Genomic DNA, 50,477 nt, shown 5'->3' on the forward strand with positions numbered 1-50,477 from the left:
TGTTGAAGAAATCACTCATAAATCTAGCATGTTCAACGGATACACAGAATCCCAGTCCCCTTACCGTGCTCAAGTCCATGGCATATTTATTGAGATTCATTATCACGGAATCTGCTCTTCTTTCCGCTACAGCAGTATTGAGTGAATATACATTGGACAGTTCTTTTTTGTCGTATCCTCCCGCTGTCCACCTGATTTCACTGAGATCAACAGTATCACTGACACCGAAATACTGGAAAGGACAGAGCAGCCCTTTTTCTATGGCTTCGGGAAGTCTGATATCCGCGGCAACACGATAATTAAAATATCTTAGAATATCCTCTCCGTCCATACGTTCAGGTGTAGCTGTCAGCCCGAGAAGAATTTTAGGAGTGAAATAAGAAAGAAGCTTCTGATATGAAGGAGCGGCGGCATGATGGAATTCATCGACAATAATAAAGTCGTAGTAGTCCGGTGACAGTTTTTCAGTCAGACTTTTGGAGTTCAGACTCTGGATTGAAACAAACAGATGTTCAAACTTTTCCGGAATAAATGAATCAACCATGAGCTCTCCGAAATTTGCATCTCTGAGCACGGCTCTGAACGTTTCCAGACTCTGAACCAGAATTTCCTTTCGGTGAGCAACAAAAAGCAGTTTAGGATAATCATCCACCCTGCCGTTATGGTTATTCTTCCAGAAATTACGGTAATCGAACGCTGAAATTACAGTCTTGCCGGTACCGGTGGCAGCCACCACCAGATTGTGATAATTATTTCTGACTTCTCTTTCAGCCTGCAGTTTATCCAGAATTTCCTGCTGATAATTATAAGGTCTTACCTCAAAAAGGTAGCAACCCCCTTTCGATATGCTGCATCCTCTCTGTTTTTCCTGTTTAAGAGCCTGAATAAGACGTGACTTTCCATCGAGAGAAAAAATCTCAAAATCTGAAGAATTCCAGTATATGTCAAAGGTTTCCTCTACCTTGTCAAACGTTTCTGGAAGTTCTTTTCTAGTAATTTTCAGATTCCATTCCAGACCATAGGAAATAGCCTTTTGAGAAAGATTGGATGAACCTATGTACGCGGTGGAAAAACCCGTATTACGACAGAATACATAGGCTTTGGCATGAAGTCCGACATGCTTTGTTTCATAGCATATTTTAATTTCCGTATTAGGCAGTTCGGCTAGCTTTTCCACAGCGGCGGCTTCCGTAACTCCCATGTACGAAGTGGTGATTATTCTTAACTTTCCGCCTCTGCCGGTAAAGAGCTTCAGCTGGTCATAGATCAGACGTATTCCCGCACAGCGGATAAATGACACCAGCATGTCAATTCTGTCAGCCGTTAAAATCTCCTTCTGTAGTTCGGCAAACATCGAAGGTTCCTTTTCAGAGCCGGTGAACAGGCTTGATTCAACCAGAGATGTCTGAGGTCTGACAGGTTTTACGTTGTCATTAACTGTTCTGACATTGTTCTCACGTCCGGATACGGACAACAGTTCCAGAGCACCGACCGTTCCCTTGTCATTGATTTTTTCCAGAGGAATGGCGAAACTGCTCAGGGAATTTTCATTTGTCTGTAACTGAAGATTCTCAATCAGATTATTTGCCATCTGAATTTTGGACGAAACGTTATTACAGGAATTCATCCCGAGCTCTACAACTTCAGCAACGTATCTTGATAAGGTTCTTGAGGCATCCTCTTCACTCAGCTCTCTTGTATCAACTATTTTTGAACCGTCATTTATCTTTTCCTTAAGCAACTGATTTACAAGCTGTTCATAGAGTCCGTCCTCAAGCATAATCCACCCCGTACAGATAATAAATGTTCTTTCAATTTTTATTTATCCAGGATAGCACAATCATTTTTCAGGCTCACGTATTTTTTTAATACTGATAAAAAAACCGGACAGACTTTGCAATATTAAGCAAAATTCTGTCCGGCAATCAAAACAGCCTGTTGTCTGTTTCAGGCAAGATTGTAGAAATTAGTTATACTGACTTCTTAAAATCTTAGCTGCTTCAACAAGGTTCTGCAGACTCTTCTTGGTTTCTTCGTTACCTCTGGTCTTGAGACCGCAGTCTGGGTTTACCCATACCTTGTGGTAGTCTTCTCTTGAAACAATGAGCTTTAATGCATTCACGATTTCGTCAACTGAAGGAACGCGTGGTGAATGAATATCGTAAACACCTGGACCTACTTCAGTCTTGAAGTTATTGGCCTTCAATGCATCGAGTACGGCGAAGTCTGAACGTGAAGCTTCGAAGGTGATTACGTCAGCATCCATTGCGTCAATCCAAGGAATGATTTCATTGAATTCACTGTAGCACATATGAGTGTGAATCTGAGTTTCAGGCTTAACACCGCTGTGAACAAGTCTGAAAGCAGGAATAGCAAAATCAAGATATTCACTTTCCCAGTCACTGCGACGGAGCGGTAATTTTTCCTTCAAGGCAGCTTCATCAATCTGGATGATTCTGATGCCGGCCTTTTCAAGATCCAGTACTTCATCTCTTAATGCAAGAGCAAGCTGCTGAATTGAAGTCTTAACAGGAAGATCTTCACGAGGGAATGACCAGTTGAAAATGGTTACCGGACCGGTAAGCATACCCTTTACATCCTTGTCAGACTTGCTGTTGGCAAATGCACTCATCTTAACGGTCATGGCTTCCTTACGGGTTACGTTACCCCAGATTACAGGAGGCTTAACGCAACGGCTGCCGTATGACTGAACCCACCCGTTCTGAGTGAAGATGTAACCGTCAAGCTTTTCACCGAAGTATTCAACCATGTCGTTACGTTCGAATTCACCATGAACCAGAACGTCAAGACCGAGTTCTTCCTGCAGTCTGAGACAGTCTACAGTCAGAGCGGCAATACCGTCTTCATATGCCTGTCTGGTGATGGCACCGTTCTTGAAATCACGTCTTAAAGCTCTGATCTGAGCAGTCTGAGGGAATGAACCGATGGTAGTGGTCGGGAACAGTGGAAGACCGAGAACATCATGCTGAATGCTGAGACGTTCGGTTCTTTCAGGTAATCTGGTGAAATCAGCTTCGGTGAGTGAAGCAATCTTGGCATCAAGAGCCGCATCATCTTCAACACGCTTAACACTGAACAATGCTCTGTTGTCGGCAAGAAACTTGTCGGCACCGGCATCGCCGTTTACAATTACCTTGATTTCATTGAGTTCGGCAAGCTTCTGTCTTGCGAAAGAAAGATAGCTGAGAATCTTGGCTGAAAGCTTGGTTTCAAATTCAGTGCTTTCAGGTACATGGAGTAATGAACAGCTGCAGCCTAAAGCACAGTTGATACCTAAAGACTTGAGTTCATCAAGAGCCTTGATTACGGTATCGTAATTGCTGCGCCAGATATTCTTACCGTTGATGAGACCTGCAACCAGAACGGTATCCTTAGGGAAGCCGTTTGCTCTGATAAGATCAAAGGTCTTTCTGCCTTCTCTGAAGTCCAGGGAAATGGCATCAAAGCCTAATGAGGTTACTTCATTGTAGATATCTCTGATATCACCGAAATAGGTATCAAGACCAATCTTGAGATTACCCTTTACGGAAAGAAGCTTGCGATAGATTTCAACAAAAAGCTGTTTGTCTTCAGCGGTTAAATCCTTAACCAGTGAAGGTTCAGCGAATGATACGAAAGATGCATTCTTTGAACGGCAGAAATCAAGGAATTCAACATATTCGCTAACAAGAGCATCCCTGAGATCATTAACAGAAGTGCCGGCAACGTACTTAACAAGCTTGAGCAGAGTGAAAGGACCTGTCTGGGCAACCTTGTAGTTAAGCTTTAATTCGTTTGCTTCGTCAATCAGACCTGAAAGAAATACAGGATTGAACTTAACAACGTTCTTACCGTCGAATTCAGGTTCGATGTAGTGGTAGTTTGTATTGAACCACTTCTTCATAGGTAAGGCTTTCAGATCCACGCTATCGGTCTGTACACCGCGGGCCATAGCAAAATAGGTATCAAGATCGTTAAGACCAGACTTCACATAGCGTTCAGGAATAATGCCGAACTGTAATGCGGTATCAAGGAGGTTATCATAGAAAGAGAAATCTCCGCATGGAACCAGATCAATATTCTGTTCTGCGAAGTAGCCGTAATGCTGCTTGCGGATTTGAGCTGCAACTGACTTGAGTTCTTCGGCAGGAATTTCATGCTTGAAATATTTTTCAAGTGCGAACTTGAGTTCACGCTTACCGCCGATGCGAGGATAACCGATGATGGTGTTTAACATATTGTGTATCTCCTTTCTTATGGTCTGAAAACCTTAAGTAGTTATAAGTAAAAAATTCTTCAGAGGAAGCCGAAAAAAGAAACATTAACCTGTGTCAACCATTCCTCTTTCCGGAATTCCTTTTCTTCAGAATGAAATAGCAATTTCAGAAAACAACATTCCTTAAGCAGAAGTCCTTTCAGGTCTGTTCCTCAAGGAATGTGATAATTATATATTTGCGTTTTGTTATAGGCAATTTCTATTTAATTATATTGTGTTATAAAAATATTTTATAGATAATCTGATACGGTTCAAATTATCTGAGTCAATATTCTTCAGAAAAGCATGCAGCAGGTAAAGCAGAAAACTGATTTTTCAAAAAAAAATGCCGGAAGCTGCTGTTTACAACAGAGAAATAAATAAAAGGAAAAACATTATGACATTGATGATATTACCGCTTATCAGTCTTAAGTATCTGTTTTTAACCGACATAAATGGAATAAGCGTCAAAGCATTAATCAGAAACAATTACAACAACAGGTAAAATGCTGTAATTCACTGAATTACCTGAATATCACATCCGCATACATGCACGGCGAAAGGCATTTGTCTGTAGCTTACATCATTCAAACTCGGCATCTCTGACGTTATCATCAGCCGCTTTTTTGGTCTTGATATGAGACCAGAAAATATCCATGGCTGATTCAGCCTGTCCGACATGATACAATCCGGGCCATACGGAGATTACAATCAGTGTAATAATCGGTATGGCCAGTATGACAAGCAGAGCAAGTAACGATGACACGATATTGTCATTCAGAATACCTGTAATCAGGTTCATAATCACGGTCAGATAAAGCATTATTCCGCCGGTAAAAACCATAAACATGAAGTTCACAGCAACCAGCATAAGCAGACTGAAAGTCATTGAATACAGCACTATTCCGGGCAGAAGATGAATAAAATTCTTTCTTACGGCAGAAATACTCATGAACATGGCTCTGAAAACAGGCACGTTGCCGAGAACTATCAAAGGCATTGTAAAAGCCTTAATGAAATAATAGAAAAATCCAAAAAAACAGCCTACTGAAAAACCAACCAGTCTGACACCCCATACGCAAGCGTCCTGAGGCTGAATACCGTTCTGCTCTCCGGACTGATAGAACCTGATTACCAGATCGTAAAAATCGGTAACATGTCCCACAACAAAGATTAAGGTTATCACCAGGAAGAAACAGCACAGAATAAGAGTATCAATCAGAGAAAGGATAAATGTGTCCAGAAAGCTTTTTCCCAAAGCGGAAAACATCTCGGATGACGTGTTTTTACGGATATACTTTTCGGATATGATATACATAACGGAAACGGCGGTCATGATATTGGTTAAAAAAGGGAAAAGGAAAGGAAAGAAGAGATATACGATAAACACGGCCTGAATAACACCGGATATTATCCAGTACTGCTTTGTCAGAATACTCCGTAAAACGACCCTTTTCCATTTTCCCGCCTCTGTTGCCGGTACTCTGACGGTACCTTTACCATTCAGTACAAAATCTTCAAAGTGAAGTGAATCATCTTCAGAGCCTTTCTCAAGCAATGCAGTCATCTCAGAAGCCATATCAAACCTTGCATGTATTTTATGTTTACCGATAATCCTGACTGAAACAAATTCAGCATTCTGACAGTTTCAAAGTATCTTGAGTTTATCAAAAAAAGCATAAAAAATCATACAAAGTCCCTCTCCTGCGGAAACAGAAGAAAGATTTTATGCCGTAACACACAATAAGTGACATATTTGTGTCCTGCCTTTTTCATTATTCTCCCAAAAAACGCCGTCCGACATTTTTGTTAACCTATTTGCAGTTTTTTAGCTAAACAGATGTTTAATTTTTCATCACGTCTAATTTTTAGATTTTCAACATATTTATAAATTTCTATACACAGAACGAGAGCAATATCACATATAATCATACACCAAACACAATATTTTGTGATTTTGCGTAAATTTTTAACACGTATTCTACATTTAAAACAACAAATTAACTAGAATACCTCCAGTTACTGACGAAGAGAACATATTTAAATAACAAGACTGCCGTCATAATTAAAAGTGCAGACAGAAATCAGTGACTTATGAATTATAAATAAACTCAAACTTACATATTAACTTAACTCATTCAAGAATCAATGGTGATGGCTCATGGGACTATTGAATACCATATCTAGTATCATGTCAGGAAATTATGGTAAAGCAGGCCTGCGTAACATGGAAACAACAAGCGAGGAATACGCAAACCGCTATAATCCTAACGAACTGATAAAAAGAATTGAATCACGCAGTGCTCAGATTCCTCATACAACCAGAGAAACCTGCTGTCTTGCCCTGCTTAAGAAGGATCCTAATTTAAGACAGGTTGCTGAAGTATGGTCCGTATATTATGGTTCAAAGAGAGTCGCTTTAAATCAGGTAGACCATTATAAAAAGACCGGTTCAGAAGTATTCTCTCACGCATTGCTTGAGAAGCTTGAAGACCTGCGTCAGGTATTTAATGACAACGGAACCTATTAAAACTATTGTTGCCTGATGCCCTACGGATTTTATGCTGCACTGGCGCACAATAAAGCTGATTAAATTAACTACCACATACCGTTAATAATAACGGACTACAATAAATAAACCAAACCTCCAAGTCAAGGCTTGTTTACTTTCCCCAAAGTTCAGGCCTTGTTTTTTTGCGGCCTGACCGAGTGCCGTGACATTCTTTGAAAATATCAGTAAAAAGTCATCCGCTCTCCGTACTACGTCAACTTTATGACTCTGTTCTGCAGATTCTTAAGCAGACGCAGAAACAGATATCTGGACAGAACTCTCAGAGTATATACCGCCACCCCGGTGTAGTAGACTCCACCTACAATCCAAAAAACGTCATCACGTCTGAATATTCCGCTGCCGTTCACATCCGTTATATGAGCAGTAATAAACTTCTGCAGAAAAGACATAATCTGAGGCAGATGGGCATTGTATACGACTATAAGAGCTGCCAGACCGAAGACAGTCAGCACAACCTGCATATAATCCTTACACAGCTGTCTGGCCGATACTTTAACCGCAACGTAATCCTTAAGTCCCGGTATCTTGATTGAAATATAGAATATCAGAGCATTCACCACTGTAATCAGATACACGGTGCCGAGAATCCCCCACCACAGCCACGAAAATCCGACAGGCTGCCCCGTTACGGTCTGAATTCCGTTGAGTTCCGCCTCAAGTTCATCTTTCCACAGATAACCATACAGCATCACGAATCCGGAAAAAACAGTCATAACCAGAGGAATTTCCAACAGAAAAACCCATTTTAATCTCAATGACAGTCCGAAAAGCTCCCTGACGATAATCAGTCTTTTATGCGATATGAACATGGGAAGAATCCACCAGCAGAAAGGCAGGAACATCAGAGACAAAACGGCCATAACGAGAGACTGAAACCAGTATCCCGGTTCCGTTATGATGATTCTGAGCCCGCTCTTTATAAGTCTTACCGCCCATATGGCGTATTTATCCAGACCTGGTTTATGCATTTATATTTCCGTTTCATCCAGTAAATGTGCCGAATCCGTCGGTCCGGCAGGGATAACAATAAAAAAGGCAGAGGATAACCTCTGCCGTTTATATCTTCAGTCTATTCGAATTACTTAGACATCAATGCGTAAGCAATTACAATCATGAGCTGCGGAGTAAGAATACGCAGGAACATGGTAAACGGATATACGGTTGCATAACCTAAAGAACTTGCTTCTGAGTTCTTGTACATACCGTTTGCGAAAGCCAGAGCTGGAGGATCTGTCATAGAACCTGCCATGGCACCGCATACTGAGAGATAGTTAATCTTTGATACCCTGTAAGCAAGGATACCGCAGATGAAGATAGGAATAAAGGTTACGAACACGCCATAGCCCATCCAGGTAAGACCATCACCGTGAACCAGAGTATCCACGAATCCGCTTGCACCTGAATTGAAACCAACGATGGCAAGGAACAGAACAATACCGATTTCTCTTAATGCACTGTTACCTGATGCAGGCATGAACCAGTGCATCTTACCAAAGGTAATATTGTGACCGAAACGTGAAAGAAGAATAGCCACAACCAGAGGACCGCCGGCAAGACCTAACTTGAGGGCAGCAGGGAGACCGGGAACAGGGATTGCTACGGAACCAAGCATCATACCGAGGAACAGACCGATAAATACCGGTAACATGTGAACCTTCTGCATGGCTACGGTGCTGTCACCGACGATATTGGCAACCGCGTCGATTGATTCCTTGCGACCAACGAGATTTAACTGGTCACCGAAATGCAGTGTGGTACCTTTATGAGGAATGAATTCCATACCGGTACGGATTAAACGTGACACTGCAACATCGAACTTTGATTTGATTTCAAGAGAATCAAGAGTCTTACCGAGAATCTTTTCATTGGTAACAACAATCTTGCGAACTGAAAGTTCGGTACCCTTGGTGGTTAATGAAACCTGAACCGGTTCACCGATGAAGCCGCAGGCTGCGTTAAGATCGGCATCATTACCTACGAGGTGAAGAATATCACCTGCGTAAACAACGGTATCAGCCTTAGGAACCATTAAGATATCACCTCTCTTTAAACGGGAGCAGATAACCTTGTTGCCTTTAAGAACGCTGATATCAGAAATCTTGAGACCGAATAATTCAGAATTGTTTACAGAAACGTTCTGAGTATCCAGATCCTTTCTGTTGCTCTTCTTCTGAAGTTCATACTTTTCACCTTCAGCATTGATGTTAACTTTGAAGAAGAATCTGATGAGCAGCATGGTAATGATGATACCGCAGATACCGAAAGGATATGCAACAGCATAGGCAGAAGCTACGTTGTTTGCGTCAAAACCTGCAGGAACAGCGCCTGCTGCCATACCATCCACCAGATCCTTAATCATGGCCTGACCGGCACCGAGAGCGGGGGTATTGGTAACAGCACCGGCATAAATACCGATGGTTGAATCAAGATTCATGTCAAAGAAAACATTGAAGCTGAGGGCGATTGCTGCACCGAGGAATACAATGAGAACGGCATAACCGATAAGCTTGAGACCGGCCCCCTTTAAAGAAGCAAAGAAGCCAGGACCAACCTGTATACCGATAGTATATACGAATAAGATAAGGCCGAATTCCTTAACGTAGTGGAGAATTTCCTTGAAAGTATGTACCTTTCCTACAGCCTCTGCATTTTTAACGACGTCACCGCCGTTATCTAAAATAGTTTTAAAAGAATCTCCGGAGAAATTAGGAATCCATCCGAGCTCCTGAGCAAGCCATCCCATAAAAATACCGCCGAAGAGAACCCCGCCGATACCCAGACCAACACCTTTATACTTTATTGCCCCGAGTAAAATACCTATCACTGAGGATAAAGCAATCATTATAGTGATGATCGAGATTTCACTAAATGAAAATAAATTCATACAAACTATACCGATCGATTGATTAAATTTAACTTACGGCCGCAGAATTTAACGCAGCCACATAAAAAACGCGAGCATTTTATCACTTTAGATCTCAAAACGCTATTATAAAAAGAGTTTATTTTTTTCAGTTCCGCAAGCCGTTAATGACTTGTTCCGACGGCCCTAATGCTTATTTAACCGTCAACTGTCACACAAAATGATTTCTTTATTTTTTTTACAATCTTTTAACGTAATTCACAAAAAAATGTATAATAGGCACGGATTTCTATTTTTTTGTTTTTTATGTTTTTTATTTTGAGGATTTAATCTTATATGAACAGTAACGTGAAAGCTGCTCCTGGCAATGTATCGCCGCTAACAGCTCTCAAATCTAATTTTCTTGGTGATGCGCCGACATGGTATAAGCACCTTATCCTGTTTTTCTTAATAGCCAATCCTTTCATATACAGCGCTTCAGCCACAGTAGCCGGCTGGTGTCTGGTTGCCGAGTTCATTTTCACTCTGGCAATGGCTCTTAAGTGTTATCCTCTTCTTCCAGGCGGTCTGCTGGCCATCGAAGCCATTGCCATCGGCATGACTACAGTGGAAGAAGTAAAGGCCGAAATATATCACAATCTGGAAGTTATCCTCTTACTGATGTTCATGGTGGCAGGCATTCACTTCATACGAGAACTGCTTGTTGCAATATTTACAAAGATTCTGCTTTCGGTAAGGTCAAAAGTAACCCTTTCGGTTATTTTCTGTGTACTCGCAAGCTTCCTCTCAGCATTCCTTGATGCACTTACCGTTCTTGCGGTAATCATTACCGTGTGCACCGGTTTCTACACCATTTATCACCGTGTAATCACTCCTGAAAAGACTCAGTTAAGCGATAACTCCAAGGTTTCAGGCGAAGATCGTGTTGTTCTGGACAAATTCAGAGCATTCCTTCGTTCACTGCTGATGCACTCCGCTGTCGGTACCGCGCTCGGCGGTATCTTTACCATAGTCGGTGAGCCTCAGAATCTTATTATCGGTGATACTGCAGGATGGCATTTCGTTGAATTTGCCCTCCGTGTATCTCCTATATCAGTTCCTGTATTCATCTGCGGTATTCTGACCTGTATCTTTGTGGAAAAATTCAAGATCATCGGCTTTGGTGAACCTCTCCCTGAACAGGTTTATACAATTCTCGAACAGAACTACCAGAAGAGACGCAGCAATCAGACCACCGGTCAGAAGATATCCCTCATCTGTCAGGTTCTTGTGGCAATCTGGTTAATCGTAGGTCTGGCTCTGCATCTGGCTCCTGTAGGTTTAATCGGTCTTTCAGTTATTATTCTTGCCACCACTTTCACCGGTGTTAACAGTGAATCAGAAATCGGCAAGGCATTCACCGAAAGTCTGCCGTTCACTTCATTGCTGTGTGTATTCCTGTCCATCGTTGCGGTAATCACTCATCTTGATCTGTTTGACCCTATCATCCACTGGGTGCTTTCAGTGGACAAGGCTGCTCAGCTTCCTCTCTTCTATGTGGCAAACGGTGTGCTCTCCGCAGTATCTGACAACGTGTTCGTGGCTTCAGTGTACGTAACTCAGATTAACAATGCCCTCCAGAACTGCTCTTTAGACAGAGAACAGTTTGACATGCTGGCCATCGCCATCAACTCAGGCACCAATCTTCCTTCAGTTGCAACTCCTAACGGACAGGCTGCATTCCTCTTCCTGTTAACCTCTGCAATCGCACCGTTAATCAGACTTTCATACGGCAGAATGTTCATTATGGCGATTCCATATACCATTGTTCTTTCCATTGTCGGCTTCTTATGTACCTGGTATCTCTTACCGTACATGACCGATATCTATATCGACATGGGATTACTGAACGAAGTTGAACAGGTCTGCACAGGCAAGTAATATTACTGCCCGTACAGTTAAGGTTCAGTAAACAATGAAAACAGAGAGGTATCGTGACAGGTCACGATACCTCTTTCTTTATCCATAAAAAAGCGATTTTCGGATGCCTTATGGTGTATAATAAAAACAGTTTTACGTAATTTATGACCTGTTCTGATATTTGAAATTTCTGATGTTTAGTGAAATTTATACCGTTACCGGCCCGGTGGGACTGGTTCTGATTGTTATGGCAGTCGTGGCCGCGTTTCTGGCACTGTACAGTTTCAGTTATGTTTTTCTGTCTCTGATGAAATTCAGAGCCTTCATAAAATCTTCCTCCAGTCTGCGTTCACTTCCTGAAGATCTGAAAAAGTGGATTGACGGAAATGAATTCTGCTACATATCCGTACTTACTCTTAAACGTCTGCTGAACAGAAAGGAAGTTTCCGCCGAAAACATCCGTCAGGAAACGGGATTTCTTTTCAACATCAGATTAAAAGGTCTATTCAGCGCCCTGACCTGCCTTAAGGTTATTGCCGTAATATCTCCGTTATGCGGACTTCTGGGAACGGTTCTCGGTATGCTTGAAGTCTTTGACGCTCTGTCACTCAATACAGGAGTAAACCCTGCTCTTCTGTCGAAAGGCATATCCGAAGCACTTATTACCACAGTAATGGGACTTGTAATAGCCATTCCGGCACTTATTGCCTTTCATCTTATTAACCTGTGGGTCAGAACAATCAGCGGATCCATTCTGAATAAACTCAGTCTCAATATGGATGACCTCGACAACAGACCGGAACTGAAAGCGGAGACCGCCGACAGACTCAACGGTCTGGATTTTCATGATGAACCGGCTGACGTCAGACAGTAATAAAGGATTTTTCCGGAATGAGTAATTTTCTGTACGATTCAGACAAAGAGGATTTCAACATCGATCTGACCCCGTTAATCGATGTTATCTTCATGCTTATCATTTTCTTTGTCCTGACCACAAGCTTCATTACCACCGGAATAAAAGCGGAACTGCCGAAATCAGAACATGCATCCTCTATAACCGACAGTGAATACCTGATAACCGGTTTTGATGAAAACGGAAATCTGATGCTTGACAGATCCCCGTGTACCATTGAGGAACTGGAACAGGCCATTCTTGAAAATCCTGACAGGGAAATCAATCTGTATACTGATCGCAACACTCCTTTTGAAAAAGTCATCAGAATAATCGACCTTGCCAAAACACATCGAAACGGCAGAATAATCATCACCACCGTAAACGACGGAGAGCAGTCAGGCAGATGACAAACAGAACGGTTTTTCAATCAGTCATTACAGCTTTTTCCGGAACTGTCATTCTGACGGTTGCGGTAATCGCCCTCCTGCTGAATCACCTGAATCATTCTGAAATGAATACCGGAGATCCCTCCGGACTGATTATTACGGAAATAATATCCTTAAACGGAGGAAGCGGCAGGTCCGTAAATCCCAATGCCGTCTCAGGCTCAGACATACACAGCGAACCGCCGGCATCCGAAACGGTAAAGGAAAGTACTCCGAATCATACCTCAGCCGAAAAGCATACGGCAGACGTAAGCGACAAGGCGGCAGCCGTAAAAAAAACGGAAACGGAGAACAGAACTGCAACTAAAAAAACACGTCATCAGCAAAAAACACGCAGACAGGAATCCGTCAGTAAAAAAACAGCCTCTGACAAATCCGCAGCTGAACATAATTCAACCTCCCCCGCAAAAATAAATAATCAGACCGGCAGCAGTACCGGAACTTCCGGGGAAAAAGGAAAAAGCATCGAAGCATCCGATTCCGGAGCCTCATCATCTTCAACCTCGGGAACAGCGAAAAATACAGCTGAGGCAAATCACTACAACAAAGCCTACGGCATTCTTGTCAATAGAGCCAGACAGCTTCACACCTATCCCTACCAGGCGGTAAAAAGAGGTATTGAAGGCCGGGGGCTTCTGACCGTAACTATCAACAGAAAAGGAATTGTTGTGGCATCAAAACTTGCAAAGAGCAGTAATTCTCCAATACTTGACAAGGCAATGATAAGCCTAGGGGAAAAATTAATAGGATTTGATACAGGCATTACAGGCATGGATCTCATGGTGAACATTCCTCTTGTATACAGAATTACCAGATGACGGCAGAGAACATTTTTACCGGTTCGTTTCCTGTTAATTGCACTTCAGATCCAAATTTACTTACTGCTGTTGCATGAAAAAATCAGTATAAATCTGTTTTTTTTGTTAAAATATCAACCAGTCGATTGTATGTGTAATAATCAGTCTTCCTTTTTTATGAAGCCTGACGTATCCATAAGGAGCAGACTTACCGCCAATGATCTTTAATCCTTATCTTAACCTGAGATTTATTAATCATCTTAATGAAGTTCATTACGTTCCTTTTTCCGCACCAGAGCTGTACTGGGCCACTCAGACCTGTCAGTCGGAGGTTCTGGCGTACACCGAACGTCTGTTAAGACAGGACAAGGTAAGTAATTACACGTCACTTAAAAATTATCTGATTTCCATAAGAGATACTGACGCATGGAAAATCGGAGCTTTCAAGTTTTTCCATCACTACAACAAGACACATCCGAATTCCATTTCCGGTTTAAGTCTCAAAAATGACTCCACCTCAATGGAAAACTTTATTGACGGACTGGAAATCAATCCGAACCTCGGTGATTACTATGAAGAATGCGGACATGACCCGCATCTGGCACTGAAGTATTCCGTATCCAAAATCATCTGCGATGAAAGACGGCTCAACTGGATGAACACCTTCTGTGACAAATTCTCCACCATACTTGATATCGCGGCTGACACGGGGATTGTTCTCAGTAATCTGACCAAACAGCTGGATCTTGTGGACAGTGCTTTCAGCATAGGAATCATCAACCAGGCAGAATACGACGACCTGCTTAAAATATGCGGTGAAAGAATCATCAAGATGTATTCATCATGGGGAGAATACCTGGCCGCATCCCTGCTCTGCAAGCTTTACGACATCTGTCTCTCATCCGCAGAGGTGAAATACCTGCCCCGTCAGGCGCAGACGCTGCTTGACAGCTACTATCTGTGCTGCAACAACGATCTCAATGACATTCTGACAGTACCGGGATGGGATGACGCGGATCTCAGGGATCTGAAGGAAGCTCTCAGACCTCTGGTAAACGCAGAATCTCTTGATTCCCGCTGGAACAGCGCATGCAACAGGGAACTTGTATGTGTAAACAAGCTCACCGGCGGTTTCCGTCTGTTTGAAGAAAAATTTATTCCCTACATCAGAGAACACCATCTGAATTTATTCATTAAGGAATCAGGTAAGTTTGACGAATTCATTCCCATCGTCGGTGGCAAGGATTTCAATATCTACCTGAAGACGCTTCATCTTCCTCTGGTTGAAAATGAAGTTCCTCTCATGCTTTCAAAATTCGGACTTTTTACCAATCTGGGATTCTGGTCATTCGACGTATCCCCTAATGCCGTATTCACGCAATGGCCTGAACATCTGACCGTTGATGCGGGAATTCCCGTGAACAAGGATTACGGACACATATCCATACCGTTCTACATCAGGGAACTTCGCTGTGATATCAATATCAGTCTTCCTCATCAGTACACCTGCAACAGTCTCTTTCTGAAGAAATCTCCAACGGAACAGGCTGAGTATATTCGCAGGGAAACCGACGATCTGCAGACCTTTTTCAGCAGACTTCCGCAGTTCCTTAAATAATATCCATTGTTACGGACATGTCATTAAAAAACTCCCCGGACATTCCGAATTTTATGTTCCAGAGAGTTCTTTCACGCAGATTGTCAGATATTACCGCAGTTCCGGTACTTTTAAGGAGCTGTCAGAATAAAACCTTTTTTAAGAACGATGTAACCATCCCGGTCAGAATTCTGCATCATGGCCACAATGATTTCCCACCATAGGCAGACAAGCAGAACAAGTGCCGGAATAACCAGAAAACTTGCTAAACACATAACGAGGTAAACAATACCCATACCGATCTGGCCTGCATAGAACTTATGTACACCAAAAGCTCCAAGGAAAAATGCAAACAGGATATACGGAAGTTTCTGAACTCTTACAACTTCAGACCAGTTATAGATTCCCGTTCCGTTAGTACCGTTCAAACTGTTTCTGTATCTAATTCCGAGCTGACGCTCCTGAGCCTCATGAACCAGCTGCCGCATGAATTCATCAAGATTTGAGGTTATGTACGAATGAAGTGATGAAAAAGATATACCTGCGTGTTCAGCAATATCCCTGACCAGCTGACTGAGCTTTGCAGGATCATTCACTTCCTCCGCACTCAGTCTGGTTGATATGGGCCGGATGTCATGATTTATTCTCATACCGGACGGATCAATATCCATGTGAACAGCAGACATGACTGCTCTGCTGAAAGAAAGATAAATCTGCAGCGCCCTTTTTCCTGAAGCCGGCATCAGAATGAATGCATAACTGTCATCCTGAAAATCATAATCTGTGTTGAAATTGTACATTATCTCACTTGATTTTATTTCTACACGCATAACAACCTCTCGGTAAAAAATCTTTCTTCACTGCAGACATCAGAACACAGTATGATGAAAATCAGCACACAAATCAAAAAAAACTTCAGCAAAATCATGCGAAGCTCGATTCTGCTGAAGTTTTAATCAGAAAATAACTAATAATTCCCTGATTTTAAGCCTTGGTGTTTACAAAACCGGCCTTAAGAGTAATACGGCCGTTTTCATCAGCATTTGCCATCGCAGCCACAATGATTTCCCACCATACGCAGACAAGCAGAACAAGTCCCGGAATAACCAGAAAACTTGCTAAACACATAACGAGGTAAATAATACCCATACCGATCTGGCCTGCATAGAACTTATGTACACCCAAAGCTCCAAGGAAGAAAGCTAAAAGAATATAAACCAGTTTATCTACGGTAACTGTTTGAACATTTGCTGAATCAGTCATAATTTCACCTTTTTAATATTTTATTAACAATTGCGATTCAAGTATATATTTATCGTTATCTATAAACATTTATATTTGCTTATACTGCATCTTTATTTGTAACATTGTTCACATATTTATATATTTTTACATAAAAATACAGAATCACTTTTTCACTATGAACAAAAATTCTATTTATTAAGTTTTCAGAAACAGTTGCCAGAGTCTTTTAAAAATCACGCTCTGGTATTTATAAAACCGGCTTTAAGCGTTATTCGTCCTTTTTCATCAGTTTTAGCCAGCAATGCCTCAATTATTTCCCACCATACGCAGACCATAAGAATCAGTCCGGGAATAACCAGAAAACTCGTAAGACACATCAGCAGATAGATAATTCCGTACCCAACCTGCCCGGCATAGAACTTGTGCACACCAAAGCTGCCAACTAAGAACGCCATTACCAGATAACCTATTTTGTCCACACGGACTGTGTTTCCGGCATAAAAACCTGACGATGAATTTCTGGTCACATGCGGAGGGGGTGTTACGGCCACCTGCAGATTATTGCTTAATGATGAATTTACATATGCAGCAATCTGTCTTTCAATTACGTTCACAGCCATTTCATATGAACTGCCGTTCGGAAGAACAGGAAATGAGGTTCCCTGATTATAAAGTGCGGTACCGAAAAATTTTATAAAGGAGATATTAAAACGATGATCATAGGTTATCAGAAGTTCAGCAGCCTGTTTTAAAGCTTCTTCCTGGAACGGAACATCCTCGCCGGGACGAAGACAGGCATCCTTTGCGGTAGTTACCTGATAAGAAAAGAAAACAGTACAGATATACATATACTGCTCATGAGAAAACACCCCCTGAACATACAGTCCGGCAGCAGCAAATCTTCTGGCATACGCATAAGCCATTCTGACCAGCGGTGACAGTTCCGGTATATTAAGGGCTCCGAGATCATCACTTATGTTGCCGAAAATTCCGCACGCAAGATTGTGAGTTTTACAAACCGCGTCAATCAGTCTCTGTTCCATGTTTTCCTCCTGAAATATCACTTTAAGAATTATGCTTTAAGTATATATTTAATCATCTGACTTGCAACTGAATCTGCCTGCTGTAATTCACCTTTTTGCGAAGTGTGCCGGATTATGCTGTAAAGATTCGGATTCTGCAGTCCGCATTCGGGAAGTACACAGAAGAACACCGTTACCAATCCTATAACCGGTAACGGTGTTCTCTAAAGGTTCACACTTAAGTATAGTCCTGATTACCGGAACTATCCTCTTATTCTCAGATAAGTTCTGTGAGGGATAAATGAAAGCAGGGTAACCAGTCCGGCAACAGCAGTGTTGCACACGAAAATAATGATAATCCACTGAACCATGGTCAGACCTGCAAAATCCCAGGCGGCATCACCGCATACTCCGGTAGGAGCAAAAACTGAAGGAATCCATTCATCAAGTTTCATATATGACGGGAAGTTTGCATGAAAACCGCAGGTGGTTGTTGAAGCAAACGGATCAAGAAGAGACTTCTGATAATCTATTTCATATCCGCGGTGTTCAATGGATATCACCAGTCCCCACACTGATGAAACAAGCCAGATCACACTTGAAAGAAGTCTTACCGGCATAAATCTCGGAATGGTAACACCGATAATGGCGGCTATGCCGAAAAACATGAAGCAGGCTCTTTCATACACACACTCAATACACGGATTGAGTTTCAGATAATACTGAAAATACAGACCGCATGCTTCATAAAAAATAAAGCCTAAAAAAAGCAGTCCCCAGAGAACTCTTGTATGAGGAAACCAAATCTTCAGAAAAAAATCTTTTATAAGTTTCATTATTCATTCCATTTTTACTGTGCAGGCCGACTATCAGACATTACTGCGGCTCAGAACACCACAGCCTAACCGAATTTTATAACAAAGCCGGGGACAGCGGTATTTCTCTGCACTTTTTTACAGTCATTATGCTAACTTCATCTACATAAAAACAAATTACAGCCCATAAAACACGCCATACATCCGGCATAAACGATACTGCATACTGCAATATCGTAAATATTGAAACAGCATTTTAACAGATATCAAACACAATATTACTAAATGTTTATTATTTTTGTATTAAAAAATGTAAATTTCTCATTTTCAAAATAAAAAAAATATAAAGTGAGTTTTTATAAATCAGATGACCTATAATCAGATTATGGATTTCAATGATTTTGTCAGCTGCATAAAATTATTTTGATTCCAATAAACAGTCCACTAACCCCACTAACGTAAGTACTTTTGCAGTACAAGGAGTTGTTATGAGTCTATTTTTACCTAAACTCAAATATGAACTGGATGAATTGGAACCGTTCATTTCCGCCAGAACCATGGATTTCCACTACAACAAGCATTTCCAGAATTACATCAATACCGCAAACACCCTGATTCAGGACACTGATTTTGCGGACAAGTCTCTCAAGGAAATCGTTCAGACATCCATCGGACCAATCTTCAACAATGCGGCTCAGGCATTCAACCATGAATTCTATTTCAACTGTCTGTGTCCTAAAGGCAAGGCAGTGCAGATACCATCCGCTCTTGCCGAAGCAATCAATGACAATTTCGGCTCACTGGCCAACTTCAAGGAACAGTTCACAAAGAATGCCATCGGCAATTTCGGTTCCGGATGGACATGGCTGGTTCAGAATCCGGTAAGCCGCAAGCTCTCAATTGTAAACACCGGCAATGCCGCCACCCCGCTTACCGACGGCATGAGCGTTCTTCTCTGCATAGACGTATGGGAACATGCCTACTATCTGGATTACCAGAACCGTCGCAAGGACTATGTTCTTGAATTCTTTGACTATATTGACTGGGACTTTGTTGCTTCCAATCTGATTAAGTAAATAAAATACCGGAAATTTTTTTTCCTGATTTCTGAAAAGGAACAGCCTGCTGTTCCTTTTTTACTAAATCTGAGATAACAGTGAAACGCTACTTTACGCGTAGATGTTCATTCTGCATGATGTAAGTCTTTTCATCTCATATCCATCAGTTTCACAATCATTCATAAAATGATACTATGTACGGAATGATTGATTAAGATTCATGGTAATTACACATATGATCCCTCAGCTAATATACACTCTCATCCTGCTTGGAATAGCAGGCATATCCATACTGTTAAGCGTCATTGCATACTTTTATTCCGATTCAGTTGTACCTTCTTTTTTGATTTTCTTAATAAGCTTCGCAGTCCTTTATCTGATTATCAGTTTATGGGATAAAAAGCGAGTAAAAGCACATGATGAGAAAGTACATCAGACAGTGGAATCCATGAACAATGGAGATTATTACCGCAGTACCGGGTGGCAGAATGCATACAGGGAATACAAAAATACTCATCAGCTCACGGATACAGCAGGTTCCAGAATAACAAACCGTGTAAAAAGCTTCTATAAATATGCCTTTTCCAATCTGACCGGAGCCGCATTACTGACACTCATAGTCGTGACTTACCTGACAATGACCGGCCTTTTCGGTTCCATGTTTTCAGAATATCCTGAATGGTACTGCCGTCTCGCTCTAATACTGGGCCTGCCGGCAATAATATACTATGCGTCTCTCAATATGATAGGTTTTGTCACTACCGTTCCATACAAGCAATGGAAAAACAAACAGCATTTTTCAAAAAGTTTTACCCTTGATGATATAGAAAAACTGATGAATTCCGGTAAATACATCGCCGCTCACAACTCACTGATAATCTTCGGCAATAAACATGTGCTTCTGAGCAATCGTACCGGCACCATTTTTCTGCCTTATGAAAATATCAGAGAAATAGGACAGGCTGTTCATGTCCGCCCTATGTATATAAGTACTTCACGTTACGGAAAAAAACGTTATGAAGGACTCGGCTATTCCAACAAATTAATTATCAGTTTTGTTACCAAGGAAGAAGATCTTATTCCTCAATTCTGGAAACCGCTCCGTTCTTACTGGACGCCTTTTCTTGGCAAATATGAGGTCAGCGAATTATTTTCAGACGGAATTTCTGCTGATTTCGGCTCACAAGGATTCTCAACCGCATTCACTTTCAATACTTATCAGATAAAAATGATCATTGATGAATTCGACAGAAGAGGCATTTTTCATCAGTCTGAACAGAAAGACATGACCTTATTCTTTGAGAATGAAGAACCTAGTCTCATCGACACTCTGAGCCACAGCAACATTTCGGATTTCTTTTAAAAATCCATCCTGCTGATTACATAATATTTTTCTGAACATCAGACAAAGCATGACTGTCCGGTCATGCTTTGTCTGTCTGATAAAACCAAAGTGCAGACCACATCTTTCTGCAAACGTTTTCTCACCTTATCAGAGCTGAGAATACATCAAAAATGTGATAGAATACGCACGTTTATTTAATAATTGACTATTTTCGGGGTTATTTATTCATGACTTCTACAGAAAAACCACTATTTGTAACATGTGCCCTGCCGTATGCAAACGGCTCTATTCATTTAGGTCACATTCTCGAACACATTCAGGCTGATATTTACGTTCGTTTCCAGCGAATGCTCGGCCGTAAGGTATATTTTGTCTGTGCAGATGACCAGCACGGAAGTCCAATCATGCTCAAGGCACAGAAAATGGGCATAACTCCCGAAGCAATGATCGCTGAAGTGGAAAAGGAACATCACGCTGACTTTGCCGGCTTCAACATCACCTACGATAACTACTACCGCACCAACTCTCCTGAAAATCAGGAAATCTGCTGCAGCATGTTCAACAAGCTTAAGGAAAAGGGATATATCAAGACCCGTACCATTTCCCAGCTGTTCGATCCTGAAAAGAACATGTTCCTTCCGGACAGATTCGTAAAAGGAACCTGTCCTAAGTGCGGAGCAGCAGACCAGTACGGCGACAACTGCGAAGTATGCGGTGCAACCTATTCACCTACAGAATTAAAGGATGCCTATTCAACCATTTCAGGTGCCAAGCCTGTTCTCAGGGAATCCGAACATTACTTCTTCGATCTTCCTCAGTTCGAAGAATTTCTGAAGACCTGGACCAAGAGCGGCGTTCTTCAGGCTGAAATGAGCAATAAGCTTCAGGAATGGTTCGAACAGGGACTGCAGGAATGGGACATCAGCCGTGATGCGCCATATTTCGGATTTAAGATTCCGGGTACCGATGACAAGTATTTCTATGTATGGCTTGACGCTCCTGTAGGATATCTTGCCTCTCTCAAGAACCTTCTCGACAAGCAGGGTATCAGCGTTTACGACATTATCGACAAGAAGAATGACACTGAAATCGTTCACTTCATCGGTAAGGACATTCTCTACTTCCACTCACTGTTCTGGCCGGCCACAATGGAAGGCTGCGGTTACAAGTCACCAAGCAAGATTTTTGTTCACGGTTACGTAACCGTAAACGGAGCAAAGATGAGTAAGTCAAAAGGTACCTTCATCAAGGCTTCAACATATCTCAAGCACTTCAATGCGGAATGTCTGAGATACTACTATGCCTCTAAGATGAACGGCAAGATTGACGACCTTGACTTCAACCTTGAAGACTTCGTAGCCAAGGTTAACTCAGATATCGTTAACAAGATTGTAAACCTTGCTTCCAGAACCGCAGGTTTCGTAACCAAGAAGTTCAACGGCAGACTGGCAGATACAATTGCTGATCCTGAATTTCTGGCTAAATTCACAGCCATCAAGAATTCAGTTCGTGATGCCTACCTGAACAGAGAATACAGCCACGCCATCCGTGAAATCATGTCTCTGGCTGACCTTGCCAACAAGTATGTTGACGACAACGCTCCATGGGTTATTGCCAAGGATGAAAGCAAGCAGAAGGAACTTCTGGACATCTGTACCATGTCTCTGAACATGTACAGAATTCTGATTACCTACCTCTCACCTATTCTTCCTGAATTAACCGAAAAGAGCGCCGACTTCCTGGCAACCGATTTATCATGGGACAGCATCGAAACTCCACTGACCGGCTCTGAAATCAAACCGTTCAAGGCTCTGTTCACCAGAATCGACAGCAAGACCGTTGCTCAGATGATTGAAGATTCCAAGGAAGATATCAAGGCAGAACAGGCTCCTAAGGCAGAAAAGAAGCAGGCAAAGAAGGATGACGATGAAGCTCCTGCACAGATTACCATTGACGAATTCGCCAAGGTTGACATGCGTGCCGCCAAGGTACTAGCATGCGAAGCCGTTCCTGAATCAAAGAAGCTTCTCCGTTTCGAACTTGATTTAGGCAACGGTGAAAAGCGTCAGATTTTCTCAGGCATCAAATCAGCCTACCAGAATCCTGAAGAACTTGTCGGCCGTTTTGTAATTGTTGTATACAATCTGGCTCCGCGCAAGATGAAATTCGGCGTATCTGAAGGCATGATTCTCAGTGCCGGCTCCGGCGACAAGGATATATTCCTGTTAAGCGCTGACAGCGGTGTTAAACCAGGTGATCGTGTGATGTAATCCGTAACGGATTGAATCGTACCAGTCCTCATGACGGAAAACCGTCATGAGGATTTTTTTATCATTCCATTACAGACTGTAAAAGCAGAACCCCGTGCAGAAATAACTGCACGGGGTTTTTCTTATTGACTTTCAGTAATGTAAGAATTACTTAGCCTTGATTACTTCGAGACCGTTCATGTACTTTCTGAGAACTTCAGGAACAACAATTGAACCGTCAGCCTGCTGATAGTTTTCCATTACGGCAACCAGACAGCGACCAACAGCAAGACCTGAACCGTTAAGAGTATGAACCAGTCTGGTCTTACCGTCTGTATCACGGAAACGTGCCTGCATTCTTCTTGCCTGGAAATCGGTACAGTTAGAGCATGAAGAAATTTCTCTGTAGCAGCCCTGGGCAGGAATCCACACTTCAAGGTCATAGGTCTTGGCAGAGCTGAATCCCATATCACCGGTGGACAGAGCCATTACACGATATGGAAGCTTTAATTCCTTCAGTACGTCTTCAGCGTCAGAGGTAAGCTGTTCAAGAGCTTCCCATGAATGATCCGGATGAACCACCTGTACCATTTCTACCTTGTCGAACTGATGCATTCTGATTAAACCGCGGGTATCACGGCCTGCTGAACCTGCTTCTGATCTGAAGCAAGGAGTATGAGCGGTAACCTTGAGAGGAAGATCCTTCACATCAAGAATGGTGTCACGAACGATATTGGTCAGAGGAACTTCCGCGGTAGGAATAAGACAGAACTTGCGGTTAACATTGTCACCGTCGGCATTACCGTCAAGAGAAGTATGGAAAAGGTCTTCCGCAAACTTTGGCAGCTGACCGGTACCGTATAAAGAGTCGTGATTCACGAGATATGGTACGTAGCATTCTGAATAGCCGTGCTTTTCAGTATGGATATCCAGCATGAACTGAGCAAGTGCTCTGTGCAGACGGGCAATAGGACCGCGCATCAAAGCAAAACGCGCACCGGAAATCTTACGAGCATTGTCAAAATCAAGCTGAGCGAGATTTTCACCGAGTGCAACGTGATCTTTAGGTTCGAAATCAAATTCTCTCGGGGTACCCACTACACGTACAACAACGTTTTCGGTTTCATCCTTGCCTACAGGAACTGAATCGTCAGGGATGTTAGGAACGGTAAGAGCGTAAGTATTAATTTCAGCAAGAACAGCATCCTGCTTAGCCTTAACTTCTGTGAGCTCTTCACCAATCTGCTTAACCTGTTCCTTAATGGCTGAAACATCTTCGCCATTCTTCATAGCCACACCAATTGACTTGGAAAGGCTGTTACGCTGGGCCTGAAGGTCCTGAGTCTTAATCTGAAGTTCACGACGCTGTTCTTCGAGGCCGTTTAACTTATCAACATCAAGCTTAAAATTACGGGTTGCCAGGCGGGCTGCGGCATATTCAATCTCGCCGCGAAGATATTTTGAATCTAGCATTTAAAAAGACCACAAATTCAATATGTTTTGCTTAAAAACAAACTTTCTCAAAAATCATTCCTGTTAAAGGAATACGAAAAATTTAAAACCAAGTGAATTATACTCTAATTTGCATAAAAAGGCATTATGGTAACTGCTTTAGAAAGCTAAAAAGCTTATGGTTTTATTCTGTTTTAATCAGATTCACGTACTTATTTAAGGAATCCTCTCCATGAAGGTGTTAACTCATGTTAAGGACTGCAGCCAAAAAAATCGTGTTTTTACCGGAAGGCCTTAATCTGAACCGCTGCCTTTCCGCCAAAAAAGAAGTCCCGGCAGTGCCGGGACTTTTATTCCTACAGTCGTCTGTTCTTTTTAAGAGAAAGATGCTTTACCACAACTTCCTTCTTACGTTTCTGGAAATACTTGGCCAGGGTTTCAGCAATATACACACTGCGGTGCTGACCGCCGGTGCAGCCTATTGCCACGGTCAGATAACTTCTGTTTGAACGTTCAAAAAACGGCAGCCACTGATTCAGCAGGCTGTCGATATTCTGGATATAAAGCTGGACTTCCGGATAATCGGCAAAGAAATCAACAACCTCCTGATCGAGACCGGTTAAAGGTCTGAGTTTTGCAACCCAGTGAGGATTAGGCAGAAATCTGGTGTCGAAAACGAAATCCGCATCCTTGGCAATACCGTTTTTGAAACCGAAGGATTCAAAAATCATGGTCAGGGATTTTTCTTTTTTGCCGAGAACAAGGGAAGTAATATGCTGTGACAGATCATGGATACTCAGGTTTGAAGTGTCGATTCTGGCATCAGCAAGCTCCGCTATAGGATCCAGAATGTCATGTTCCCTGATTATCGCCTCTCCCAGAGAAAGCTTTTCCTGCCCCTTGGAAAGCGGATGAAGTCGTCTGGTTTCCTCGTATCGCTTAATCAGAATCTGGTCATCTGCATCCAGGAAAATACTGATTACCTCATTATTTGGATCGTTCTTTATCGAATCGACGAAATTTGAATAATCCTCGGTGTTCTTGGAAAAATTTCTGATATCAATGCTGACGGCCACGGAAGAATAATCCTGACTGCTGAGTTTAACAAGTTCAGGCAGAAACGCCATAGGCAGATTATCGACACAATAGAAGCCAAGATCCTCAAGAACCCCCAGCGCTATTGACTTACCGGCACCGCTGCGGCCGCTGACAATAAATAATCTCATAACTGCTACCCATGTGACTGTTAAACACTGAAAAACTTAACTGAATTATCAGATAACAAAATTCAGGAAACCGTTTTTATTATACTTCATATAGCCTTATTTTATCGAAATTATCGATATAAAACAGCATAAACAGAATTAAATGATAAGCCAAAACTTAAAAATAACGTTAAAGGTTAAGAAATTGTATTTATTTTTAAGCAAAAAATCCCCGGACGCAGAATCCGGGGTAAATCGCTCAAAACAAATTATATGAAAAAACACCACTATGCCTGCCATCATGAAGATGGTGCCAGCCGTCGTGATTGCGGATCAGATCTTTTCCGTCAGAAATAAAACTGCACACCAGTCCGCCGTTGAAAAAAGATCCGAAATTAGGTTTTGCATCAGTCTTTTATTATTATCTCTGATGTATTAAATTTTATGCTCTGTTGCTGGCAATAACGTTTTTGATACTGTCGCAGATCTTCATGGCAACCTTAGGATTGTTCATGGTATAAATATGAATACCATCTACACCCGCGGCCAGGAGATCAATAATCTGATTAGTCGCAAAAGCAATGCCCGCGTCAAAAAGAGCTTCCTTATTGTCTGCAAATTTATCCAGCATTCTCTTCAGATTGTCAGGCAGTGACGCACCGCAGAGACCTACCATTCTTTCAATCTGTGCCTTGTTGATTACAGGCATGATACCGGCTTCAATAGGAACATTGATGCCTGCAACCTTGCACAGCTCGATAAATCTGTAGAAAATATCATTATCAAAAAACAGCTGGGAAACAAGATGCTGTGCACCTGCATCAACCTTGCGCTTAAGATTGATTACGTCTTCACTGAGGCTAGGGGCTTCAGGATGACCTTCAGGATAGCAGGCCGCACTGATACCGAGGTCGCTGTGCTGCTTCACAAAGGTAATCAGATCGGAAGCATGCATGAAATCATTCTTGGGAGCAAGATTCGGATTATGATCGCCTCTTAACGCCAGAATATTATCAATGTCATTAGCCTTGAGATTATTAACCATCTCGATGATTTCGTCTTTTGAGTAATTGAGACAGGTCAGGTGAGCTACTGCTTCAATACCGAAATTCTTCTTGATTTTACTGGCGATTTCAACTGTTTTGGAATTGGTAACTGAACCACCGGCACCGAAGGTTACGGAGATGAAATCAGGTTTGAGTTCGGTAAGAATTCCCAGGGTTTCATCTATACTCTTCAGAGCTTCATCTCTCTTCGGAGGGAATATCTCAAAAGACACTACCGGTTTTTTCTGTTTAAAAATTTGAGCGACCTGCATAAAAGCACCTTTAATTATTAATTATTTATTATTTACTGTATTTATTTTTAGTTTTCGAAGCTCTCAGGCTTCATTTGCTGCTATTTTATAACAAAGCTGGACGTTTGGATAATTATATAAAAAACTAACATGTTATAAAATAATTCTATAGCAATAATTTTTTCTTAGAACATTGTTTACGTGGAACCTGCCGGAATATTAAATTTCCTCGTCAATTTCACTGACATCGGAAAGAAGACAGTTTTCCGGCAGAGCATCCTTAAGATAACTGATGTAGGTATCCACCAGAGGGTTTGGAGTTATATCCTTATGCTGCAGAATAACAATGTCCATATACCCCTTCTCAACCAGCGGAATAGCCTTGATTTCAGGATTCAGCTCCTGCTCAATAACACCTGATGAGATGGTATAACCGTTAAGACCTGTCAGCAGGTTGAACAGAGTTGCACGGTCGCTTACTCTTATCATTCTGCTGCCCTCAGGGTTTTTCATTACTTCTTCGGAGAAGTAGTCGGCACTGTAACCGCCCTGTTCAAAGCTCAGGAAAGGCATGTCCTTAAGATCCGCAAGTGTAACGTAGGGACGGGTACAGAGACTGTTTTTATTGCTGATAAACACGTGAGGAGTAAGTCTGGCCAGGGGAGTATAGGTAATATTCTGTTCCTTGAGCAGTCGTTTCAGCAGACGGCTGTTGTTCTTTGAAAAGTAGATAATCCCCACATCCGCACTTAAATTATGAACGTCCTGAATGATGTCCCTGGTTCTGGTTTCGCGCAGACAGAAGTCATACTTCTCCATACCGAACTTTTCCACCAGACGGATGAAGGAGCTTACCGCGAACGAATAGTGCTGGGCGCTTACCACAAACTTTACCGTTGAATTCTTTTTCTTTTTGAAATGCTCCTTCAGCAAATCGGCCTGAGCAAGAATCTGTCTTGCATACCCCAGAAATTCCATGCCCTCATTTGTAATCTCAATACCGTGATTCGTGCGATTGAAAATTTTTGTGTCTACTTCCGACTCTAAATCCTTTATCGCCGTGGAAATGGTCGGCTGAGTCACAAAAAGCGAGGCAGCAGCTTCATTAATTGATCTGAAACTGGCCACAGCCAGGACATATTTAAGCTGAACTAAAGTCATAGAAACTCCGGAACTAATGAATCAAGTGTTAATCAAACCTTTTATATAAATATGTATGACATCATACCAAATTACAGCGATAACAAGCACAAATATTATCTTATAAAAAGAATTTTATAAATTTTTTAAATATTTTTCACAAAAACTTAACAATTTTTACAAATCTGATGTATAATGGTCACAACTTAAGCATACTTCTGTATAGAATGTTTGAGTTCGTTATTTATTTTTCATTTTTCCTCAAATGTTGATGATTTGCCGCCAGTTCACCTGGCGGTTTTTTTTATCCTTTTACACTCCTCAGAAAACGAAATACGCTCTGATTTCATGTTAGCATAAACCCCGGGTTCAGTTAAAACAATCCGACGGCACCCTGTTTCCTCCCCATTCAGCGACAGACGATCCCTGTTTTTCCGATATCAGTATTCCGGTAAATATCTTTATCAATGACAATCTTCAGACCTATCCATAAAATATAAGTTATTCACAATACTTTATACACAATTTATATTATTAACAGACTCATTTCTCTAAAACCTGTATGTATATACAATATAAACGGTGTATATCGACTATATAATCTGAATAATTTAAAAGTTATCCACAATTTATTACTTTAATCTAAACAAATTATATTTGTTAAACGATCGCAAAAGTTGACCACCTAAACGAATTAAAGTTGACCGCCTATAAATTATGAAACAAATAGATAATGGAGTGGTCATGAAAAGATCTAAAAAACATAAAATATCGGAATATCTTATAAAAGAAAATGGGTATTCCAGAATGTTTGATTCAATATTTCAAAATCAGATCCATGTGTTAAACGAGTAAATTTGTTGACACTAAAAAACGAGTAAAAGTTGACACCTAGAGATTATACCTATTTATCGTTTTCTTCCAGTAATTTTTCTTTTCTTGCGGACATAAGTCTATAACTGTCACCGTTGATAGTAAGAACACAGCTGTGATGGAGTAGCCTGTCCAAAATAGCAGTGGCTTACGTACCATAAAACAGCTGTCAGTGTTGATATTTGGGGCAAATGCCTTTAATATCTGACTCTAGAAGTTATGGCATTTTTCCGGTTCCCCGTAAAAACCTGCAATAAACCGGCATCGCCAGGATTCAGTCCGTTAACGGACAGAATTAAAAATACGGCATATGAATTTTCGGGGAAGAAGTAATTAAGGATTCAGTATGAGCGAAAATAAGGTTGAACTGTTAGCTACCCCGTACGGTGAGGTGGCTTACGAATCATTCCGTGAGCTTGGTTTTGCTTTTGCGGATAAAAGTGACGTAATTAAAGAACTCGAAGGTAAAAACGTTCCGCGTCATCCTGTTCTGCTGCGTCCGCGACGCTTCGGTAAAAGCACCTTCGTTCAGATGCTCAAATGCTTCTATGACATCTCATACAAAGACAGATATGATGAGATCTTCAACGGAAAGAGTATCTATACGGAAAACCTTCCCTGTCATAATACCTACCATGTTATCAATTTTGACTTTTCCATGGTTAACACCCAAAGCAATACCGCCATGCTGAACAGCTTTTTTTCAGCGGTTGCAAACGGCATTGACGACTTCAAAAGAAGATATTCTGATTTTACTTTTGATTATAGGAAGCTTGATAAGTCAGACTCAGTCACACTGTTCAATAACTTTGCATCAGCTTATTCCGATTACGCAAAAACAGTTTTAAGCCTTAACGCATCTGAGAACAGTAATTACGGCAGACTCTATGTAATGATTGACGAATACGATAATTTTGCCAGTCAGATCCTTTCACAGGATATTGAACTGTTTCGTACCATCACCGGTAATAACGGATTCCTGAAAGCATTCTATGCTGCCATCAAAGCTGCTGCGGCAAATGCAAATTGTATCGCCAGAACCTTCATTACCGGGGTGTCATCAGTATCCCTTGATTCTCTTACCTCCGGTTTCAATATTGCCCTCAATGTTACTTCCGATGCCTGTTTTAACGAATATGCAGGCTTTACCGAAGATGAACTGGCCACTCTGATACCCCAGCTTGTTGATATCAGACAGCTTGGAGTAAGCACGGAGGAAATCATTGCAAGAATGAAACCCGTGTATGACGGATACTGTTTCAGTCAGGAGGCGGAACATACCGTGTTCAATTCCTCCATGTGCCTCTATTATCTGAGAACCGTACAGAATAAGAAGCAGTTTCTCCCTCCAGAAAATTATATGGATCCCGCATCAGACCATGACGGTTCAAAACTTCAGCAGCTTTTTGAAATTGCAGAACCAGGTCTGGCCGATGAAATCATGGAAAACTATCTGGCTAATAATCTGTTCTTCATTGACAAACTCTCGGAAAACATCAACCTGAATAAAACAACCGGTTATGATCGTGACAGGCTTCTGTCAATGCTCTATTATCTCGGATATCTGACCATCGATAAGAACGCATCAGACATTTCCTCCCTGGCACTGAAAATACCGAATCTTTTCATGTCAAAGCTTTTTGCCGAGTGTACTGCAGACCTGAAATTAAAGCCGAACAGGATATTCTCTGATTCCGTACTTGATATATCGGCACTGCAGAATGTTCAGGATGACATCAGTTCATTCGCGTCATCATGTACCGAATTCCTGAGCGGTATTTTTACCAATCAGTTACTGACTCACATGAGTGAAATGGCTCTTAATCTGACGCTCTACACTAAGCTGAAATCCTTACGCGGAATAATGGTTGAAATGCAGAAATCCTTAAGAATTGTCGGTAAGGGAGAAAAATTTGCCGATCTGCTCATAACCGTAAATAAGGGTAAAAGTAACGAATGTACCTACCTCGTTGAGCTTAAATACGTCACCAGGACTGATGCCACAGAGGCAAAGATTCAGAATACCGTAAAGGACGCTACGGAGCAGGTTCAGAGATACAAATCTGCCATGGAGTTCAGGGACAGGCGGGTTTTGGCCTACGCCATGGTATTTGTTGGTTCCGAATGCGTGTTCTGCGGGTAATTTTCATTCCCGGGGACGCCTCCATCAGATTCGTATCGGAATGCTTCCGCGGGAATTAGCGAATCCGCACTCAGTCCATCGGGGAGCTTTTCCCAAGCCATATTAAAGCAATATTAAAGACCTTATGCCATAAGTCTTCCTTTTTGACTTGGATCTGACTGTTTTCAGTGCGCACAGGAAACGTTATTTTGGCTATTTTCTTCTTTTCTGTTAATATTGTGCAGGAAAAATGAGGCTTCTGGCATGATAGTGAAAAATCATGTCATCTTAATTAACTGTTAGAAATTAAAAAAGCCACCTGTTATCCTTTAATAAACCATTACTTAAAGGAGTGCTAACAGATGGCTTCAGTTGATACATTATGCAAGAAATTGCTCGGTGTCAAGTCCGCAATTGTAACCGGACACGATTTTTATCAGGATTCAGACGAACTTAACCATCTTCGGATTCATGCTCGACCAAGTAAAAGGCATGAGAACGATTGTCCATTCTGCCATCGACATTGCAGGTTTTACGATATTCAGACACATTCTCCCCGTATCTGGCGTTCCCTTGACTGGGGCGGAACTCTGATAGAGGTTCAGTATCGTAGCCACCGCATTGAGTGTCCGGAGCACGGAGTCCTTGTTGCAGATGTTCCATGGGCTTATCCCGGCAGTGGCTTTACAAAAGACTTTGATCTGACTGCAGGATGGCTTGCTGTCTATTTACCGCGTAGCACGGTTTCTGAATACATGAGAATTGATTGGGAAACTGTCGGCAGATGTGTTCACCGCACATTGGACGTCATTGAGCCGGAACGAGCCAGACGACTGGATAACCTTGTCAACATTGGTATCGACGAGACTAGTTACAGGAAGGGACATAAATATATTACTGTCATTGTCAACCACGATACAAATACGGTAGTTTGGGCTGCTCAGGGGCATGGGAAGAAGGTTCTTGAGCAGTTTTACCGCCAATTGACTCCGAAACAGCTTTCCAGTATACGTGTGGTTACGGGGGACGGAGCCAGGTGGATTACTGATTGCGTTAATGAGTTCACGCCTGAATGTGAACGTTGCATTGATCCTTTCCATGTCGTTGAATGGGCGATGGAAGCTCTGGATGAAGTCCGCCGGGAAGCATGGCGTGAAGCTCATGCCAAAGCCATACAGGCAGAAAAAGCCAACCCAAGAGGGAGAGGCCGACCGAAAGCCGATGATCCTGAAGCTCAGAGCATTGCTGATGCCAAAGCAAAAGCAGAACAGATCAAAAAAACGGCCTTTGCCCTCGGGAAAGCTCCGGAACACTTAACGGAGAATCAGAAATTGAAACTCGCCATGATAGCAGAGAACGATAAACGGCTTTATCGAGCTTACAGTTTGAAGGAACACCTGCGTCTGCTCCTCAAACACAAAGATACTGCAGAAGCTGAGGCTGAATTGAAACGCTGGCTTTGGAGGTCCAGTCATAGCAGAATCTCTGCCTTTAAGGAACTGTACAAAAAGATTAAAAAGCATAAGAATCACATATTGAATACCATACGGCTTGGCATGAGTAACGCGAGGATAGAAGCGACAAATAATAAGATCAAACTGATCATCCGTAAGGCTTACGGCTTTCGCAATATCCAAAACATGCTGGATATGGTGTACCTGGTTTGTTCTAATTTAAGGGTACAGTTACCCAACAGAAAAATGAAATTGGTTAGATCCGCATAAAGACTAGTGATGTGGGGATTTTTTCCCCACTATCATACCCGAAGAGCCGTTTTTCTTTCGAAAAACCTTTTTCTGAAAAATCACTGATTACAGGTTATTTGTCCTGAATAACGGCATCGGTAATAGCCTTTAAATTGTAATTCATGATACCGAGATAAGTTGAGCACTCCCCGCCTGGAGCCAGTGTATCGGCATAAAGTTCCACATTAGAGATCTTCTTGTCTCCGGCAAGCTGATCAAGAATGGCATTATTACCGTTCTTTTCCATAAATACAGCCTTGACCACACCTCTGCTTATGATGTCCTTAAGCTCGGCAATTCTCCTGGCGGACGGTTCAGAACCTGTACTTAAACCGAATGGTGAAAGTATGCGCAGGTCATAGTGACGTGCCAGATATCCGAATGCATCATGGGTTGTAACGAGAACTCTGTTTTCCTTAGGTATTTTCTCAAAAATATCTTTGTACTTCTTATCCAGTGCGGTCAGACTTGCAGCGTATTTTGCGGCATTGTCCCTATAATAACTGCAGTTGGCTTCATCTCTGATGCACAGGGCTTTAGCAATGTTTTCAGCATAAATGACACCGTTCAGCGGATTCTGCCAGGCATGAGGATCTGTTCCGCCATGGTGGTGATGGTGATGATGACCGTGATGGTCGTGGTCGGCATCGTGGTCATGGTCGGCATCATGGTCATGGTCGGCATCATGGTCATGGTCGGCATCATGGTCATGGTCGGCATCATGGTCATGGTCGGCATCATGGTCATGATCGGCATGGTCGTGGTCCGCATCATGATGATGCTTTTCATGCTCTTCCTTAAAAGCCTGCTTCTCAATACCGTCTGAAACAACAACAATCTTCTGCCTGTATTTTTCCTGAGACAGGTATCTTTCAAGATAACCTTCAAAAGACAGACCGTTGATAATAATCAGATCGCTCTTTTCCATGTCAATCATATTGGCAGGAGTAAGATTATATGCATGAGGATCACTTCCTACAGGAACGATAACCTTTACATCCGCCCTGTCACCTGCAACATTTTCAGTAATATCCTGAATAATGCCGAAACTTGTCAGAAGTGTCATTCTCTCTCCTGCTTCAGCGGTATTGCCAAGCACCATGGCACTGAGCAGCGACATTCCAAACAGCCATGCTTTTTTATTCAACAGTCCTGATTTCTTTTTCATCTGTAATCTCCTTTAAAAGCAGTACTAAAACCTTTATACATAATGATACATGATGATGACCTGCCCGATTTCATGACATACACATAATTATGATTTCTGTGCATATCCAATAAAAAACGGATCGACAATTCTATCACAACAAAACATGACGGGAGCACACCGGATCTGAAAATAATTATGAAAAAAATAATCCGATTCTGTATGAAGAATCGGATTCGTTTTCATTCAGCATGAGTCAGATTCGGTCTGACATCTGTCTGATTATTACTTCTTTTCCTTTACGATACGTACTTCAGCAGTGCTTAAAGCATCGTCAACTGACTGACGGCCTGTAGTAGCGTTCTTGAGAGCAGTCTGCAGAGAACTCCAGAATCTGTTCATTTCAGGAACACTAGGCATGATATCACCCATCTTGGCGTTTTCCATGGTGGTGGCAATTCTAGGATCTGCCTCCAGTTTTGCTTCATATGACTTTAATGCGGCTGCACCTAAAGGCTTGTCGTTGTTAACCTCTTCCAGACCTGCATCGGTGAGCAGATAGTTGAGGAGGAATTCCTTGGCCAGGTCCTTGTTAGGTGAAGCATGATTGATGGCCATACCGAGTACACCTACAAATGGCTTGCCTGGTTTTCCGTCGAGAGTCGGGAACGGATTAACACTGTAGTTTACCTTGCTGTACTGACCCCATGCCCATGCACCGTTGATAATACAGCCAACCTTACCGGCAACGAAACTTGATTCCATGATACCGTAATCGGCTCCCTTAGGAATATGTCCCTTCTTAACCATGTTTACAAGATAGTTAAGACCCTTCTTGGCGCCTTCATTGTTAACACCGGTCTTGGTTACGTCATAAACACCGTTTGCATCGGTTCTGAATGCGAAACCGCCGTTTGCTGAAAGCAGAGGATAAGTAAAGTATGCATTGTTGTAATCCCACATAATGGCATGCTTGCCTTCCTTCTGGAGCTTGGTATCGAGTTCGGCAAGTTCTTCGAAGGTCTTTGGAGCTTCAGGAACAATGTCCTTGTTACAGATCATGGCAATTGCTTCAATTGAAACCGGGTAGGCATAATACTTGCCGTTAACCTTCATTGCATCCCATGCAACCTTCTGGAAACGGTTAAGTTCATCCTCAGTAGGAACGATTTCGGTAAGAAGACCTGCCTGAACCCATTCACCAAAACGGTCATGAGCCCACATGAAAATATCCGGACCGTTACCTGAAGCAGCATTCTGCTGGAACTTAACTTCTACCTGATCAGGATGACCAACGGTAACCTTTACACCGGTAGCTTCAGTAAAACGAGCACCTACCTTTGCGATACCGTCATAGCCCTTATCACCGTTAACCCAGATGGTTAACTGACCTTCTTCAATACCAGCTGCAGATGCCACAGAACTAACACCGAGAGTAACAAGGCCGATAATTGCGGATAAAATTGTCTTTTTCATTAGTCTTTCCTTAAATGATGAATGGGTAAATCCCCGAAATATTCAGTCAGACGGACCGTGTCTTTTTTATATTTGTATTATCTTGAACCTGCGGTTGACACGATAAGTTTAAGCTCCGTTTCTGACATAGGCTATGTTAAACTTTTTAAGATTGATTGTGGAAGCCAATCATGATTTTTTGAAATAAAGTCTCATAATAACAAATATTAATGTTTATTTTATGTTAACAACACCTGTGTATTTCACGTTTTTAAATATAATAATTATCCTTATGTCTTTAACTAATTTTCTTATTCACTAACGCCTGATAAAATAACAGACTTTTTCTAAAGAATAATCCGTAAATTCAAAAAATATGGAATAACGGCATGTCATAGAATTGTTATTTTTCTGCCGCTGTCTGAGTATGATTAAGCTGCATTAAGATGCAGGTACATCCAGATCACCAGAGGAATGGTGAATATGCAGAGAAAATCCGTAATGATATTCACTCCGGATGCCGTGCGGTAATCCTGATTGCTTATAAGTGCAAGCTGAGAAACTATTACAGCTGACGGAGCCGAAGTGGAAAGAAGAAGCGTGGTAAACACAAGTCGGTACTCACCCGCAATCCAGTCTTGAGGCCACAGAGAAAACAGCAGCATAATCAGAACCGGTATGCATAAAAGTCTCATTGCGGAAACCATAAAATTCCTGAATCTGAAGATGTCCGATAGTCTGGAATTTCCCAGCATCACGCCAATGGAAAACATTGCCAGCGGCCCGATGGTTTTGCCCATGCCGTTAAAAGCCGTCTGAAGAGGACCGCCGATATGTATACCGCAGAAAAAGAACACCAGCCCCAGTGCTATGGCAATGGTATTAACGTTAAGCAGTAGTTTTTTCCAGGTAAATCCGGAGCTCCCCTTAACCATCGTAAAACAGTGCGTCCAGACCAGAACCGTCTGAACGACAAGATATGCGCTGGCATACATGACGGCTCTCGGCTCCAGCACACTCATCACCAGAGGGACGGTAAGATTACCTGAATTTGTATAAATGATACTTGCCTGCTCCACATTGGAAAGTTTCATGGCAGGAGCCGCAAACCTTATGCCGAATATAGCCGCGGCATGAACCAGAACGGCCGCGCCGAAAGCCAGCAGCAGTCCGCCCGCCACATCAGAACTGTATTCAGTCTGATACGACATAAGAATTACGCATGGAGTTACCACATAAAGAAGCAGTCTGGTTATGCCTTTGGTCTCCTCGGTACCGATTATTCCGGCCCGCACTGAAGCAAAGCCCATAAGTATCATGATGAAAAAGGCACAAATCTGCTCTGCAAGCAGAAAAGGTAAATCCGCATTCATGGCCAAATCCTAAAATAATTATCCGTCACTGACACAAACATACTAACGGAATCCAAATATAAAGAGGATACCTCCGCTCAGTATCCTCAGTAAATTTCAGTCTTGCGACCGGCAGCGCAGAATGTACTGCCGGCAGAAATCACGGAGCCAGACGGCTTATGTCCCAGCCTCCTTCGGCGTTTCTTTCATAAATGAAACGATCATGAAGTCTGCTTGGACGTCCCTGCCAGAATTCCACGCTGTCAAAACGAACCCTGTAACCGCCCCAGAAGGTAGGAATAGGCACCTTTCCTTCCTTGAACTTCTGCTTCAGCTCCATGAACTTGCTTTCAAGTGCGGAACGCGCCGATATTTTTGAACTCTGATGTGAAGTCCACGCCCCGATCTGAGAATCCCTCGGTCTGCTGGTAAAATACTTTACCACCTCGAGATATGACAGTCTTTCAGCTGTACCGGTAAAGGCAACCTGGCGTTCAAGCAGAAACCAAGGGAAAAGAATTGATACCTTTGGATTCTTTTCAATATGCCGAGCCTTGCGGGAACCGTAGTTGGTAAAGAATATCAGACTGTTTTCCTCATAGTTCTTCAGAAGAACCATTCTTGAATACGGCTGACCTTCCGGATCCACGGTAGACACAACCATGCCGTTCGGATCAGGCATTCCTGAATCAATGGCCTGCTTCAGCCATTTTTCAAACAAATCTATGGGTTTTTCAGTTAAATCGTCACGTGAAAGTCCGCTTTTGGCATAGTTTTCACGTAAAACCGATACATCAATCATTTAAATCTCCTCCATGCCGCTTCTTCTCTCCGGCGGCTTAACACAACTATATCGGACTGTAGGAATTTATGAATTCACACTCAATCCCGAAATGTTCGGCAACAATGTCGCCTAATGTCTTTATGCCGCACACTTCAGTGGCATGATGTCCGCAGACAAAGGCGGTAATATTCTTTTCCACCGCCAGATGATAATGCTGTTCGTGAACCTCACCGACAATCACGGCATCGATATTTTCCAGATTCTCTTCAAGCATGAAACCACCGCCACCTGAACACACTGCTATTCTTTTCACGGTTCTGTCTTCATTCCCCATGATAAGAGGTGTTTTTTCGCAGAAGGAGGTCAGAGCCTGATTAATGGAAGCCACGGTTACAGGTTCGGCAAAAGTTCCTATCATTGCCACGCTTGAAGGGTCTCCGGGCTTGAGATAACTTTCAAATTCAGCTCCTACTGACTGCATCAGCTGAATGTTGTTTCCCACCACCGGATGCAGATCCAGAGGCAGATGATATGCGGCAAGAGACATTCCCTTAAGAGCCGTTACTCTTTTACCGAGAATTCCCGTAAGGCGCGGATCACCGCCCTTCCAGTAAATGCCGTGATGAACCAGAACCATATCTGCGCCTTCTGATTCAGCCCGGGAAATAAGATCCAGATTACCGGTTACACCGGTAACAATCTTACGCACCTCCTGACGACCTTCAACCTGAAGACCGTTGTAGCTGTAATCACTTATTTCTGAAACACGCAGATAGCCGTTAATGAATTCAATAATATCTTTGAGAGAGGCCAAGTTACTTCTCCTGTATAAAAGGACAGTCCGTGATCATCACGGACTGAAACAAAAAAACAAAGGATTATCTTGATACGAGAATTGAATTGACCGACGCGACACTGTCTACGCGGGGCTTAACGGCTCTGAGAATTCCGTCCCTTTTTGCAGGTCCGACCAGAACGGTGAAATTACCATTGTTCGGAACAACCTTGTAACCGAATCCAGATCCAAGATCATTGATATATTCCTTAGGCACGCCTATTTTGGCTGCCTTCAGTCTGTTTCGAACCTCGTTAGCCTTGGCCAGCGTACTGAATGTGCCAATCTGCAGATAACGGCCTGAAGGAGTTGAATCGATCTTGCCGGCCGGAGCTGCTTCAGCGGCTCTCTTTTCAGCTTCAGCTCTGGCCTTTGCCTGGGCTTCAGCCCTGGCTCTGGCTTCCGCTTCGGCTCTTGCCCTGCGATCAGCCTCAGCCTGAAGTCTTGCAGCTTCCGCCTTTGCCCTGCGATCAGCTTCAGCCTGAAGTCTTGCGGCTTCCGCCTTTGCCCTGCGATCCGCTTCAGCCTGAGCTTTCGCGGCATCTTCCTGCGCCTTGCGTTCAGCGTTCAGGCGGGCTATTTCAGCCTGTTTTTCAGCTTCGATTCTTCTCTTTTCAGCAGCCTGAAGTTCCGCCTCTGTTACTGATGGATTCTGCTGTTCCGCATTCTGTGTCTTTCTGGCCTGTTCAGCCTGTTTTCTGGCGACATCTGCAGGAGTATTGCCGGTAACAGTCGGATTAGGCACGAATCTGCCGTTCTGTTTTACGTCAGCCCCTACTACAACGCCTGATTTTATTGATGCATCGGCATATTCTGCCGGTGCACTAGAGCCCTCGTCTTCAAGCAGACTGCCGTAACCGAAATCCTCATCCATGGAATCATCCTCATCCACGGCATCTTCCGCATTACCGCCGTTGTTCTGATCCTGAGAATCCTTCTTTACGGGCTGATCAACAATCTCTCTCGGCTGACGGTGGTCACTGGCGTTATCATGAGGAAAGAACTTAGGCACGGACCATGCCAGCAGAATCAGAAGGATTACGGATCCTACCAATACTCGGGTAAACTGATTAATCACTTTATAGTACTCTTATGCAACTTGTAATTTATTAATTTTTCACTGCTCTCTTGCGGCAGCTGTTCTACTCTGTATATTAAAACAGAATTGACTGAAAAAATCATTACCGCAAAATAAAAAAATCTGATTTTTTAATACCATGCCGTAAGCCTGACAGAAAGACCGCAGCATGGCTGAATATCATTTAAGCTTTCAGTTTTTTCAGCAGTTCCTCGGCGGTAACAAAAGAACCGCATACCACCAGCTCGCTGTCAGAAGGCAGATCGCCGAGAGCGGCGGTATACGCCTCATATGCGGTATCATAGGTTCTGATGTCACCTTCAGACATGCCTGTTTTCAGAAGATTTTCCTTAACATATTCAGATGTTGAACCTCTTTCTCCCGGAAGTGAACAGATGTATATTCTGCTGAATACTCCGTTCAGCTCCTTGAGAGAACTGTATATGTCCTTATCCTTAAGCATGCCTATTACGGCATATCTTGTTCTGCTTCCTCTCTGTCGCAGCATGCCTGCAAGATATTTCATTGCCGGAGGATTATGGGCGACATCCAGAATCACGGTAGGATTCTCTGAAATTATCTCCACTCGTCCGTGAAGTCTGGTGGTTCTGATTCCTTCAAGAAGTCGTGACAAATCAGGATTAAGTCTCATCTGTTCCATTATGAAAAGAGCTGCCGTAAGTGAAAGAGGCGCATTGATAAGAGGCAGAGCCGGTACATGAACACCGCTTACGGTAAAAGGTTTAATAAGATTGAAGTGAGTACTGTCTGTAAACTCTACTCCTATTTCCTTTTCGAGACTTAACACAGCTGATTCAGGGAGACCGCGGTCCCTGACCTCCTTCATGATGGTGTTTCCGGCTTCATCACTTAAGTATCCGAGAAGAACACGGGCTGTTCCGGATTTTATGATACCGGCCTTTTCATGAGCGATTTCAGCTTCGGTGTTACCGAGAATGGCGCAGTGATCCATACCGATGCTTGGAATTATGGCGATATCACAGTCAATTATGTTTACGGCGTCAAGACGTCCGCCCAGTCCTACTTCAAGTACAACAACCTGACATTCAGCCTTTTTAAACACATAAAAAGCCGCGAGGGTCGTATATTCAAAAAAGGTCAGACTGATGCCCGTAGCCTTTACCGCATCATAAACGGCTGAAAAAGCTTCACACAGGGAATCCGAATCCGCATTGACGGAATTAACGGCAATGCGTTCATTGAAATTCAGTATATGGGGAGATGTATACAGACCGCATTTTATGCCGGAGGCGGATAGTGCCGAGGCAAGCATTGAAGCGGTTGAGCCCTTGCCGTTAGTTCCGGCAACGGTTACAACCCTGCTTTTCGGAAAAGAATCAACTCCCATGTAGGAAGCAACCTTTCTTATACGATCAAGTCCGAGTTCAATCCTGTTCGGATTGATTGCATAAAGATATTTTTCCCAGTCCTGCAGACTGACAGGTTTTACGGATAATTCACTGCCACTCATTTTTTAATCAAATCCTGTCAACAATCAATATGAATGCAAGATGCGGGCAGTCATTTCCATGACTGAACATGGATTTGCCTGCCCGCATCGTTTAAAAACAAACTTTTGCCGTATGAACCATGCTCATACGATATGGTGATTAGAGCTTCTTGTCTCCTGCCTTTTCACCCTTTTCATCAACCTTCATCAGGATGGAGATAATGTTGGCCAGACGGTCACGCATTTCACGTCTGTCGATAATCATGTCCACAGCCCCCTTCTTGAGAAGGAACTCAGAACGTTGGAAACCTTCAGGAAGCTTTTCACGTACGGTCTGTTCAATTACACGAGGACCTGCGAAACCGATTAATGCCTTCGGTTCAGCAACATTGATATCACCAAGCATGGCCAGTGAGGCACTTACACCGCCCATTGTCGGATTTGTAAGAACACTGATGAACGGAATACCTGCTTCAGAAAGCTTCTCAAGAGCTGCGGAAGTCTTGGCCATCTGCATCAGTGAGAAGAGTGATTCCTGCATACGTGCACCGCCGGAAGTGGCGAAACAGATCAATGCACGCTTTTCGTTAAGACATTCTTCAACTGCTTTAACAAAGCGGGCTCCTACAACAGAACCCATTGAACCGCCCATGAAGGAGAATTCAAAAGCGGCACAGACAACAGGCAGACCTTTAAGATTACCCTTGATAACCACCAGTGCGTCTTTTTCGTTGGTAGTCTTCTGGGCTGCACTGATACGATCCTTATAACGCTTGGTATCCTTGAATTTCAGAATATCCTTAGGTTCAAGATTTTCACCAATTTCAATGAGATCACCATTATCAAGAAATCTTAAAATTCTTTCTCTGGCTGCTATTCTCTGATGATAGCCGCACTTAGGACATACATTCAGATTCCTTTCAAGTTCAGCACGGTATACCATCTGATCACAAGATTCACACTTAGTCCAAATTCCCTCAGGAATATTGTGACGAACAGCCTTTTCCTTATTAGGAGTTATAATTTTTTCAAGCCAGCTCATTAAACAACCTTGTCAAATTCGTAAACAAATCTTAAAAATTTCGTCTATTATAATTCAATAAAACGGCAGTTGCACTCTATTTGTGATTTATACACGGGCCGTAACTTTAAATTAAGACTGACATCATTATTTTTAGTTCTTACGGTTAACTATTAACCAGCCAAAAACGCGTACTGCATCAAATATTTTCGTTCCTGCTCATACATTAACGTACATTTGGACAAAACAGTAAGGAAAAACTCTTCATTATGAACAAAATGCGAAACTGAATGTTTCCACTTACCGGCATCCTCGCCAGCGAAAAAGACGTAACGGCAGAAATACTTTATCACGGAATATCACGGTTAAAAACGATAACTGGTTAACAAAAGAAAAACAAATTGAAGCATACCGTCCATTAATGAAAGATAACTCACAAAGTCCCAAAAATAACATGTGCTATCATTTCAGAATGCATAGGAATCAGAATTGTTTCTATTCTGTTCTGATTCCTATGAAAAACGCTGAAACAGAAGTCGCATGAGACGAAGCATACGTCCGACTGCGGATAAATAATAATTATTAAAGGATTTTTATATGGGCTCTATTATTGCGCTGTACAGAAAGACCCCGCTTATTATCAAACTGGTTCTCGGTCTTGGTATAGGTGGTATGCTTGGTCTCTTGGCACCTGAACGGTTCATGTGGATAAAGAATCTGGGGTACATATTCATAAAGGCTCTGGAATACACTGCTCCGATACTGGTATTCATACTTCTTATAAACGCAATCACCAATTCCCACATAGGTGAAAAAAACGGCAGTACATACGGACTCAAGCGAGTAATACTGATGTTCGTAGTCAGTGCCGCGGCCGCCTCAGTACTCTCAATTCTGGTATGTTCGCTTTACAAGGTATCGGTGCCGCTGCACGACAATCCGGTGGTGAGAGACATTACGGATAAATCACTGTTTAACACATTTATCAAGGAAATCGTCTACAATCCTATAGAAGCTCTCATTCACGGCAAGTATCTTGCCATCCTGCTGTGGGCTGCTTTCATCGGTATATTTGTGCGCCAGACTGAGGCAACAACAAAACAGGTTGTAAACGATCTGGCCGCCATAGCAACAAAAATCACCAGGGTAATCCTTGAACTGGCACCTTTCGGCGTAATGGGGCTGATGTTCCACGACATGACCTCTGCAACCTCATCATCAGGCTCCTCTCTGCTGATGTACAAGGATCTGATTATTCTTTTCCTCGTAATATCCGCAATCATGTTCTTCATTGTCAATCCGCTGATTGTAATGGTTCTTACCAGAAGAAACGCATTCAGACTGATGCCTGCTCTGGAAAAGAGTATCATCTATTCATTCTTCACCTGCAGTTCAGCAGCAAACATTCCTGTAAATCAGCAGATTGCCGAAGAAAAGAATGTAACCAGACAGCTCAGTACCGTAGCCATACCGCTCGGTGCAACCATTCACAAGCCGGGATCAATCATCACCATCAACATGCTTGCCCTTGTAGCCCTCTTCAGCTACAACCCTGCGGCAGACATAACCGTCATGCAGTATATTGAACTCGGGATTGTTTCCGTTATATCCTCAGCATGTATTGCAGGCGTGGCAAACGGTTCGCTGATGCTCATCCCTATCGCATGCCGTATTTTCGACATACCGGATCATATGATTCTCAGCATAATTGAAATCAATGTTCTTCTGACCTTTATTCGCGATTCATTTGCAACCACCCTGAACAGCTCTTCAGACCTGCTGTTCACTCTGGCCGTAGATGAACGTCACAAGACCAATACCGATGCTCTTGTTGACAATATCATCAATGCAAAGCACATCAAGCGTCGCGAAGAAAATGAAAATGCCATCAAAAAGGCTCTCAGCGCATCTCAGAATACCGCTGCGGAAGAGGAATCAGACAAGTAATTCATACTAATGGATTAAAGGCTTTTAACAGAAATGTTAAAAGCCTTTTTTATTGTTTTCCAGCTATGAATAAACACAATATCTATCACAAAAACCTATTAAAAAACTCAAAATTCTGAACGGTTTTCACACATTCATTCATAATTGTCCTTTGTTAAATAAAGTACAGACAATACTAGTTCAGCCCGTTAAAAGAGACTTCATCATGGCATACTGCAAAAAATGTGGCACAACTTTAAAAAATTTTCCTGAAATATGTCCATTGTGCGGAACACCTACCGGAATGCAACAGCAGGTTGCAATCAGTTCGCCCCGTCTCTCCCAGACTCAACCAGACCATAAACTGAGCATCGCCAATCAAAAATACACGGATGAACCACAGAGAAGTACTGAATCAACAATACCTAATCTGAACGGAAACAAAGAAAATCCAGACTCAGCTGTGAGAAATTCTTACGTTGATGACAGATTCTTCATCTATCCAGACCTGGATAATATCAGGGACAATCGTAAAAATTCCTTGTTCAATAATGAAGATTTCAACGAAGAGTACTCCAACGACGATATCACTGATCAATCCGCCCAAAAACAAAAGAATAGTAACAAGATTTTTTCCGGTCATGCAGAAGAACAATACGACCATCATGCCGTCAGGGACAGATTTACCGACAGTACGAAAAAAAATATATACGACAGACAGATAAATGAGTTCGACAGAGATCCGGTAATTCTTAAAATGCTTGGAAGTATCAGAGTATTAAGAATTTTCATCATTATGAATATTATAGCCGCCGTAATTCAGGTAACACTTTTCATGGCTGTAAATGTACTGACAGTACTGTACGGATGCTTTGCCTGCTTAAAAGCCGATCTGTATGCGCAGACATCCAATAACCACCTGCTGAAAAAGTTAACTTCACAGTGTCGGAGTTTATTTCTGTGGCAGTTATGTCTAATGATTCTATCTTCACTGCTCTTCTACTTTTTTCATTCTCAGGACACGAAAATTGACGGTTTATTATTCTTTTTGCTGTTTCTTATTCATTTGGCTCTGTTCCCTATGGTTTTTGCCACTTACGCAAGAGCCTTTACACTGTATAAAATGTTAACGGCTATGAGATATATGTCTGATTTTTCAGAACTTATAGATATTAACTATAACTATACCCGTCATCTGTTAGTTTTTTTATTGATAGTTTTTGGAAATATTTTTACTCTATACCTGATTGTACGATAAATATAAGACATATCATATATAATAGCTGAGATTTTTCATTTGGACGGAAAATAACTGTTTTATCCTTTCTGCATAAAAGTTAAAGACCGTTACAGTGAATGCCGCCTGATGTCTGTCTTAAATTTACGGAGCAGACTTCAAAAGAGATTAAGATTGGAGAAGATAGTGGCTTATTGCAGAAAATGCGGAATAACTATATCAGAGAATTATAAGACGTGTCCGTTATGCGGCAGTCCTCTTGAGCCGAATGTTCCCGCCAGTCTGAGTCAGCCGGGAGGACTGGAGAATTCAGACTCATCAAAAGAGACATTGACTGAAATTACAATTGAGAGCTATGTTCCTGATCATAAAAAGAAAAATCAGTTTGCTGGTCCGGATTTTCTTACAATTCCGGAAATTCTGGAATTAAGCAAGGACCCCAATCTTCCGCGCATTCTTAAGATGCTCAAAATTATTACCACACTCATTACCATAAATATTTTTTGCTTTGTGTTCTTTATTCCGGTATTTCTGATAATCAATATTCCTGTAGCCGTTGCAGGATTCTTCACCACCTACAGCATTTTTAAACTTGTAAGAAAATACCGCATCAGCAATTACAAATTCACTCAGCATATCAGAGAAACCTTAATCGAATACGCAGCACAGTTGATCATCATGATCCTGACAGCCTGCCTGCTGTATTTCTTTATCGAAATTCACAGGAGAGGCGATAATCTTATATTCGCAGCGCTGTTGCTTCCCGTGATGCTGAATATGTTTTTCATGCCGGCCCTGGCTTCTTTTTCATGGATAAACACTTTTAAATTAAAGGAAATTCTCAACACGGTTTATCTGAAGGTAAGATACACTGATACACGTGTCCCCGGTGAATCCGTAATATTTATAGTCCTGACCTGCACTGCATCATGCCTTATAAACATGTTTCTGCTGATGTTATTCACTTAGGAATCGAAACTGCATTAACCGATAGAAAACTCAGCATCTTTCAATCTTGCCTGACCTGTCACTTTAATTTTTTGTCATACCCGCGATAATAAGCAGTATCTGATTGAAACTCGGGATTGTGAAATTATGGCTTACTGCAAAAAATGTGGTACAACTTTAAAAAAATACAGTGAATTCTGTCCTCTGTGCGGAACTCCCACCGGAATGAATCCGGAAGATTTTTCGGAAAGCGAAAAAAATAAATCCGCCCATGATTCCTCCGGGAAACGGGGTTCCAGAGAATTCTATCAGAAGTCCTATAACAGCAAAAAGACTGATGACGTCAGAAAATCAAAAGTGTCAGACCGTAGTAGCGATAATATTCAGCAGACTGACTTTCCTCAGAAAAAACAGACATCACAACCTGCATTTCAGGAAAAATCAGCTTCACAGACCGTGCATCATGAAACACAGTCACAGTCCGTTTCTGACAGTGGCAGATCATACAGTCGTACCGGCAGTGATTATTCAAATCAGCAAAAAAATGAATATCAGTCTGTTTTTACCGAGGAACATACATTCTCCAGTACTGATGGCGTTACCTCACAGACCGAAGAGTCCGGATACCATCAGCATTCTTTCAGCTCTGAACAATCCGGACATTCACAGAAAAAAGAAAATTCCCGCATCTCTGGAGGCAGCAGTGATTTTCAGCAGACGAAACAATGGGATAACGGGTACGGAGAGTTCAGTCAGAACACCGGTTACACCTCTGAATTCCAAGATGCTGAAACAGATTACTCACCCCGGTATGACGAACATAACGGAATGAATCATAAAAACGCTGGTGCTGACAACACCTACCGCCGGCCGAATACCGAAAATCCTCACTACAATTATGTACGTGCAGAGGACAGGGAAGAATACGAAAGACTTCTTAAGGAAGACAGTTTTCGCAGGGAAGCCTATCGCCACCATCCGTACTTCAGAACAACCGTCAGCAAGTTTCAGACCCTTTCGTTACTTATTATTTTTGATATATTATTCCAGTTCATTTTTCCGCTGTTTATTCTCTTTAATCCTTTTGTGGCGATATATGGATATCTGACGACAAATTATGCCTACAATTTCATGAATTCAGGATATATCACAGAACTGCGTAATGAGGTCTGGATGGTAAAAAACTTTTTTATCGCCCAGATAGTACTCATGGCCGTTGCATTCCTGTGGATAATGATCCCTGATCAGAATCCTTTGGATACCAACAGTGCTCCTATAATCATTCTGCATATCATTCTGTATATTCTGACACTGATAAACTGGCTGAAGTGCAGAAAGCTTGCCAAAATATTAAAGAAACTTCAGGAAAAACCTGAAATAACCGAGCTGGAAAAAGGAACCTTTGACGGCATTGTTATTCTGGTGATATTTATGGGATTTATTATTATTGCTTCAGGTATCATAGTACTGGCAACAGGAAATTAAAAGTGCCCGAAATCCATCATGGAGGTAACAAACATGACAGTCTGTAGATGTTGCGGGACAGCACTTAATGATAATGACACTGTCTGTCCGAAATGCGGTAACCATATAAATGGTGACACGAATTCAGAAGTTAAAGAAAGAAACAACATTTCCCCGTCAGAACTGACTGAAGATTCTGCCGTCTCCGACAAAACAATTCTGGACAGGCTTTATACAGATCATGCCTCAGATAATACCGATTATGCTCCGGCTTTTACAGAGACAGAGGAGTTTGAGAAATCAGCGGAAGACTTCCGCAGACTCAAAAGACTGTTATTGATATCATTACCGACTCTGCTCTTTTTACCGTTATTTTTTGTATTCTACCTCTGCACTCTCATATTCGCCCTCCATGCTGATTTCAAAGCCTGTTCTTTCATGCAGGCTCACCGGACATCACTTCTCTTCAGTGACCTCAGAAAGCTCTGCTTTCTCCACTTTTTTGAAATTCTGTGTACTGTAGTTTTATTTGCGATGGCAGTTTACGGATACTTCTTTGAATTTTCCGTAGAAATGCTGTTCTATACTGCTTTACTGCTTGAATTATCATGTTATTTCAGCTGGGATCTGGTATTAAAGACTTCTGAAAAATTCAAAAACAAACAGCCTGAAATACCGCAGAGTAATCCTGTTACTTCATCCAGAAAAAAAGCAAATATTCTAAAAATTTATGGTCTGCCGGTTATCGGTTCCACACTTTTTTTTATCTATCAGACGATGGAATTTTATTACGGCATTGACTTTAACAGAAGACGGCTGCCACAGGTAGCACCGATTCTCCACGAGTACAAAAATTGTCTGATAGACAAAGGCGTTCTGGATTCCTTCGAGGAAGGTAAACCGGTTACCGGCAGCTCGTGCCATATTACCCCCTACAGCTACAACAACATTTCCGGTTTAAGTTTCAACGGCTCAGAACTGACCATAGAATTCAGGCTTCCGCACACCAGTTACACTGTTCAGCCTTATTATTCGGATCATGTAGACAGAACAGTTATATGGAAGGCTTTACCTTCTTCCGAATGTGCGAAAAAATACGACTGTCTCGCAGTAGATCCCAACACACTGTAAAATCCGTCTGCCGGAAATTTCCGTTCCGGCAAACAAATCCGCTGCAAACATTTTTTCCGAAAACAAATCTTTTTTGCCACTTAAGACTCAAATCCGCCATCTGATTATTGTCAACAGCGCACATGACTGACAGAATAGCGCGATTTTTATATACAAACGGATACTGTAAAGCCATGGCCTACTGTAAAAAATGCGGAACAACTTTAAAGAAAGTAACAGACTTCTGTCCTCTGTGTGGAGCTCCTGTAGGTAACTCTTTTACAAATTCCGGCGAGAAAGAAAACAATAACCTGGCTGAAGAATCCGTTAAACATGATTTTCTTAATAATACCGGGGATATCTCCGCAGATTATGAAGATTTCAATAATGATTCAGCGGACACCACTGATAATTCAGGTCAGTCTGAAATAGATAATTCATACACAAGAACTGAAGAATTTGAAAAGCTTGGGGAAAAATTTTTTAAACTGGATAAATTTTTTGATTTTTCTTTTCTTACCGCGCTGTTTCTGCCGCTTTTTTTCATATACTTTCTGGTGTTGTTCATATGTAACGTAATCCTGCACTGCAAAGCGTATAAATACCTCAAAGACAAACCGTATTCCCGCATGAGCAAACTGATTAATGTGAACATATGGATGTTTGCCGTAATAATCATCCTGTTATTCGCTTATGGTGTAACGTTTGAAAAAGATATATTCACTGATTACATCTTGATTGAATTGCTTATAGTTTCGATTCCGGTTTATATCATACACAGCCACATTACCGAAATCTGCAGACAGTTTCGGGACAAGTCACCTGACACTGAATACAAAATAAAAAGCTTTATAAGCCATTTTGCAGAAGAATACACACTGACATGATCTTTTGTCTCAGCAATCATATTCGTTTATATGTTCCTGATCGTAGTATCAAATCTGGTGATATTCGCTGTGATAGACTGCTTCAAATCAGAAGACTCGTTTACCACGAAAACTCTGCCGGGAATAAGTTTCGTTAAGACTCAGGTTGAATTATGTCTCATACAAAACGGAGCCATGAACCATTTTGCCGCAGGAAAAGGTGTTCTGCTTGATACACCGAAAAACTGCAGAATACAGCACAAAAGAACTGACAGCTTTGAATATTCTGTTGATAATGACGGGACTCTCAGAATAAGTTTTGGTTATCCTGCAGAGACCGACTACATCATCACACCTTTGTACACCGACAATCCTGAAAGAAGATTTGACTGGATAGCATCTCCGATGTCCGGATGTGCTGCAAAATACAACTGCCTTGACGCGGATCCGAATACGTTTTAACACTGCTGAAGACTTTTGTCCAATCCGCAACGGCAAATCATGCCGGACAATTACGCCAACCGTCACAATATGAAAGATCGGCAGATGTATTCCTTTTCATTGTCTGATACCTGTTATGAAACGACCTTTGTCAAGCAGAAATTTAGGCAAGACATTTTCCTCAGTGTAAGCACGGCATTGGCCACTCTGTTATACGGGGGTTGGTTACCTCAGGTCAATGGTTCGCCGCGAATTCTATTTGTCTTTCGTCGAGGATCACTGTTCATAGTGCCATCATGGTATCATCGTAGATAATTCAAACCTTCTTGATGAAAAACGTCTTATCTAAATCACTGTCAGTTTCAGATGTTTAAATAATCACATCCGGCTATAAATTTACTCTAATTAAACCATTAGCAGGCATTAACTCTCTAACTTCGTTATTACTAT

General features: G+C 42.1%; 39 protein-coding genes and 1 pseudogene. 18 read left to right on the forward strand and 22 right to left on the reverse strand.

The genetic code is table 11. The features are described from left to right. From T489_RS0105670 to T489_RS0105685, 3 genes are all read right to left on the reverse strand, one after another. Positions 1 to 1,780: DEAD/DEAH box helicase (locus tag T489_RS0105670; RefSeq protein ID WP_031579088.1), on the reverse strand; the 1,780-nt coding region annotated here is incomplete at its 3' end. Between the two features lie 186 nt (positions 1,781 to 1,966). Beyond that, positions 1,967 to 4,237, reverse strand: coding sequence for a 5-methyltetrahydropteroyltriglutamate--homocysteine S-methyltransferase (gene metE, locus T489_RS0105675; protein WP_031579090.1), 2,271 nt, complete (start codon positions 4,235 to 4,237; stop codon positions 1,967 to 1,969). A gap of 601 nt (positions 4,238 to 4,838) precedes the next feature. Then, positions 4,839 to 5,834 (reverse strand): hypothetical protein, encoded by a 996-nt coding sequence (locus tag T489_RS0105685; protein ID WP_031579091.1) that lies wholly within the window; start codon positions 5,832 to 5,834, stop codon positions 4,839 to 4,841. Positions 5,835 to 6,416: 582 nt separating this feature from the next. Between T489_RS0105685 and T489_RS0105690 the strand changes: the two genes are divergently transcribed. Next, entirely contained in the window at positions 6,417 to 6,785 is a 369-nt protein-coding gene (locus tag T489_RS0105690; RefSeq protein WP_143066451.1) for a hypothetical protein, read from the forward strand. Positions 6,786 to 7,015: 230 nt separating this feature from the next. Here the strand turns inward: T489_RS0105690 and T489_RS0105695 are convergent, their stop codons facing one another. Continuing rightward, positions 7,016 to 7,795, reverse strand: a complete 780-nt coding sequence (locus T489_RS0105695; RefSeq protein WP_031579093.1) for a hypothetical protein — start codon at positions 7,793 to 7,795, stop codon at positions 7,016 to 7,018. A 110-nt stretch (positions 7,796 to 7,905) separates the two neighbouring features. After that, positions 7,906 to 9,711, reverse strand: coding sequence for a putative transporter (locus T489_RS0105700; RefSeq protein WP_031579094.1), 1,806 nt, complete (start codon positions 9,709 to 9,711; stop codon positions 7,906 to 7,908). A gap of 315 nt (positions 9,712 to 10,026) precedes the next feature. Between T489_RS0105700 and nhaB the strand changes: the two genes are divergently transcribed. The 5 genes from nhaB to T489_RS0105725 all read left to right on the forward strand — a co-directional run bounded on the left by nhaB (position 10,027) and on the right by T489_RS0105725 (position 15,345). Further along, entirely contained in the window at positions 10,027 to 11,610 is a 1,584-nt protein-coding gene (gene nhaB, locus T489_RS0105705; protein WP_031579095.1) for a sodium/proton antiporter NhaB, read from the forward strand. A 172-nt stretch (positions 11,611 to 11,782) separates the two neighbouring features. Then, entirely contained in the window at positions 11,783 to 12,463 is a 681-nt protein-coding gene (locus T489_RS14170; protein WP_051621827.1) for a MotA/TolQ/ExbB proton channel family protein, read from the forward strand. Positions 12,464 to 12,480: 17 nt separating this feature from the next. Beyond that, positions 12,481 to 12,891, forward strand: a complete 411-nt coding sequence (locus T489_RS0105715; RefSeq protein ID WP_051621828.1) for an ExbD/TolR family protein — start codon at positions 12,481 to 12,483, stop codon at positions 12,889 to 12,891. Then, the gene (locus T489_RS0105720) at positions 12,888 to 13,748 is read left to right on the forward strand and encodes a TonB family protein (RefSeq protein WP_031579098.1); all 861 of its coding nucleotides are present in this window, start codon (positions 12,888 to 12,890) and stop codon (positions 13,746 to 13,748) included. The genes T489_RS0105715 and T489_RS0105720 overlap by 4 nt, the downstream gene beginning before the upstream one ends. 196 nt (positions 13,749 to 13,944) lie before the next feature. Further along, entirely contained in the window at positions 13,945 to 15,345 is a 1,401-nt protein-coding gene (locus T489_RS0105725; RefSeq protein ID WP_031579099.1) for a hypothetical protein, read from the forward strand. 110 nt (positions 15,346 to 15,455) lie between these two features. Here T489_RS0105725 and T489_RS15155 read toward each other — a convergent pair whose 3' ends face one another. The 4 genes from T489_RS15155 to T489_RS0105745 all read right to left on the reverse strand — a co-directional run bounded on the left by T489_RS15155 (position 15,456) and on the right by T489_RS0105745 (position 18,427). Beyond that, the gene (locus T489_RS15155; RefSeq protein ID WP_051621829.1) at positions 15,456 to 16,154 is read right to left on the reverse strand and encodes a TM2 domain-containing protein; all 699 of its coding nucleotides are present in this window, start codon (positions 16,152 to 16,154) and stop codon (positions 15,456 to 15,458) included. 154 nt (positions 16,155 to 16,308) lie between these two features. Next, positions 16,309 to 16,587: a TM2 domain-containing protein gene (locus T489_RS0105735; protein WP_031579101.1), complete on the reverse strand. Its 279-nt coding sequence runs from the start codon at positions 16,585 to 16,587 to the stop codon at positions 16,309 to 16,311. A 215-nt stretch (positions 16,588 to 16,802) separates the two neighbouring features. Continuing rightward, the gene (locus tag T489_RS15160; protein WP_051621830.1) at positions 16,803 to 17,612 is read right to left on the reverse strand and encodes a TM2 domain-containing protein; all 810 of its coding nucleotides are present in this window, start codon (positions 17,610 to 17,612) and stop codon (positions 16,803 to 16,805) included. Between the two features lie 242 nt (positions 17,613 to 17,854). Next, on the reverse strand, positions 17,855 to 18,427 hold the full coding sequence (locus T489_RS0105745; protein WP_051621831.1) for a disulfide bond formation protein B: 573 nt from the start codon (positions 18,425 to 18,427) through the stop codon (positions 17,855 to 17,857). 467 nt (positions 18,428 to 18,894) lie between these two features. Between T489_RS0105745 and T489_RS0105750 the strand changes: the two genes are divergently transcribed. From T489_RS0105750 to metG, 3 genes are all read left to right on the forward strand, one after another. Continuing rightward, positions 18,895 to 19,482 carry a superoxide dismutase gene (locus T489_RS0105750; protein ID WP_031579105.1) on the forward strand — a complete coding sequence of 196 codons (588 nt, stop codon included), beginning with the start codon at positions 18,895 to 18,897 and terminating at the stop codon, positions 19,480 to 19,482. A 217-nt stretch (positions 19,483 to 19,699) separates the two neighbouring features. Beyond that, positions 19,700 to 20,827, forward strand: coding sequence for a hypothetical protein (locus T489_RS0105755; protein ID WP_031579106.1), 1,128 nt, complete (start codon positions 19,700 to 19,702; stop codon positions 20,825 to 20,827). Between the two features lie 182 nt (positions 20,828 to 21,009). Then, positions 21,010 to 23,079: a methionine--tRNA ligase gene (metG, locus tag T489_RS0105760; RefSeq protein WP_255326975.1), complete on the forward strand. Its 2,070-nt coding sequence runs from the start codon at positions 21,010 to 21,012 to the stop codon at positions 23,077 to 23,079. Positions 23,080 to 23,226: 147 nt separating this feature from the next. On the opposite strand, the gene serS is transcribed toward metG, so the two are convergent. From serS to T489_RS15380, 5 genes and pseudogenes are all read right to left on the reverse strand, one after another. After that, positions 23,227 to 24,531 (reverse strand): serine--tRNA ligase, encoded by a 1,305-nt coding sequence (serS, locus tag T489_RS0105765; RefSeq protein ID WP_031579108.1) that lies wholly within the window; start codon positions 24,529 to 24,531, stop codon positions 23,227 to 23,229. 335 nt (positions 24,532 to 24,866) lie between these two features. Beyond that, positions 24,867 to 25,736 carry an RNase adapter RapZ gene (gene rapZ / locus T489_RS0105770; protein ID WP_031579109.1) on the reverse strand — a complete coding sequence of 290 codons (870 nt, stop codon included), beginning with the start codon at positions 25,734 to 25,736 and terminating at the stop codon, positions 24,867 to 24,869. 421 nt (positions 25,737 to 26,157) lie between these two features. Next, positions 26,158 to 27,033 (reverse strand): methylenetetrahydrofolate reductase [NAD(P)H], encoded by an 876-nt coding sequence (gene metF / locus T489_RS0105780; RefSeq protein WP_031579110.1) that lies wholly within the window; start codon positions 27,031 to 27,033, stop codon positions 26,158 to 26,160. Positions 27,034 to 27,231: 198 nt separating this feature from the next. Next, positions 27,232 to 28,173 (reverse strand): LysR family transcriptional regulator, encoded by a 942-nt coding sequence (locus T489_RS0105785; protein ID WP_051621832.1) that lies wholly within the window; start codon positions 28,171 to 28,173, stop codon positions 27,232 to 27,234. Positions 28,174 to 29,056: 883 nt separating this feature from the next. After that, positions 29,057 to 29,173 (reverse strand): annotated as a pseudogene (locus T489_RS15380) (ATP-binding protein); the annotation flags it as partial. A gap of 198 nt (positions 29,174 to 29,371) precedes the next feature. On the opposite strand from T489_RS15380, the gene T489_RS0105790 reads away from it, so the two are divergent. Further along, entirely contained in the window at positions 29,372 to 31,168 is a 1,797-nt protein-coding gene (locus tag T489_RS0105790; RefSeq protein WP_031579113.1) for an AAA family ATPase, read from the forward strand. 341 nt (positions 31,169 to 31,509) lie between these two features. Then, positions 31,510 to 32,871 (forward strand): ISL3 family transposase, encoded by a 1,362-nt coding sequence (locus T489_RS0105795; protein ID WP_084155422.1) that lies wholly within the window; start codon positions 31,510 to 31,512, stop codon positions 32,869 to 32,871. Positions 32,872 to 32,965: 94 nt separating this feature from the next. Here T489_RS0105795 and T489_RS0105800 read toward each other — a convergent pair whose 3' ends face one another. The 8 genes from T489_RS0105800 to accD all read right to left on the reverse strand — a co-directional run bounded on the left by T489_RS0105800 (position 32,966) and on the right by accD (position 42,056). Then, positions 32,966 to 34,060, reverse strand: coding sequence for a metal ABC transporter solute-binding protein, Zn/Mn family (locus tag T489_RS0105800; protein ID WP_051621833.1), 1,095 nt, complete (start codon positions 34,058 to 34,060; stop codon positions 32,966 to 32,968). A 264-nt stretch (positions 34,061 to 34,324) separates the two neighbouring features. Continuing rightward, entirely contained in the window at positions 34,325 to 35,515 is a 1,191-nt protein-coding gene (gene malE / locus T489_RS0105805) for a maltose/maltodextrin ABC transporter substrate-binding protein MalE (RefSeq protein WP_031579116.1), read from the reverse strand. Positions 35,516 to 35,925: 410 nt separating this feature from the next. After that, positions 35,926 to 36,867 (reverse strand): AEC family transporter, encoded by a 942-nt coding sequence (locus T489_RS0105810; protein ID WP_031579117.1) that lies wholly within the window; start codon positions 36,865 to 36,867, stop codon positions 35,926 to 35,928. A 139-nt stretch (positions 36,868 to 37,006) separates the two neighbouring features. Then, complete coding sequence (pdxH, locus tag T489_RS0105815) at positions 37,007 to 37,648, reverse strand: pyridoxamine 5'-phosphate oxidase (RefSeq protein WP_031579118.1); 642 nt, start codon at positions 37,646 to 37,648, stop codon at positions 37,007 to 37,009. 46 nt (positions 37,649 to 37,694) lie between these two features. Next, on the reverse strand, positions 37,695 to 38,444 hold the full coding sequence (locus T489_RS0105820) for a Nif3-like dinuclear metal center hexameric protein (RefSeq protein ID WP_031579119.1): 750 nt from the start codon (positions 38,442 to 38,444) through the stop codon (positions 37,695 to 37,697). A gap of 64 nt (positions 38,445 to 38,508) precedes the next feature. Continuing rightward, positions 38,509 to 39,543 (reverse strand): cell envelope integrity TolA family protein, encoded by a 1,035-nt coding sequence (locus T489_RS14185; RefSeq protein ID WP_051621834.1) that lies wholly within the window; start codon positions 39,541 to 39,543, stop codon positions 38,509 to 38,511. 184 nt (positions 39,544 to 39,727) lie between these two features. Further along, complete coding sequence (locus tag T489_RS0105830) at positions 39,728 to 41,035, reverse strand: bifunctional folylpolyglutamate synthase/dihydrofolate synthase (protein ID WP_031579120.1); 1,308 nt, start codon at positions 41,033 to 41,035, stop codon at positions 39,728 to 39,730. A 139-nt stretch (positions 41,036 to 41,174) separates the two neighbouring features. Beyond that, positions 41,175 to 42,056 carry an acetyl-CoA carboxylase, carboxyltransferase subunit beta gene (accD, locus tag T489_RS0105835; protein ID WP_031579121.1) on the reverse strand — a complete coding sequence of 294 codons (882 nt, stop codon included), beginning with the start codon at positions 42,054 to 42,056 and terminating at the stop codon, positions 41,175 to 41,177. Positions 42,057 to 42,632: 576 nt separating this feature from the next. On the opposite strand from accD, the gene T489_RS0105840 reads away from it, so the two are divergent. From T489_RS0105840 to T489_RS0105870, 7 genes are all read left to right on the forward strand, one after another. Beyond that, positions 42,633 to 43,982 carry a cation:dicarboxylate symporter family transporter gene (locus tag T489_RS0105840; RefSeq protein WP_031579122.1) on the forward strand — a complete coding sequence of 450 codons (1,350 nt, stop codon included), beginning with the start codon at positions 42,633 to 42,635 and terminating at the stop codon, positions 43,980 to 43,982. A gap of 205 nt (positions 43,983 to 44,187) precedes the next feature. Next, complete coding sequence (locus T489_RS0105845) at positions 44,188 to 45,219, forward strand: hypothetical protein (protein WP_031579123.1); 1,032 nt, start codon at positions 44,188 to 44,190, stop codon at positions 45,217 to 45,219. A 153-nt stretch (positions 45,220 to 45,372) separates the two neighbouring features. Continuing rightward, the gene (locus T489_RS0105850) at positions 45,373 to 46,167 is read left to right on the forward strand and encodes a zinc ribbon domain-containing protein (RefSeq protein WP_198020427.1); all 795 of its coding nucleotides are present in this window, start codon (positions 45,373 to 45,375) and stop codon (positions 46,165 to 46,167) included. Between the two features lie 126 nt (positions 46,168 to 46,293). After that, positions 46,294 to 47,631: a zinc ribbon domain-containing protein gene (locus T489_RS0105855; RefSeq protein WP_031579125.1), complete on the forward strand. Its 1,338-nt coding sequence runs from the start codon at positions 46,294 to 46,296 to the stop codon at positions 47,629 to 47,631. Positions 47,632 to 47,664: 33 nt separating this feature from the next. Then, positions 47,665 to 48,741 (forward strand): hypothetical protein, encoded by a 1,077-nt coding sequence (locus T489_RS0105860; protein WP_157608077.1) that lies wholly within the window; start codon positions 47,665 to 47,667, stop codon positions 48,739 to 48,741. A gap of 173 nt (positions 48,742 to 48,914) precedes the next feature. Then, complete coding sequence (locus T489_RS0105865) at positions 48,915 to 49,607, forward strand: zinc-ribbon domain-containing protein (RefSeq protein WP_031579127.1); 693 nt, start codon at positions 48,915 to 48,917, stop codon at positions 49,605 to 49,607. A gap of 30 nt (positions 49,608 to 49,637) precedes the next feature. Next, positions 49,638 to 50,048, forward strand: coding sequence for a hypothetical protein (locus T489_RS0105870; RefSeq protein ID WP_031579128.1), 411 nt, complete (start codon positions 49,638 to 49,640; stop codon positions 50,046 to 50,048). The last annotated feature ends 429 nt before the right edge of the window (positions 50,049 to 50,477 follow it).

Origin of the sequence: Ruminobacter sp. RM87, assembly GCF_000701925.1 — a bacterium.
In the GTDB taxonomy this organism is placed as follows: domain Bacteria; phylum Pseudomonadota; class Gammaproteobacteria; order Enterobacterales; family Succinivibrionaceae; genus Ruminobacter; species Ruminobacter amylophilus.

Coding starts and splice junctions, on each gene's coding strand:
- metE (WP_031579090.1), bottom strand. CDS start 4,237: ATGTTAAACACCATCATCGGTTATCCTCGCATCGGCGGTAAGCGTGAA.
- T489_RS0105685 (WP_031579091.1), bottom strand. CDS start 5,834: ATGGCTTCTGAGATGACTGCATTGCTTGAGAAAGGCTCTGAAGATGAT.
- T489_RS0105690 (WP_143066451.1), top strand. CDS start 6,417: ATGGGACTATTGAATACCATATCTAGTATCATGTCAGGAAATTATGGT.
- T489_RS0105695 (WP_031579093.1), bottom strand. CDS start 7,795: ATGCATAAACCAGGTCTGGATAAATACGCCATATGGGCGGTAAGACTT.
- T489_RS0105700 (WP_031579094.1), bottom strand. CDS start 9,711: ATGAATTTATTTTCATTTAGTGAAATCTCGATCATCACTATAATGATT.
- nhaB (WP_031579095.1), top strand. CDS start 10,027: ATGAACAGTAACGTGAAAGCTGCTCCTGGCAATGTATCGCCGCTAACA.
- T489_RS14170 (WP_051621827.1), top strand. CDS start 11,783: ATGTTTAGTGAAATTTATACCGTTACCGGCCCGGTGGGACTGGTTCTG.
- T489_RS0105715 (WP_051621828.1), top strand. CDS start 12,481: ATGAGTAATTTTCTGTACGATTCAGACAAAGAGGATTTCAACATCGAT.
- T489_RS0105720 (WP_031579098.1), top strand. CDS start 12,888: ATGACAAACAGAACGGTTTTTCAATCAGTCATTACAGCTTTTTCCGGA.
- T489_RS0105725 (WP_031579099.1), top strand. CDS start 13,945: ATGATCTTTAATCCTTATCTTAACCTGAGATTTATTAATCATCTTAAT.
- T489_RS15155 (WP_051621829.1), bottom strand. CDS start 16,154: ATGCGTGTAGAAATAAAATCAAGTGAGATAATGTACAATTTCAACACA.
- T489_RS0105735 (WP_031579101.1), bottom strand. CDS start 16,587: ATGACTGATTCAGCAAATGTTCAAACAGTTACCGTAGATAAACTGGTT.
- T489_RS15160 (WP_051621830.1), bottom strand. CDS start 17,612: ATGGAACAGAGACTGATTGACGCGGTTTGTAAAACTCACAATCTTGCG.
- T489_RS0105745 (WP_051621831.1), bottom strand. CDS start 18,427: ATGAAACTTATAAAAGATTTTTTTCTGAAGATTTGGTTTCCTCATACA.
- T489_RS0105750 (WP_031579105.1), top strand. CDS start 18,895: ATGAGTCTATTTTTACCTAAACTCAAATATGAACTGGATGAATTGGAA.
- T489_RS0105755 (WP_031579106.1), top strand. CDS start 19,700: ATGATCCCTCAGCTAATATACACTCTCATCCTGCTTGGAATAGCAGGC.
- serS (WP_031579108.1), bottom strand. CDS start 24,531: ATGCTAGATTCAAAATATCTTCGCGGCGAGATTGAATATGCCGCAGCC.
- rapZ (WP_031579109.1), bottom strand. CDS start 25,736: ATGAGATTATTTATTGTCAGCGGCCGCAGCGGTGCCGGTAAGTCAATA.
- metF (WP_031579110.1), bottom strand. CDS start 27,033: ATGCAGGTCGCTCAAATTTTTAAACAGAAAAAACCGGTAGTGTCTTTT.
- T489_RS0105785 (WP_051621832.1), bottom strand. CDS start 28,173: ATGACTTTAGTTCAGCTTAAATATGTCCTGGCTGTGGCCAGTTTCAGA.
- T489_RS0105790 (WP_031579113.1), top strand. CDS start 29,372: ATGAGCGAAAATAAGGTTGAACTGTTAGCTACCCCGTACGGTGAGGTG.
- T489_RS0105795 (WP_084155422.1), top strand. CDS start 31,510: ATGGCTTCAGTTGATACATTATGCAAGAAATTGCTCGGTGTCAAGTCC.
- T489_RS0105800 (WP_051621833.1), bottom strand. CDS start 34,060: ATGAAAAAGAAATCAGGACTGTTGAATAAAAAAGCATGGCTGTTTGGA.
- malE (WP_031579116.1), bottom strand. CDS start 35,515: ATGAAAAAGACAATTTTATCCGCAATTATCGGCCTTGTTACTCTCGGT.
- T489_RS0105810 (WP_031579117.1), bottom strand. CDS start 36,867: ATGAATGCGGATTTACCTTTTCTGCTTGCAGAGCAGATTTGTGCCTTT.
- pdxH (WP_031579118.1), bottom strand. CDS start 37,648: ATGATTGATGTATCGGTTTTACGTGAAAACTATGCCAAAAGCGGACTT.
- T489_RS0105830 (WP_031579120.1), bottom strand. CDS start 41,035: ATGAGTGGCAGTGAATTATCCGTAAAACCTGTCAGTCTGCAGGACTGG.
- accD (WP_031579121.1), bottom strand. CDS start 42,056: ATGAGCTGGCTTGAAAAAATTATAACTCCTAATAAGGAAAAGGCTGTT.
- T489_RS0105840 (WP_031579122.1), top strand. CDS start 42,633: ATGGGCTCTATTATTGCGCTGTACAGAAAGACCCCGCTTATTATCAAA.
- T489_RS0105845 (WP_031579123.1), top strand. CDS start 44,188: ATGGCATACTGCAAAAAATGTGGCACAACTTTAAAAAATTTTCCTGAA.
- T489_RS0105855 (WP_031579125.1), top strand. CDS start 46,294: ATGGCTTACTGCAAAAAATGTGGTACAACTTTAAAAAAATACAGTGAA.
- T489_RS0105860 (WP_157608077.1), top strand. CDS start 47,665: ATGACAGTCTGTAGATGTTGCGGGACAGCACTTAATGATAATGACACT.
- T489_RS0105865 (WP_031579127.1), top strand. CDS start 48,915: ATGGCCTACTGTAAAAAATGCGGAACAACTTTAAAGAAAGTAACAGAC.
- T489_RS0105870 (WP_031579128.1), top strand. CDS start 49,638: ATGTTCCTGATCGTAGTATCAAATCTGGTGATATTCGCTGTGATAGAC.